At 70.9% G+C, this 56,530-nt stretch carries 51 protein-coding genes (1 of these 51 cut by a window edge); 33 read left to right on the plus strand and 18 right to left on the minus strand.

Annotated features, from left to right (window positions below; translation table 11 throughout):
- Positions 1-87: 87 nt before the first annotated feature.
- The 3 genes from ACFQRD_RS05910 to ACFQRD_RS05920 form a co-directional block, all read right to left on the minus strand.
- Positions 88-858, minus strand: coding sequence for an alpha/beta fold hydrolase (locus ACFQRD_RS05910; RefSeq protein WP_377020130.1), 771 nt, complete (start codon positions 856-858; stop codon positions 88-90).
- 98 nt (positions 859-956) lie between these two features.
- Entirely contained in the window at positions 957-1,493 is a 537-nt protein-coding gene (locus ACFQRD_RS05915) for a hypothetical protein (protein WP_377020131.1), read from the minus strand.
- Between the two features lie 20 nt (positions 1,494-1,513).
- Complete coding sequence (locus ACFQRD_RS05920; RefSeq protein WP_377020132.1) at positions 1,514-3,043, minus strand: purine-cytosine permease family protein; 1,530 nt, start codon at positions 3,041-3,043, stop codon at positions 1,514-1,516.
- Positions 3,044-3,317: 274 nt separating this feature from the next.
- On the opposite strand from ACFQRD_RS05920, the gene ACFQRD_RS05925 reads away from it, so the two are divergent.
- From ACFQRD_RS05925 to ACFQRD_RS05935, 3 genes are all read left to right on the plus strand, one after another.
- Positions 3,318-4,121 carry a methyltransferase domain-containing protein gene (locus ACFQRD_RS05925; RefSeq protein ID WP_377020133.1) on the plus strand — a complete coding sequence of 268 codons (804 nt, stop codon included), beginning with the start codon at positions 3,318-3,320 and terminating at the stop codon, positions 4,119-4,121.
- 138 nt (positions 4,122-4,259) lie between these two features.
- The gene (locus tag ACFQRD_RS05930; protein WP_377793514.1) at positions 4,260-4,571 is read left to right on the plus strand and encodes a 2TM domain-containing protein; all 312 of its coding nucleotides are present in this window, start codon (positions 4,260-4,262) and stop codon (positions 4,569-4,571) included.
- A 75-nt stretch (positions 4,572-4,646) separates the two neighbouring features.
- A complete protein-coding gene (locus ACFQRD_RS05935) occupies positions 4,647-5,078 on the plus strand; it encodes a hypothetical protein (RefSeq protein ID WP_377020135.1) in 432 nt (143 codons plus the stop codon).
- Between the two features lie 74 nt (positions 5,079-5,152).
- Here the strand turns inward: ACFQRD_RS05935 and ACFQRD_RS05940 are convergent, their stop codons facing one another.
- The 3 genes from ACFQRD_RS05940 to ACFQRD_RS05950 form a co-directional block, all read right to left on the minus strand.
- On the minus strand, positions 5,153-6,451 hold the full coding sequence (locus ACFQRD_RS05940; protein ID WP_377803572.1) for an RNA polymerase sigma factor: 1,299 nt from the start codon (positions 6,449-6,451) through the stop codon (positions 5,153-5,155).
- A gap of 5 nt (positions 6,452-6,456) precedes the next feature.
- Complete coding sequence (locus tag ACFQRD_RS05945) at positions 6,457-6,807, minus strand: YciI family protein (protein WP_377803573.1); 351 nt, start codon at positions 6,805-6,807, stop codon at positions 6,457-6,459.
- 136 nt (positions 6,808-6,943) lie between these two features.
- Positions 6,944-7,951, minus strand: coding sequence for a hypothetical protein (locus ACFQRD_RS05950; protein WP_377803574.1), 1,008 nt, complete (start codon positions 7,949-7,951; stop codon positions 6,944-6,946).
- Positions 7,952-8,170: 219 nt separating this feature from the next.
- On the opposite strand from ACFQRD_RS05950, the gene ACFQRD_RS05955 reads away from it, so the two are divergent.
- From ACFQRD_RS05955 to ACFQRD_RS05970, 4 genes are read left to right on the plus strand one after another with little or no spacing between them, the layout of a single operon-like run.
- Complete coding sequence (locus ACFQRD_RS05955) at positions 8,171-9,190, plus strand: siderophore ABC transporter substrate-binding protein (protein WP_377803575.1); 1,020 nt, start codon at positions 8,171-8,173, stop codon at positions 9,188-9,190.
- An 11-nt stretch (positions 9,191-9,201) separates the two neighbouring features.
- Positions 9,202-10,251, plus strand: coding sequence for an ABC transporter permease (locus ACFQRD_RS05960; protein ID WP_377803576.1), 1,050 nt, complete (start codon positions 9,202-9,204; stop codon positions 10,249-10,251).
- Positions 10,244-11,416, plus strand: a complete 1,173-nt coding sequence (locus ACFQRD_RS05965; RefSeq protein WP_377803577.1) for an iron chelate uptake ABC transporter family permease subunit — start codon at positions 10,244-10,246, stop codon at positions 11,414-11,416. The genes ACFQRD_RS05960 and ACFQRD_RS05965 overlap by 8 nt, the downstream gene beginning before the upstream one ends.
- Complete coding sequence (locus ACFQRD_RS05970) at positions 11,413-12,177, plus strand: ABC transporter ATP-binding protein (RefSeq protein ID WP_377803578.1); 765 nt, start codon at positions 11,413-11,415, stop codon at positions 12,175-12,177. Before ACFQRD_RS05965 ends, ACFQRD_RS05970 begins: the two co-directional genes overlap by 4 nt.
- A gap of 298 nt (positions 12,178-12,475) precedes the next feature.
- On the opposite strand, the gene ACFQRD_RS05975 is transcribed toward ACFQRD_RS05970, so the two are convergent.
- Complete coding sequence (locus tag ACFQRD_RS05975; RefSeq protein WP_377803579.1) at positions 12,476-13,312, minus strand: aldo/keto reductase; 837 nt, start codon at positions 13,310-13,312, stop codon at positions 12,476-12,478.
- A 77-nt stretch (positions 13,313-13,389) separates the two neighbouring features.
- Here ACFQRD_RS05975 and ACFQRD_RS05980 point away from each other — a divergent pair, with 77 nt between their 5' ends.
- The 13 genes from ACFQRD_RS05980 to ACFQRD_RS06040 all read left to right on the plus strand — a co-directional run bounded on the left by ACFQRD_RS05980 (position 13,390) and on the right by ACFQRD_RS06040 (position 32,005).
- Positions 13,390-15,162 carry an LssY C-terminal domain-containing protein gene (locus ACFQRD_RS05980; RefSeq protein WP_377020144.1) on the plus strand — a complete coding sequence of 591 codons (1,773 nt, stop codon included), beginning with the start codon at positions 13,390-13,392 and terminating at the stop codon, positions 15,160-15,162.
- Positions 15,163-15,501: 339 nt separating this feature from the next.
- Complete coding sequence (locus ACFQRD_RS05985) at positions 15,502-16,962, plus strand: APC family permease (protein ID WP_377020145.1); 1,461 nt, start codon at positions 15,502-15,504, stop codon at positions 16,960-16,962.
- Positions 16,963-17,034: 72 nt separating this feature from the next.
- A complete protein-coding gene (locus ACFQRD_RS05990; RefSeq protein ID WP_377020146.1) occupies positions 17,035-17,448 on the plus strand; it encodes a universal stress protein in 414 nt (137 codons plus the stop codon).
- 223 nt (positions 17,449-17,671) lie between these two features.
- Positions 17,672-20,275 carry an alkaline phosphatase PhoX gene (locus tag ACFQRD_RS05995; RefSeq protein ID WP_377020147.1) on the plus strand — a complete coding sequence of 868 codons (2,604 nt, stop codon included), beginning with the start codon at positions 17,672-17,674 and terminating at the stop codon, positions 20,273-20,275.
- 434 nt (positions 20,276-20,709) lie between these two features.
- Positions 20,710-23,751: a DUF4040 family protein gene (locus tag ACFQRD_RS06000; RefSeq protein WP_377020148.1), complete on the plus strand. Its 3,042-nt coding sequence runs from the start codon at positions 20,710-20,712 to the stop codon at positions 23,749-23,751.
- Positions 23,748-24,080: a sodium:proton antiporter gene (locus tag ACFQRD_RS06005; RefSeq protein WP_377020149.1), complete on the plus strand. Its 333-nt coding sequence runs from the start codon at positions 23,748-23,750 to the stop codon at positions 24,078-24,080. Before ACFQRD_RS06000 ends, ACFQRD_RS06005 begins: the two co-directional genes overlap by 4 nt.
- Positions 24,077-25,618, plus strand: coding sequence for a proton-conducting transporter membrane subunit (locus ACFQRD_RS06010; protein WP_377020150.1), 1,542 nt, complete (start codon positions 24,077-24,079; stop codon positions 25,616-25,618). The genes ACFQRD_RS06005 and ACFQRD_RS06010 overlap by 4 nt, the downstream gene beginning before the upstream one ends.
- Complete coding sequence (locus tag ACFQRD_RS06015) at positions 25,618-26,220, plus strand: Na+/H+ antiporter subunit E (RefSeq protein WP_377020151.1); 603 nt, start codon at positions 25,618-25,620, stop codon at positions 26,218-26,220. Before ACFQRD_RS06010 ends, ACFQRD_RS06015 begins: the two co-directional genes overlap by 1 nt.
- Complete coding sequence (locus ACFQRD_RS06020; protein WP_377020152.1) at positions 26,217-26,477, plus strand: monovalent cation/H+ antiporter complex subunit F; 261 nt, start codon at positions 26,217-26,219, stop codon at positions 26,475-26,477. The genes ACFQRD_RS06015 and ACFQRD_RS06020 overlap by 4 nt, the downstream gene beginning before the upstream one ends.
- Positions 26,474-26,899 carry a cation:proton antiporter gene (locus tag ACFQRD_RS06025; protein ID WP_377020153.1) on the plus strand — a complete coding sequence of 142 codons (426 nt, stop codon included), beginning with the start codon at positions 26,474-26,476 and terminating at the stop codon, positions 26,897-26,899. Before ACFQRD_RS06020 ends, ACFQRD_RS06025 begins: the two co-directional genes overlap by 4 nt.
- 63 nt (positions 26,900-26,962) lie before the next feature.
- Complete coding sequence (locus tag ACFQRD_RS06030; RefSeq protein ID WP_377803580.1) at positions 26,963-29,113, plus strand: prolyl oligopeptidase family serine peptidase; 2,151 nt, start codon at positions 26,963-26,965, stop codon at positions 29,111-29,113.
- Between the two features lie 202 nt (positions 29,114-29,315).
- A complete protein-coding gene (locus ACFQRD_RS06035; RefSeq protein ID WP_377803581.1) occupies positions 29,316-29,810 on the plus strand; it encodes a hypothetical protein in 495 nt (164 codons plus the stop codon).
- 188 nt (positions 29,811-29,998) lie between these two features.
- Positions 29,999-32,005, plus strand: coding sequence for a serine hydrolase domain-containing protein (locus ACFQRD_RS06040; RefSeq protein ID WP_377803582.1), 2,007 nt, complete (start codon positions 29,999-30,001; stop codon positions 32,003-32,005).
- 115 nt (positions 32,006-32,120) lie between these two features.
- Here the strand turns inward: ACFQRD_RS06040 and ACFQRD_RS06045 are convergent, their stop codons facing one another.
- Positions 32,121-32,621, minus strand: coding sequence for a glutathione peroxidase (locus ACFQRD_RS06045; protein ID WP_377803583.1), 501 nt, complete (start codon positions 32,619-32,621; stop codon positions 32,121-32,123).
- 430 nt (positions 32,622-33,051) lie between these two features.
- On the opposite strand from ACFQRD_RS06045, the gene ACFQRD_RS06050 reads away from it, so the two are divergent.
- Positions 33,052-35,004: an HNH endonuclease gene (locus ACFQRD_RS06050; protein ID WP_377803584.1), complete on the plus strand. Its 1,953-nt coding sequence runs from the start codon at positions 33,052-33,054 to the stop codon at positions 35,002-35,004.
- 44 nt (positions 35,005-35,048) lie between these two features.
- Here the strand turns inward: ACFQRD_RS06050 and ACFQRD_RS06055 are convergent, their stop codons facing one another.
- A complete protein-coding gene (locus tag ACFQRD_RS06055) occupies positions 35,049-36,014 on the minus strand; it encodes an aminoglycoside phosphotransferase family protein (RefSeq protein ID WP_377803585.1) in 966 nt (321 codons plus the stop codon).
- 145 nt (positions 36,015-36,159) lie between these two features.
- On the opposite strand from ACFQRD_RS06055, the gene ACFQRD_RS06060 reads away from it, so the two are divergent.
- Positions 36,160-36,897 carry a glutamine amidotransferase gene (locus ACFQRD_RS06060; RefSeq protein WP_377803586.1) on the plus strand — a complete coding sequence of 246 codons (738 nt, stop codon included), beginning with the start codon at positions 36,160-36,162 and terminating at the stop codon, positions 36,895-36,897.
- 105 nt (positions 36,898-37,002) lie between these two features.
- Positions 37,003-37,881 carry a GH25 family lysozyme gene (locus ACFQRD_RS06065; protein WP_377803587.1) on the plus strand — a complete coding sequence of 293 codons (879 nt, stop codon included), beginning with the start codon at positions 37,003-37,005 and terminating at the stop codon, positions 37,879-37,881.
- 85 nt (positions 37,882-37,966) lie between these two features.
- On the opposite strand, the gene ACFQRD_RS06070 is transcribed toward ACFQRD_RS06065, so the two are convergent.
- Positions 37,967-38,416, minus strand: coding sequence for an SRPBCC domain-containing protein (locus ACFQRD_RS06070; RefSeq protein WP_377020162.1), 450 nt, complete (start codon positions 38,414-38,416; stop codon positions 37,967-37,969).
- Between the two features lie 152 nt (positions 38,417-38,568).
- On the opposite strand from ACFQRD_RS06070, the gene ACFQRD_RS06075 reads away from it, so the two are divergent.
- On the plus strand, positions 38,569-39,279 hold the full coding sequence (locus tag ACFQRD_RS06075) for an AAA family ATPase (RefSeq protein WP_377020163.1): 711 nt from the start codon (positions 38,569-38,571) through the stop codon (positions 39,277-39,279).
- Between the two features lie 37 nt (positions 39,280-39,316).
- On the opposite strand, the gene pdxH is transcribed toward ACFQRD_RS06075, so the two are convergent.
- Positions 39,317-39,997, minus strand: coding sequence for a pyridoxamine 5'-phosphate oxidase (gene pdxH, locus ACFQRD_RS06080; protein WP_377020164.1), 681 nt, complete (start codon positions 39,995-39,997; stop codon positions 39,317-39,319).
- Positions 39,998-40,073: 76 nt separating this feature from the next.
- A complete protein-coding gene (locus ACFQRD_RS06085) occupies positions 40,074-40,295 on the minus strand; it encodes a hypothetical protein (protein ID WP_377020165.1) in 222 nt (73 codons plus the stop codon).
- A 207-nt stretch (positions 40,296-40,502) separates the two neighbouring features.
- On the opposite strand from ACFQRD_RS06085, the gene ACFQRD_RS06090 reads away from it, so the two are divergent.
- From ACFQRD_RS06090 to ACFQRD_RS06100, 3 genes are all read left to right on the plus strand, one after another.
- Positions 40,503-41,135, plus strand: coding sequence for a hypothetical protein (locus ACFQRD_RS06090; RefSeq protein WP_377020166.1), 633 nt, complete (start codon positions 40,503-40,505; stop codon positions 41,133-41,135).
- Positions 41,136-41,262: 127 nt separating this feature from the next.
- On the plus strand, positions 41,263-43,161 hold the full coding sequence (locus tag ACFQRD_RS06095; RefSeq protein ID WP_377020167.1) for a glycoside hydrolase family 76 protein: 1,899 nt from the start codon (positions 41,263-41,265) through the stop codon (positions 43,159-43,161).
- Between the two features lie 60 nt (positions 43,162-43,221).
- Positions 43,222-43,740 carry a GNAT family N-acetyltransferase gene (locus tag ACFQRD_RS06100; RefSeq protein ID WP_377020168.1) on the plus strand — a complete coding sequence of 173 codons (519 nt, stop codon included), beginning with the start codon at positions 43,222-43,224 and terminating at the stop codon, positions 43,738-43,740.
- Between the two features lie 70 nt (positions 43,741-43,810).
- On the opposite strand, the gene ACFQRD_RS06105 is transcribed toward ACFQRD_RS06100, so the two are convergent.
- Complete coding sequence (locus tag ACFQRD_RS06105; protein WP_377020169.1) at positions 43,811-44,335, minus strand: GNAT family N-acetyltransferase; 525 nt, start codon at positions 44,333-44,335, stop codon at positions 43,811-43,813.
- Between the two features lie 82 nt (positions 44,336-44,417).
- Positions 44,418-46,094: a catalase gene (locus tag ACFQRD_RS06110; protein WP_377020170.1), complete on the minus strand. Its 1,677-nt coding sequence runs from the start codon at positions 46,092-46,094 to the stop codon at positions 44,418-44,420.
- A 282-nt stretch (positions 46,095-46,376) separates the two neighbouring features.
- Between ACFQRD_RS06110 and ACFQRD_RS06115 the strand changes: the two genes are divergently transcribed.
- Together ACFQRD_RS06115 and ACFQRD_RS06120 are read left to right on the plus strand one after the other, a co-directional pair.
- Positions 46,377-47,594 (plus strand): acetyl-CoA C-acetyltransferase, encoded by a 1,218-nt coding sequence (locus ACFQRD_RS06115; protein WP_377803588.1) that lies wholly within the window; start codon positions 46,377-46,379, stop codon positions 47,592-47,594.
- Positions 47,594-49,033 carry an acyl-CoA dehydrogenase family protein gene (locus tag ACFQRD_RS06120; protein ID WP_377803589.1) on the plus strand — a complete coding sequence of 480 codons (1,440 nt, stop codon included), beginning with the start codon at positions 47,594-47,596 and terminating at the stop codon, positions 49,031-49,033. The genes ACFQRD_RS06115 and ACFQRD_RS06120 overlap by 1 nt, the downstream gene beginning before the upstream one ends.
- A gap of 86 nt (positions 49,034-49,119) precedes the next feature.
- Here the strand turns inward: ACFQRD_RS06120 and ACFQRD_RS06125 are convergent, their stop codons facing one another.
- Together ACFQRD_RS06125 and ACFQRD_RS06130 are read right to left on the minus strand one after the other, a co-directional pair.
- Entirely contained in the window at positions 49,120-49,929 is an 810-nt protein-coding gene (locus ACFQRD_RS06125) for a nitroreductase family protein (RefSeq protein WP_377803590.1), read from the minus strand.
- A gap of 2 nt (positions 49,930-49,931) precedes the next feature.
- Positions 49,932-50,300, minus strand: a complete 369-nt coding sequence (locus ACFQRD_RS06130) for a hypothetical protein (protein ID WP_377793545.1) — start codon at positions 50,298-50,300, stop codon at positions 49,932-49,934.
- 246 nt (positions 50,301-50,546) lie between these two features.
- Between ACFQRD_RS06130 and ACFQRD_RS06135 the strand changes: the two genes are divergently transcribed.
- From ACFQRD_RS06135 to ACFQRD_RS06145, 3 genes are read left to right on the plus strand one after another with little or no spacing between them, the layout of a single operon-like run.
- Positions 50,547-51,224, plus strand: a complete 678-nt coding sequence (locus ACFQRD_RS06135) for a TetR family transcriptional regulator (RefSeq protein WP_377020175.1) — start codon at positions 50,547-50,549, stop codon at positions 51,222-51,224.
- Between the two features lie 28 nt (positions 51,225-51,252).
- Entirely contained in the window at positions 51,253-52,188 is a 936-nt protein-coding gene (locus ACFQRD_RS06140) for an ATP-binding cassette domain-containing protein (RefSeq protein ID WP_377020176.1), read from the plus strand.
- Positions 52,185-53,861, plus strand: coding sequence for an ABC transporter permease (locus tag ACFQRD_RS06145; protein WP_377803591.1), 1,677 nt, complete (start codon positions 52,185-52,187; stop codon positions 53,859-53,861). The genes ACFQRD_RS06140 and ACFQRD_RS06145 overlap by 4 nt, the downstream gene beginning before the upstream one ends.
- Positions 53,862-53,884: 23 nt before the next feature.
- Here ACFQRD_RS06145 and ACFQRD_RS06150 read toward each other — a convergent pair whose 3' ends face one another.
- Together ACFQRD_RS06150 and ACFQRD_RS06155 are read right to left on the minus strand one after the other, a co-directional pair.
- Entirely contained in the window at positions 53,885-54,739 is an 855-nt protein-coding gene (locus ACFQRD_RS06150) for a GNAT family N-acetyltransferase (protein WP_377803592.1), read from the minus strand.
- 130 nt (positions 54,740-54,869) lie between these two features.
- A complete protein-coding gene (locus ACFQRD_RS06155; RefSeq protein ID WP_377803593.1) occupies positions 54,870-55,283 on the minus strand; it encodes a hypothetical protein in 414 nt (137 codons plus the stop codon).
- Positions 55,284-55,577: 294 nt separating this feature from the next.
- On the opposite strand from ACFQRD_RS06155, the gene add reads away from it, so the two are divergent.
- Positions 55,578-56,530, plus strand: partial view of an adenosine deaminase gene (gene add, locus ACFQRD_RS06160; protein WP_377793549.1) — the 5' portion only. The gene runs 61 nt beyond the window's last position; 953 of the gene's 1,014 nt are visible here — the first part of the coding sequence; the start codon lies at positions 55,578-55,580; its stop codon lies beyond the right edge, outside the window.

Raw genomic sequence — 56,530 nt, forward strand, 5'->3', positions numbered from 1 at the left:
GCTCAGCGAGGAGCGGCAGCCACTGTACGGGCCAATCACCGGATGGAAGCGATCCAACCACCGCGACATCCGCGGCACCACAGAGCCTCACACTGACCGCACTGTACGCACCTCCGCGACCGTGCGGGAGCGCTCGGCGAGCAGCGCGGCGAGGTCGGCCGGTCGGCTCCAGAAGGGCCAGTGCCCGGTGGGGAGATCGACCAGGTCCAGGTGCTGGACCGCGGTCACCGGTGCCATCATCGGGTGACCCGACTCCGCCATTGCCGTGACGTCCTGGGAGGTCAGGGAGCTGCAGATCATGGTCGCCGGGATCCCCTGCCACCGGTCGTCCTCCACCCTCAGCACGCCCCGCATCACCGGACCCGGCTGGGGGACGGAGCGCTCGCGGAACCGGTCGAGCTGCGCAGAGGAGAGCCCCTCGAGGCTCGCCTGCTGCCCGAGCTCCTCGAATGGTGGGAGCGGGACCTCGGCGACCTCCTCGGGCAGCCCGGGGGCGGCGACCGCGCCGTCGAGCTGTGGGCCGCTGTCCACCCAGACCACGTGGTCCACGAGCTCGGGCCGGCACCCCAGCAGCCGCATCACCGGCAGATTGGCCCCGCTGTGCGCGACGAGGACCACCGGGCCCGCCGAGTCCGCGAGACGGGAGACCACCTCGCCGAGGTGGGACGCCTGGTCCTCGAGGTCGGAGGAGGCCCGCCGCGGGGCGGCGGGGTCCATGCCCGGCAGGGTCACGGACTCTGCGGGGATCCGCTCGTCAGTGAGGGAGTCGACGACCTCGTCCCAGGCCCAGCCGCCGAGCCAGTGCCCGGGGACGAGGACAAGAGTTGCGGGTGTGCCCGGTGTCTGATCGATGCTCATGCCCTCACGGTAGGTCGCGCAGAGGACACGATCTGTCCTCGAAGAGGGTCGGACGCGCTGTCGGCCACAGGGACGGGGTGGAGTGGCCCGCGCCGAGGTCACTCCTCCGGTGCCTGCTGTCCCGTGCGCTCCTGCCACGCCCGATAGTGCTCCCAGTCGAACAGCCCGTTGCCCGCGGTGATCGTGGTGCCGTCGCGTGCCCTGAGTCTGGTCTGGCTGGTTCTCGAGATGTTCGTGCCGTCAGGGCCGCCGGAGCCGATATAGCTGATGCGGGCGATGTCCGCATAGCGAATGGTCCGGGTGCGCCCCAGCATGCCCCGGGATCTGAAGGCGTCCGGCCCCGCCTCGACGTAGACGATGAAGAAGGTCCACAGCAGCAGGATGGCGATCAGCAGAAGCACGCTACCGGCGATCACATCGGCCCGGATCTCGGCAGGGTTTTCGCCCTTCGTGATCCCCGCGAGCACGAGCAGGACGCCGAACAGCAGGATCACGAAGCCGATCACGCCCACCAGTCGCGAGACGCAGCGGCGCTCGGGATGCCGCTTGCGGATCCACGGGCGCCGGACCAGGAAGCTCAGCAGCCAGAGGCCGACGATGATCGGGATGAAGGCGACGATCTCCATGACGGACATGTTTTCTTCCTTCCGAATGCTCAGGCCCGAGCAGCCACTCCCTGCTCCTGCCGGCGGATGGTGCCGCGCCGGGCGAACCAGGTGACGACGAAGCCGAGCACGAGGGCGAGGATCACGCCGATGTTGGAGTAGGCCCAGTTGCCCTCCCAGTAGGAACCGGCCGGGTCGTCCACGAAGGTGCCCAGGCCCAGCGGCTGAAGCAGGTAGCCCTGCCAGTTGTTCCACGGCGCGGCCTCGGTGAAGGAGTTCACGACCAGGCCCCAGCCGATCACCGAGGCCACCACCAGCGTGATCACCGAGGTCCAGTCCACGGCGCCGTAGCGGCCGCTCGGGTCGAACAGGGCCTTCTCGTCGTAGTCCGCGCGGCGGGAGAGGACGTCGGCGATGAGGATCCCGGCCCACGCGGCGATCGGCACGCCGAGGGTGATCAGGAAGCTCTGGAACGGGCCGATGAAGCTGGTGGCGAAGAACGCGACCCAGATGGTGCCGACGGTGAGGATCAGGCCGTCGATCGCGGCGGCGGCCGGGCGCGGGATCCTGATGCCCAGGCTCAGCAGGGTCAGGCCGGAGGAGTAGATGCCCAGCACCGCCCCGGAGACCAGGGTCAGCACCGCGACGATCCAGAAGGGGATCAGCGCCCACAGCGGCAGGATCGAGATCAGCGCGCCGATCGGGTCGCCCTCGATCGCGGCATTCAGATCGGGATCGGAGCCGGCCAGCAGCAGCCCGAAGATCACCAGCACCACCGGCGCGGCCGCACCGCCCACGGTGTTCCACAGCACGATCGACCCGTCGGACGCCGTGCGCTTCTGGTACCGCGACCAGTCGGCGGCGATGTTGATCCAGCCCAGCCCGAAGCCGGTCATCACCATCACCAGCGCACCGACCATCGCCTGCGGCGGCCCGTTCGGCGCCGACGCCACCGCGGCCCAGTCGATGGCGGGAATGGTCAGGGCCATGAAGACGATGGTCATGGCGCCGGTGGCCCAGGTCAGGATCGACTGCAGGCGCATGATCGTGTGATAGCCGAGCACGCTCGCCACCACGATCAGGGTGGCGATGAGGATCGCCGCGATCACGGTGACCGCCTGCCCGGAAGCGACCCCGAGCACGTCGAACACGGTGGCGGTGGCCAGCACCGCGGAGATCGCCAGGCTCGTCTCCCAGCCGATCGAGGTCAGCCACGAGACGATGCCGGGCACCTTCTGCCCGTGGACGCCGAACGCGGCGCGGGAGAGCACCATCGTCGGCGCGCTGCCGCGCTTGCCGGCGATCGCGACCAGCCCGCACAGGGCGAAGCTGATGATGATGCCGATGATCGCGACGATCGTGGCCTGCCAGAAGCTGATCCCGAATCCCAGCAGGTACGAGCCGTAGCTCATGCCGAACACCGAGACGTTCGCGGCGAACCACGGCCAGACGAGATCGCGCGGGCGCGCTGTCCTCTCTGACTCCGCGATGATCTCGATGCCGGTGGTCTCGATGACGCCGGCGCCGCCGACGGGGGCCGGGGGAGGCGTCGGCGCAGTGGTGCTGTCAGGGGAGGTCATGTCGGCTCCGGGAGAGAACGACCAGCGCACGGCCGGCCGACGGGGTGGACGGATGTCAGCTGCAGTGTCCCATGACGGCACTCAGCAGGCTCGCCGCCCAAACGCGGTGCCATACCCCCGCCGCGTGCTGGACGAGGCGGCCGACATGCTCGCCGGAGGCTCGGCGCGGTCCAGGAGATCGGGCCCCTCGGCGATCCGCGGCTCGGGAGGTGCAGCTGCGCCCACGGGACGGACCGCCGTTCCCGTCCCGCTCCGGGGCACCTACCGTCGGCCCATGCCCGTTCCGACCTACACCCACGGCTACGGTGCCGCAGTCCTCGGCAGCCACCGTCAGCGCACCGCCGAGAACTCCTCCGCCTACCTCCTGCCGCAACTTCGCGCCGGGCAGCGGCTGCTCGATGTGGGCAGCGGGGCGGGGACGATCACTGCGGGGCTGGCCCGGCTCGTCGGCCCGGAGAACGTGGTCGCCCTCGAAGTGGACGAGCACGCCGCCGGCATCACGCGCGAGGAGCTCGCCCGGCAGGAGCTGGACGCGGTGGAGGTGGTGGTCGGGGATGCTCATGAGCTGCCGTTCGCCGACGGCGCCTTCGACGTCGTCCATGCCCACCAGGTCCTCCAGCATCTGCCCCGGCCGGTGGTCGCCCTCGCCGAGTTCCGCCGGATCACCGGCCCGGGCGGGGTCGTCGCGATCCGGGACAGCGACTACGACGGCTTCCGGTGGTTCCCCGAGGACCCGTTGCTGGAGAGATGGCGCGAGCTGTACGTGCGCGCTGCCCGCGCCAACGGGGGAACCCCCGATGCGGGTCGCCGGTTGCTCGCCTGGGCGCACGAAGCGGGCTTCGGGGACGTCACGCCGAGCTCGTCCACGGTGCTGTACGCGACCCCGCAGACCCGCGCGACCTGGTCCGAGACCTGGAGCGGCCGGATCACGACGCCGCCGCTGGCCGATCAGCTCCAGCGCCAGGGGTGGGCCGACATCGACGAGCTCGAGGAGATCGCCGCTGCGTTCGGTCGCTGGGCCGACCACCCCGACGGCTGGTTCGTGCTCCTGCACGGCGAGATCCTCGCCCGGCCCTGACGGGCCACGCCCTCGTGACGCCGAGTCGGGTGCATCGATGACAGCCGTCATGGGCGCTGCTCGCCGTGGCTTCCTACGGTCGTGGACAGGGAAGGAGCCGCACCGGGCGGTTCCGCGCAGCAAGTGGGAGAGCCAGCGATGCAGACGCCGTATGACCGCACCGATGCCCCGCACGACATCCCCGAGGACGACGAGGCCGGACTGCGTCGACAGGCCGCCCGGAACATCCACGCCCGCCGCGGGTTCGCGGTCCAGGTGGCCGTCTATCTGATGGTCAACGGGATCCTGTTCTGGTCCTGGGCCAGCTACGGCTACGGGTTCCCCTGGCCGCTGTTCGTGCTGGTGTTCTGGGGGATCGGCCTGTTCTGGCAGGCATGGGAACTGTTCGGCCCGGGCGAGAGCGAGGACCGGGTCCGCAAGGAGATGGACCGGCTGCGCGGGCGTCGCTGAGCCCGCGGGGCCTCGACGAGACGGGCGCGGGAGCGTATCGTTGAATACGCAACCACCCTCGACGTTGGAGACGACATGAGCCTCAGCACCATCGCCCTCCGCGCCATCCCCGGCGCGTTCATCCTCAACTCCGGAATCGGCAAGCTCGGCATGCCGGCCGAGATGGCCGAGGGCCTCCAGGGCATGGCCGCCAAGGGCGTCCCGCCGCTGGAGAAGCTCACGCCGGAGCAGTTCGCGAAGTTCCTCAGCTACGGCGAGATCGCCGTCGGCGCCTCGCTGCTGCTGCCCTTCGTGCCCAACCGGATCGCGGGCGCGGCCCTGGCTGCCTTCTCGGGAAGCCTGGTCTCGATGTACCTGCGCACCCCCGAGATGACCGAGTCCGACGGCGTGCGTCCCAGCCAGGACGGCACGGCCGTCGCGAAGGACACCTGGCTGCTCGCGATCGCCGGCGCTCTCCTGCTGGCGGAGAAGAAGCAGACCAAGCAGAAGAAGTCGCTGAAGGCCTGACCGGCTGAACGCCTTCCTCGCCGACGGTCGGGCCCGTCGTAGGCCGGGCCCACGCCCGCCGGCGGCGGAGGTCGTCAGTCCCGGGCCGTGGATGTCGAGCCCTCGCTCTCGGCCAGGCGTCGCTCGATGAACCGCTGCTCGGCGGCGTTGTCCACCTGCTCGAGCGCCCGGGCCCACGCTGCCGCGGCCTCCTCGCGCCGGCCCACCTCGTCGCGGAACAGGGCGACCGCGATGTGGAAGGGATGGTGGCGGGCGAGTTCGGGATCATCGGCCAGCCCCTCGAGCAGTGCCAGCCCTTCCTGAGATCCTCGTGCCCTCCCCACGGCAATGGCCCGGTTCATCCGCACTACCGGGTCCTCGCCGCGTGCCAGCAGCAAGTCGTACAGCGAGAGGATCTGCGGCCAGTCGGTGTCCTCGTAGCGCGCGGCCTCCGCGTGCACTGCGGCGATCGCGGCCTGGATCGTGAAGCGTCCGGCGTTCTCGCGGCCGGCCGCCTCCTCCGCGAGCGCCAGTCCTTCGGTGATGAGGTCCCGGCTCCACCGCGAGCGGTCCTGGTCCTCGAGGGCGATTGGCACCCCGTCGGAGTCCTCGCGGGCGGGGGAGCGGGCGTCGGTGAGCAGTAGTAGGGCGAGCAGCCCCTGCGGCTCGACCGCTGACGGCAGCAGGCGGTGCATGATCCGCGCCAGACGGATCGCCTCGGCGGTGAGTTCCTGCCGGATCGGGGTGTCGCCGCTGGTCGCGGCATAGCCCTCGGTGAAGATCAGCGAGATAGCGGTCAGCACCAGAGGCAGCCGGCGCTCGCGGTCCGCGGCATCGGCCGGCACCGTCAACGGGATCCGGTTGGCCACGATCCGCTTCTTGGCGCGGGTGATCCGCGCCTGCAGGGTCGCCACCGGTACCAGCAGGGCCTGCGCGATCTCCGCCGTGCTCAGCGAGCCCACGAAGCGCAGCATCAGGGCGATGCGGTCGGTCGGGGCGATGGCCGGGTGGCAGCACCCCATGAGCATGGCGAGGCGCTCGTCGGGCAGGTCCCCGTCGGCGAGGACGTCAGCATCGGCCGCAGGCGCGGCCGCGGCCTCCTCGCGCACGTGCAGCTCCGCGAGCCGGCGGGCGTAGGTGGCATCACGACGCACGCGGTCCAGGGCGACGCGCTTGGCGGCGGTGGTCAGCCAGGCCAGCGGTCGTTCGGGCACGCCCTGCCGAGGCCACGTGCGCAGGGCGGATTCCATCGCCTCCTGGGCGGCGTCCTCGGCGAGCTCGAGGTCGCCGAAGCGGCGCACGAGGGTCGCCAGCAGACGGCTGTGCTCCTCCCGGTGCACCCGGGTCAGCACGTCGTCGGCGGGCGGCTCCTCGTGCGCCGCGACGACGGCCACCGCCCTCAGTACTCCGCGAGCGGGCGCACCTCGATGCGGCCGCCGATCGCCCCGGGGCACTTGGCGGCCCAGGTCAGGGCTTCATCGAGAGTCGCGACGTCCAGGACGATGGTGCCGCCGACGAACTCCCGGCTCTCGGCATAGGGGCCGGCGGTGATCACCGGCTCGGCATCGCGATCGGCCTTGGAGACGCTCGTGCCCTCTTCCGGATCCGTGAGGGCGAAGCCGCCGGCGAGCACACCGGCCTCCTTCAGCTCCGCGTCGAAGGTCATGAACTCCTCCGGGCCCGGGCCCTCGTCGGTCTCGCCGCAGCGTTCGTCGGCCATGTTCCCCATCAGCAGCAGTACGTACTTCATGCTCACTCCTCGGTGGTGCGGTGACCGAGCCGAGCGGCCCGGACACCACTATGACGAACGGGCGCCGAGCAGATCGACAGTTCTCCGGAATCGGAGCGACGTCGCCGGGATCGGGTCGCCCGCCCGCCCCGCGTTGTCAAGCCACGCTGAGGCTGTCGATCATGGCCTGGAGGTCGGCGACCTGCTGCTCGTGCCCGGTGGCGGCACCGCCGTCGAACGCCGCGGGGCCCTCCGGCGTATCCACGACGATCACGGCGATCTCCCATGACTCCGTGGTGTCGAGCAGGCTGAGGTCCGAGAGCATGACCGTCGCGGTGACGATCCAGCCGTCGTGCCCGTCGACCGTGAGGGCCTCGTCGCGGTAGTTCTCCAGCTCAGGGTCCGGTCCGTAGATCTCCTGGGCCTGATCGCGCGAGATGCCGCACTGGAAGATGGCTCGCGCGGCGTCCTCGACGCCCGGGTAGCCGCCCTCGTCCTCGGGGTACTCCACGGCGCCCACGGCGGCGACGGAGTACCAACCGTCCTCGACCTCCTGCTCCGCGGCGGCGACATCAACCATGTACGAGGACTGCGAGCCCCAGTTGCTCCCGGTGCCCCAATCCGGCTGGACAGCGAACTCCAGACCGCCGCTGCGCACCGTGCCGTCGGACTGCTCGGCCTGCGAGTTGTTGTCCTCGTGGACCGTGCACTCGGTGGTGGGCTGCTCGGTGAACGTCGGCTCGGCGCCGCCGGCCTCGTCCGTCGCCTCCTCGGAGGGGACGTACTCCTCGGGCCGGGTCTCCTCGGGATCATCGGCAGCAGAGGTCTCCTCGGCGGCGGTCGGATCCTCGGCGTCAGTCGAGAACACGGTCTGTGAGAACACGAGTGCCACGATCGCGAGCACCACCACCAGAACACCGACGCCGCCGAGGGCGACGGCGATGATCGGGCCCCTGCCGCCGCCCCCGCCGGGAGTCCCGCCGTGCCCGGCACTGGGCCCGCTAGGCCCACCGACCCCATCGGAGCCACCGGAGCCACCAGGCCCGCCACCGGTGCCCGGGGTTCCGGTTCCCGGGATCGATGCCCCGCCGCCCGCGCTGCCGCCGGCCCCGCCGCTGAAGTCGGGCAGCTGCGGCGGCTCGGACGTGCCTGGACGGTCGGACATTGCTGCTCCCCTCCAGCCCTGCTCCCCGGCGCGGACGATACGCGTGCCCGGCCGCGGCCCAGCCTAGCGGCGGGGTCGCGGCTCCCGTGCCCGTCTCGATACGCGAAATAATGCAAAGCATGAGTGGCGAAAATGGCAGAGGTAAGGCTAACCTCAGTGTGGCCGCGACGCGCTCCGCTCTCCCGGACCGGTCCCTTTCCCTCGACAGAAGGCAGCCCCATGACCTCCCACTCCCGTCTCTCCCGTCGCCACTTCAGCGCGCTCTCCACCGCCGGTGCTCTGGGCGTGGTCCTGACCGCCTGTGGCGGCAGCACCCAGGCCGCCGACGGCGGTGCGTCCGACGGGGGTGACAGCGGCGCGGCGGGCACCGTGGAGATCGAGGACAACAACGGCACCCAGACCGTCCAGACCCCGCCGGCCTCCGTCGTCGCGACGGACAACCGCACCTTCGAGACGCTCCAGGACTGGGATGTCACGCTCACTGCTGCTGCGCGCGCCCTGATGCCGACGACGATCTCCTACCGGGACGACGAGTCGATCATCGATCTCGGCAACCATCGCGAACCCGATCTCGAGGCGGTCGTCGCCGCCGAGCCGACCCTGATCATCAACGGTCAGCGCTTCGCGGACTACCACGAGGACTTCGCCCGTCTCGCCCCGGACGCGGCCATCCTCGAGCTCGACCCCCGCGACGACCAGCCCTTCGCGGACGAGCTCAAGCGCCAGGTCAGCGCCCTCGGGACGGTGTTCTCCAAGGAGGCCGAGGCCGAGCAGCTCGGCGCCGACCTCGATGCCGCCATGGAGCGCGTCACCGCCGCCTACAACGGCTCCGACACCGTCATGGCCGTCAACGTCTCCGGCGGCGAGATCGGGTACATCGCCCCCGGAGCCGGCCGCACCCTGGGCTGGACGTTCGAGGCCTTCGGCTTCGTCCCCGCGCTCGAGGTGGAGGGCGCCAGCGACGACCATCAGGGCGACGACATCTCCGTCGAGGCCATCGCCGAGTCCAACCCGGACTGGATCCTGGTCATGGACCGTGACGCCGCGATCTCCGCCGACGACCCGGCTTACGAGCCGGCGGCCGAGATCCTCGAGGCCTCCGAGGCGCTCGCCGGGGTCACCGCCGTCGCCGAGGGCCGCCTCGTCTACATGCCCGCGGATACGTACACCAACGAATCGATCCAGACGTACACGGAATACTTCGAGGTCCTGGCCGACGCCCTCGAGGGCGCGGCCTGAGCCTTGGCGCGATGTCGTCCTCGTCCTCACCTCGACCCGCTGCCTCGCCTCGACCCGCTGCGCCGACGGTCGCGCTGGCGCCCGACGGGGCGCCCGAGCGAGCTCGCGGCCGCGAACCGCTGCTGGATGCGAAGCTCGTCGTCGCCCTCGCGGTGGTGGCCCTGCTGCTGGTCGCGTCGCTGCTGACCGGTGTCTACGACGTGGTGGGAGCCGAGGACGGCGGCGAGATGTTCGCGATCACCCGGATCCCGCGCACCATCGCGCTGGTTCTCGCCGGCGCTGCGATGGCCATGTCCGGGCTGATCATGCAGCTGATGACCCAGAACCGGTTCGTCGAACCCTCGACCACCGGCACCACGGAATGGGCCGGCCTGGGGCTGATCCTGGTGATGGTGCTCGCGCCGCAGGCCGGCCTCCTGACCCGGATGACGGTCGCGATCGCCTTCGCCTTCGTCGGCACCATGGTGTTCTTCGCCTTCCTGCGGAAGGTGACCCTGCGCAGCTCCCTGATCGTGCCGATCATCGGCATCATGCTCGGCGCCGTCGTCGGCTCCGTCTCGACCTTCGTCGCCCTCCAGTTCGACGCCCTGCAGAACCTCGGGGTGTGGTTCGCCGGCTCCTTCACCTCCGTGCTGCGCGGCCAGTACGAGGTGCTGTGGATCGTGGCGCTGGTCGGGGTGGCGGTGTTCCTGGTCGCCGACCGGCTCACCGTCGCCGGGTTGGGCGAGGACATCGCCACGAACGTCGGCGTGAACTACCAGCGGGTGCTGCTGATGGGCACCGGCCTGGTCGCCATCGCCACCGGCGTGGTCACCGTGGTGGTGGGGAACCTGCCCTTCCTCGGTCTCATCGTGCCCAACGTGGTCTCGATGATCCGGGGCGACGACCTGCGCAGCAACCTGCCGTGGGTGGCGCTGCTGGGCATCGCCGTGGTCACCGTCTGCGACCTCATCGGGCGCACGATCATCATGCCCTTCGAGGTGCCGGTCTCCCTGATCCTGGGGATCGTCGGCGCCATCGTGTTCATCGCCCTCCTGCTGAGGCAGCGCCGGCATGGGTGAGCGCACGCTGACCGGCTCGGCACCCGCCGCGGGACCGGCACCCGTCACGGGCCCGGCACCCGCCGCTGGGGCGGCGACCGGCGCGGACACCGGGCGGGCCGTGTCCACCGCCCCGGCCGACGCCGTCCTCGACGCGGCGGCCCCGCGCCCGCTGCCCCGGCGCCGCAGCAGCTCCGGTCCCTTTCCGGACGCCAGGTCCAGCAGGCGCTACTGGAGCGTGGTCGGCGCGCTCGTGGTCCTCGCGGCCGCGTTCGGGCTCGGACTGCTGGCCATCGACAACCCGATGCCCGTCGGCACCCGGGGCTTCTGGCTGATCGCCGAGCTGCGCGCGACCTCCCTGGTGGTGATGGCGATCGCCGCGTTCTGCCAGGCCACAGCCACCATCGCCTTCCAGACGGTGACGAACAACCGCATCATCACGCCCTCGATCATGGGCTTCGAGTCGCTGTACACCGTCATCCAGACCGCCGCCGTCTATCTGCTCGGCGTAGCCGGAGTGGTGGCGCTCCAGGGCACCGCGCAGTTCCTCGCGCAGGTGGCGCTGATGGTGGGCCTCTCCGTGCTGCTGTACGGCTGGCTGCTGCGCGGGAAGTACGCGAACATGCAGGTGATGCTGCTGATCGGCATCATCATCGGGGGAGGGCTGGGGTCGGTCTCGACCTTCATGCAGCGCCTGCTGAGCCCCAGCGAGTTCGACGTGCTCAGCGCCCGCCTGTTCGGCTCGGTCACCAACGCGAGCGTCGAATACCTGCCCTACGCGATCCCGCTGTGCCTGGTCGCCGGGGTGCTGGTGTGGCTGAACGCCCGCCGCCTCAACGTCATCGCCCTGGGCCGGGACGTGTGCCTGAACGTCGGCGTGGACCACGGCCGCCAGACCATCTACACCCTGGTGCTGGTCTCGGTGCTGATGGCGGTCTCCACCGCCTTGATCGGCCCCATGGCCTTCTTCGGCTTCCTGGTCGCGACGCTGACGTACCAGCTGACCGGCACCCACGACCATCGCCGGCTGCTGCCGGTCGGCGTGCTGGCCGGATTCGTCGTGCTCTCCGGGGCGTACTTCCTGATGAACCACGTCTTCTACGCGCAGGGAGTGGTCTCCATCATCATCGAACTCGTCGGCGGGTCCGTCTTCCTCGCCGTCATCCTGCGGAAGGGGCGCCTGTGATCACCATCGACGCGGTGCGGAAGCGATACACCTCGGGCTCGCGGACCATCGAGATCGGCCCGGTCAGCCTCGAGATCCCCGCCGGCGGGGTCACGGCGCTGGTGGGCCCGAACGGCGCGGGCAAGTCCACGCTGCTGACCATGGCCGGCCGGCTGCTGGGGATCGACGAGGGCGCGATCGAAGTGGCCGGGTACGACGTCGGCTCCACCGCCTCGAAGGACCTCGCGAAGATCCTCTCCGTGCTGCGCCAGGAGAACCACTTCATCACCCGGCTCACCGTGCGCCAGTTGGTGGGCTTCGGCCGCTTCCCCTACTCCCAGGGGCGGCTGACCAGGCTGGATGAGCAGAAGATCAGCGAGGCCATCGACTTCCTCAACCTCGACGAGCTCGAGGACCGCTACCTCGACCAGCTCTCCGGTGGCCAGCGCCAGCGTGCCTACGTCGCCATGGTCCTCGCCCAGGACACCGAGTACGTGCTGCTGGACGAACCGCTGAACAACCTCGACATGCGCCACAGCGTGCAGATGATGGGCCGGCTGCGGGACGCCGCCCGCGAGCTGGGCCGCACCGTCGTCGTGGTGCTGCACGACATCAACTTCGCCGCCCACTACGGCGACCGCATCATCGCGATGAAGGACGGCGGTGTGGTCGAGGCCGGCCCGGTCGAGCAGATCATGGACGGGGAGGTGCTCACCCGGGTGTTCGACACCCCGGTCCAGGTCATCGACGGGCCCAGCGGCCCGCTCGCCGTCTACTACTGAGAGCAGGCGGAAGGCTGCGCCGACGTTCCTGCGCTCGGGGCCGACGACGCCCGACCCTGCGCCGGCAGCGCGGGACCCGATCCTGCGCCGGCGGCGCGGGACCCGATCCTGCGCCGGCGGCGCGGGACCCGACCCTGCGCCGGCGGCGCGGGATCCGCGACCTCGTGGGAATTGGAGCGCCATACCAACGCGGTCACGGATCCTGCGGAGGAGTCGCGCCGGGCCGCGCCGGGCCGCGACGGGCCGGGTCGAGCCCGGGCTGCGTCGAGCCCGCGCCGTCCGTCGACCGGACCCGCGGTCAGTCCCGCTTCTGGGCGGGGTCGAACCCGGCGCGGCCGTCGGGGCGATCCAGCTCGTCGATCGCGGCGATGTCGTCGGGGCTGAGCTGCAGCTGGACCGACTCCAGGTTCTCCACGATCCGAGAGGGCGTGGCCGATTTCGGGATCGCCACGATGTCGTGGGCGAGGTGCCAGGCGAGGACCACCTGGGCCGGGGTGGCGCCGTGGGCAGCGGCGATGCCGGTGATGACGGGCTTCTCGAGGAGGTCGGACTTGCCCTGGCCGAGCGGCCCCCAGGACTGGGTGAGGATGCTGTGCTGGGCGTGGGCCTCGCGCAGCTCGCGCTGCTGGAAGTAGGGATGCAGCTCGATCTGGTGGATCACCGGGGTGACGCCGGTGGCGGCGATGATCTCCTCGAGCTCGGCGAGCGGGAAGTTCGAGACACCGATCGAGCGGGTCAGGCCCCGCTTCTGCAACTCGACCAGCGCCTCCCACGCCTCGACGTACTGGCCCTGGGACGGGACCGCCCAGTGGATGAGGTAGAGGTCCATGTAGTCCAGGCCCAGCCGCTCCAGGGACGCCTCGCACGCGGCGATCGCGTCATCGTAGGCGTGCTCGTCGTTCCACAGCTTGGTGGTGACGAAGAGGTCCTCGCGGGGCACGTCGGCGGCGCGCACCGCGCGGCCCACGCCCTCCTCGTTGCCGTACAGCTTGGCGGTGTCGATGTGACGGTAGCCGGCCTCGATGGCCTGCCCGGTCAGGTCGGCCGCGACCTCGTTGTCGACCTTGTACACGCCGTAGCCGAGCTGCGGGATCGAGTGGCCGTCATGAAAGGTCAGCGAAGGACTGGTGGACATGGTCTCCTCCTGGAGGGATCGGCGTCGCCGCCAGCCTACGATGGAGTCATGAGCTCGACGAGCCCGGGGCGGACCCGGTGACACCGGCACGCAGCTCACGTCTTGCACCGCTGGAGCGGCCCGTCCCCGACGGACCGCCCGCCTACGACCATGCCCGCGGGCACACCCCCGAGGGGCGGCGGCTGGACGTGTACGGACTGCTGGACACCCTGTTCATCGCCACCGGCGTGGTGGTCTCGGTGTGGCTGGCGCTGCTGTACCTGATCGAGGGCTTCTCGCTGACGCCCATCCGGCTGCTGTACCTGGCTGGTTTCTGGATCCTGCTGACCTACATCACGCTGCCGCGCCTGCATCAGCTGATGACCTGGATCTATCTGCCGGACTACTTCTTCGGCCGCACCCGAACCACCGAGGGCGTGCTCTCGGACCCGATCAACCTCGCCTTCGACGGCCCCGAGCGCGATCTGCACGTGGCGATGCGCCGCGCGGGCTGGGTGCTCGCCGAGGAGCGCACCGTCTCCTCGGCCTGGTCGATGGTCCGCTCGACGCTGCTGCGCAGCTCGTATCCCTCCGCACCGGTCTCCGACCTGTACCTGATGGGCCGACGCCATGACTTCACCTACCAGCAGGAGGTCGGCGGGACCACCACCAAACGTCACCACGTGCGGTTCTGGCGGATGCCGCCGGACTTCGTGCTGCCCGGCGGCTACCGGGCGGACTGGCTCGCCGCCGGCACCTACGACCGCGCCGTCGGCTTCTCCTTCTTCACCCTCCAGGTCACCCACCGCATCGACGAGAACATCGACGTCGAGCGCGACTACCTGATCGACACCGTGCGCTACGCCGACCGGGAGATCCCCGTCGAGATGATCCACGAGTTCTCGACCGCGTACCACCACCGCAACGGCCAGGGCGACCGGTTCCGCACCGACGGCCACCTGCCGGTGATCGATGTGGCCGGCGCCGCCTCCCGGTCAGACGGGGCGACCGCGATGATGCTGCCCCGGCACCGGCCGACGGGGACCACCGTGATGAAGGCCCGCGCCCGCGCCGCGACCCAGTCCGCGCTGGCCGCGGCCCGCCTCACCAGTGGTGTCACCGGCCGCACCGATCTGGGCAACGAGATCTCTGCGCAGTGGCACGGGACGGTCGACGACTTCCACGAGGCCGTGGCCCGGGCGGCCGACCACCACCTGCCGCCGCCGACGGTCGCGTTCACCGGCGCCCTCGTGCTGCTGCAGGCGGGGCTCGTGGTCGCGCAATGGCTCACCCAGCTGCTGGGGACGAGCCCGCTGCCTCTGTTCGATGACGCGACGCTGCTGTTCCCCGGCCAGACCGGGTTGGGCGTGGCCTCCGGGTTCGCCCTGATGCTGGTGTTGCTGCTGATCGGGGTGCTGCGCCGCAGCCGCTGGGCCCGGATCGCCCTGATGGCTGTGTTCACGGCCGACGCGGTCGTGCGCCTGGCGCTGGCCACCTCCTCCGGCGGCGACGTGACCCACTCGCTGCTGGTCGGCGCCGGTGCCTCCGCCCTCGGCGTGCTCGCGATCAGCTCCGACGCCTCCCGCCAGTGGGTGCAGACGCTGCGCGTTTCCTCCCACGAGGACGAGGACGAGGACGAGGACGAGGGCGCGGACGAGGGCGCGGACGCGGACGAGGGCGCGGACCAGGCCGCTGGCGAGGGCCAGGCCGTGGGCGAGGACGTGGACGACGGCGAGAGCAGGTCCGAGGACCGGGACCAGGCCGGCGAGGTGGACGGCCACGCCCCCGGCGGGACGGACGACGGAGTGCCGCAGGCTGACCTGGCGCAGCCGGCGGAGCAGCCGGCGGAGCGGCCGGGCCAGCGGCGCTGACGGCCGCGAGAGCGGCCGGCGCAGCGGCGCTGATGGCAGCGAGAGCGTTCGGCGCAGCGCTGGCAGGGCTGGCAGAGCTGGCAGGGTTGGCAGAGCTGGCAGGGGCGGCAGAGCTGGCAGAGCCGGTCTGCTGAGGCCGGTGGAGACGCGTGTCCGCGGCCGGACCGGGCGCGGCGCAACACGTCGTTCTGTTTCCCGTCGGCCTCGGTGTGAGCACGGACACCACGGAGTAGAGTTCGCTGTCAGCTGTTCACGGTGTCCCTGAGCGCCGACGCTCATCGCGAGCCCGGCGCCACCTTGAGCGGCCCGCCCGAATCCCCGTTCCCCGGGAGGATCCTGATGAGCGAGCCCCACGAGCCTGCCCCGGCAGCGCCGGGCGACCCGGCACCGGTCGGCGGCGCCTCCGACCAGCCCGAGCTGAAGCAGGCCATCACCCCCAAGCTCCTGCTGCTGTTCATCGTCGGCGACATCCTGGGAACCGGCGTCTACGCCCTGACCGGCAAGGTCGCCGGGGAAGTGGGCGGCGCGGGCTGGCTGCCGATCATCATCGCCTTCGCCGTGGCCATGGTCTCGGCGCTGTCCTACGTCGAGATGGTCACCAAGTACCCGCAGGCCGCCGGTGCCGCGCTGTACGTCCACAAGGCGTTCGGCATCCATTTCCTGACCTTCATGGTCACCTTCGCGGTGCTCTCCTCCGGCATCACCTCGGCCTCGACCAGCTCGATCTTCCTCGCCGACAACGTGCTCAAGGCCTTCGGGCTCGACGAGACCCTCGGGGGCGCCGCGACCGGGACCGCGACGGCGATCTCGCTGGCGTTCATCGCCCTGGTCGCCCTGATCAATCTCTACGGCGTCTCGGAGTCGGTGAAGGCGAACGTCGCCCTGACCCTCATCGAGCTCTCCGGCCTCACCCTCGTCATCCTCGTCGGCTTCTTCGCGATCGCCGAGGGCAAGGCGGACTTCTCCCGCGTGATCCTGTTCGAGACCGCGAACGACAAGAGCCTGTTCATGGCCGTCATCGGCGCCACCGCCCTGGCGTTCTTCTCGATGGTCGGCTTCGAGGACTCGGTGAACATGGCCGAGGAGACGGTCAACCCGGTCAAGAACTTCCCGCGCGCACTGATCGGGGGCCTGTCCATCACCGGCGTGATCTACGTGCTGATCTCCGTGCTCGCCGTGGCCGTGGTCCCGATCGGTCAGCTCACGGAGGCGACCACACCGCTGCTGACCGTCGTCGAGGTCGGCGCCCCGGGCATCCCGATCGATACGATCTTCGCGTTCATCTCGATCTTCGCGGTGGCCAACACGGTGCTGATCAACATGATGATGGCCTCCCGCCTGCTGTACGGCATGGCCAAGCAGGAAGTGCTGCCCGGGTTCCTGCGAGGGGTGCTGCGCAGCCGACGCACCCCGTGGGCCGGGATCCTCTTCTCCACCGGCTTGGCCTTCGCGCTGGTGCTCACCGTGCGCTACGTCCTCGCCGAAGGCACCATCTCCGCTCTCGGCGGCACCACCGCGCTGCTGCTGCTGGCCGTGTTCGGCCTGGTCAACGTCGCGGTGCTGGTCCTGCGCCGGGAACCGGGCCGCGAGGGCCACTTCCGGACCCCGACGGTGCTGCCGGTGATCGGCGCGATCACCGCCTTCGCCCTGATCACGCCGCTGGCGCAGCCCGCGCAGAACTACATCATCGCCGGCGGTCTCCTCGCGATCGGCCTGGTGCTGTTCGCGATCACCTGGATCTATAACAGCGCCGTCCGATCCCGGCGCACCCGCATCCGCCACCCCGACGACCTCGGCTGAGCTCAGTTCCCGGCGGAACCCGGGCCTCGCCCGAGTCGCCGCCCTCTTCGATCGTTCCCCCAGGGAGATGCCATGACCACCGTCCTGCTGGCCTATGTCCCCAGTGCGACCAGTGAGGCCGCGCTCGCCTTCGCCGTCGAGGAGGCGAGGCGGCGCGACGCCTCCCTCCTGGTGCTCGCCTCCGAGCGCGCGCCGGACCCGCGCAAGGCCCGCGGCGTCAGCGACCCCCGGCCGCTCGCGGAGCGCCTGGCCGAGACCGGCCTCGAGCACGAGCTGCGCACCGTCCCCAAGCGCGACGACCCGGCCGACGACATCCTCGACGCCATCGAGAACGACGCCGTCGACCTCGTCGTGATCGGCATCCGGCGCCGCACCCCGATCGGGAAGATCCTGCTGGGCTCGACCTCGCAGCGGGTCGCGATCGAATCGCCCGTACCGGTGGTGCTGGTCAAGCCCGACACCTTCGTCAGCCCACCGCGGCCCTGATTCCTCAGCTCACCCAGGCCCTGAGCCTTCCGCCCATCGCGGCCCTGACCGGCACAGACTCCGTGCCAAGCCCGGGATGCCGCACTCGCGTCATACGAATTCCTCTCAGAGTTCACCCCGGTGTCGCCTCAGGGCGAGAACGGGATCACTTTGCTGGCGCATTGTCAGGTCGACTCCCCCCGTTATCGCGGCCGAGAGCACATCAACAGCAAAGGATCTTCCGATGGCCCTGATCGACCTGCCCCTGATGATGAAGGACTCCGTGCGCGGCAAGCGCTCGGCGGTGACGTGTGCGCTGAAGTGCGGTAACCAGTGCGCCTACGGCCCCTGCAACCACAGCGACAACTCCACCTTCCGCGACATCGCCTCCGCCGCGCTCTCCCGCCGCACCATGCTCGGCGGCACCGGCGGCGCCATCGCGATCGCCCTGGCCGGCACCCAGGGCGCCGTCGCGGCCCCGGCCGGCTCCTCCCCGGCGGCCCCGACCGTCGGCCCCGCGCCCGCCCTCGCCCCCAACGGCACCTCGCTCGACTTCGACGCGATCGCTCCGGTGAACTTCGAGACCGACGAGTTCACCGTGCCCGAGGGCTTCGAGTGGCACCCCGTGATCCGCTGGGGCGACCCGCTGTTCGACGACGCCCCCGAGTTCGACTGGAACGCCCAGAGCGCCGAGGCCCAGCGGGTCCAGTTCGGCTACAACAACGACTACACCGAGATCCAGGAGATCCCGGACACCGACGGCAAGCGCGCCGTGATGTTCGTGAACCACGAGTACACGAACGAGAACATCATGTTCCCGGCCGACACGGACCAGGACGACATCATCGAGATCGGCATGGCCGCCCACGGGCTCACCGTCGTCGAGCTCGAGCGCGAGAACGCCATCTCGCCCTACAGCTATGTCCAGGGCGCGGAGCTGAACCGCCGCATCCATCTCGACGACGAGTTCGCCCTGACCGGCCCCGCCGCCGGCAGCGACCTGGTCACGACCGCTGACGACCCCAAGGGCAGGACCGTCCTGGGAACGCTCGGCAACTGCGCCGGCGGCCTGACCCCCTGGGGCACGCTGCTCTCCGGCGAGGAGAACTTCCACGGCTACTTCCGCGCTCCCGGCACCTCCGAGGCCGAGCAGCGCTACGGCCTGGCTGACCGCGAGACCTCCCGCCTGTGGGAGCAGAAGTACGACCGCTTCGACGCCCGCAACGAGGGCTACGAGAACGAGCCCAACCGCTTCGGCTGGATCGTCGAGGTCGACCCGTTCGACCCTGAGTCCACCCCTCGCAAGCACACGGCGATGGGCCGCTTCAAGCACGAGGGCGCCAACGTGATCATCGGCGAGGACGACCGCGTCGTCGCGTACATGGGCGACGACGAGGTCTTCGACTACCTCTACAAGTTCGTCTCCAAGAAGAAGTACGTCGAGGGCGACCGCGACCACAACATGAAGCTGCTGGAGGAGGGCGACCTCTTCGTCGCCAAGTTCACCGGCAACTCCGCCGACGAGATCGACGGCTCCGGCGAGGTTCCCTCCGACGGCGCCTTCGACGGCACCGGCGAGTGGCTGCCGCTCGTGCTCAAGGGCAAGTCCCAGGTCGAGGGCTTCACCGTCGAGGAGGTCCTGGTCAACACCCGCCTCGCGGCCGACACCGTGGGCCCGACCAAGATGGACCGCTGCGAGGACGTCGAGCCCTCCCTGGCCTCCCGCCGCGTGTACGTCGCCTGCACCAACAACTCCGGCCGCGGCGTCGACGGCAACGCGCCGGCCGACGAGATGAACCCTCGCACGGAGAACCGCGACGGCCACATCGTGGAGATCGACGAGCAGGGCGACCAGTCCTCGACGACGTTCTCCTGGAACCTGCTGATGGTGTGCGGTGACCCCGAGCAGGGCGATCAGACGTACTTCTCCGGCTTCCCGCAGGACAAGGTCTCCCCGATCTCCTGCCCCGACAACCTCGCCTTCGACTCTGTGGGCAACCTCTGGATCTCCACCGACGGCGCCCCCTCCGGCATCGGCTACAACGACGGCCTGTTCCGCGTGACCCTGGACGGCGACAGCCGCGGCCGCGTCGAGCAGTTCCTCTCGGTCCCGATCGACGCCGAGACCTGCGGCCCGATCATCCGCGACCAGGACCAGACCGCCTTCGTCTCGGTCCAGCACCCCGGCGAGGACGGCGAGTGGGGCGACCAGCGCTCCTACTTCCCCGACTTCGACGGCGTCGGCCCCAAGCCCGCCGTGATCCAGGTGCTGCCGATCGCCGAGGAGCACCCCTTCTCCGACATGGGCCCCGAGGACGAGCACTACGAGTCGGTCATCTGGGCGTACGAGAACGGCATCGCCAAGGGCTACAAGGACGGCACCTTCCGTCCCGTCCAGCCCGTCAACCGTGACGCGATGGCCGCGTTCCTGCACCGCCTGGCCGGTTCGCCGGAGGTCACGCCCCCGCGCAGCGAGCCGTTCCGCGACGTCGAGCGCGGTCAGGAGCACTACGACGCGATCATCTGGGCCTACCAGCAGGGCATCACGACCGGCTGGAGCGACCGCACCTTCCGGCCCACCCAGCCCATCGCGCGCGATGCGATGGCGGCGTTCATGTACCGCTACGCCGGCTCGCCCGCCTTCGACGAGCCCACCGAGCGTCCCTTCGAGGACGTGCCCACGCACATCATGTACGCCAAGGAGATCGCCTGGCTCGAGGACCAGGGCATCTCCAAGGGCTGGAGCGATGGCACCTACCGTCCGCTGAACCCGATGAACCGTGACGCCACCGCGGCGTTCCTGCACCGCGCCCGCACGGAGCAGAACATCACGTTCATGGGCGGCTGATCGCCGGTCCCCTGCATCGGGTGACCGACCCTCCGGTCCCGACGACGCGACGGCCCCGCAGCCACACGGCCCCGCAGCCACACGGCCCCGCAGCCACACGACTGCGGGGCCGTTGGTCGTGGCCGTCCGTGGTGCGCATGACCGCCGCGCCGGGATCGGCTCCGCCACTGCGGGGTCGGCTCGGCGGGGCCGGCCGGTGCCTCGGCGCAGTCTGGAGCACCCTCGAGCGCGTGATTCCGGCCACGGAAACGGGGCGTGAGGCGTGTGGACGAGGCTTATTTATCTCGCGTGTTTATCTCGCGTGCGCGCGCGGGCCCGTCGGAGTGCCCGGTGGGCGTCCGGAACTTTGGCCGCCGCCTGCGGATCGGTAGGATCACGGCCATGCCCCGCCCCGCCACGTCCGACCGCTCCCGGCCGGGGTGCTGACGGTGTCGGTGCTCTGGACGCTCCTGATCCTGCTCGCCACGGCCGCGCTCACGCCGCTGCTGGACCGGGTGCTCGGCCGCGCCGCCTGCTGGGTGCTCGCCGGGCTGTACCTCGTGGCCACCGCGACCCTGATCCCGGCCGCCTCGGCGGTCCTCGCCGGCGCCGGCGACGATCCCGCTGCTGTGTTCACGATGCCGTGGGCTCCGCAATGGGACATCGATCTCGCCCTGCGCGCGGACGGCGTCGGCATCGTCTTCGCCATGATCGCCCTGGTCATCGGCGCGATCGTGCTCGCCTACTCGGCGCGATACTTCGAGCCCGGGCGCCACCTCAGCTTCTCCCTGGTGATGGTGCTGTTCACCCTGTCGATGGTGGGCCTCGTGCTCGCCGACGACCTGGTGCTGCTGTTCATCACCTGGGAGCTCACCTCGATCGCCTCCTTCCTGCTGATCGCCCGCTCGGGCAGCGCCGGCCAGGCCGCCTCGATGCGCACGCTGCTGATCACCTTCCTCGGCGGCCTGAGCCTGCTGACGGCCGTGTCGCTGATGGTGGTGCGGCTGGGCACCACCTCGCTGCACGAGGTCCTCGCCTCCGATGTCTGGTCCACCGACCCCGGCTTCGCGACCCTGGTGGCGGTGCTGGTCGCCGTCGCGGCCTGCACCAAGTCCGCCCAGTTCCCCTTCCACGTGTGGCTGCCCGACGCGATGGCCGCGGCCACCCCGGTCTCGGCGTACCTGCACGCGGCCGCCGTGGTCAAGGCCGGCATCTTCCTGCTGCTGCGCTTCAGCCCTGCCTTCCACGACGTGCTGGCGTGGAACGTGCTGCTGATCGTGGCGGGCCTGATCACCGCCTTCGTCGGCGGATTCCTCGCCCTCCAGCAGCCGGACCTGAAGAAGCTGATGGCCTACTCCACGGTCAGCCAGCTGGGCCTGATCGTCACCGTCATCGGCGTCGGCACCGAGGCGGCGATCCTCGCGGCGGTGGTGCACACGATCGCCCACGCCCTGTTCAAGTCCGGGCTGTTCATGATGGTCGGTGTGGTCGACCACGCCGTGCACACCCGCGAGCTGCGCCGGATGCCGGCGCTGCTGCGCGCCATGCCGGGCTCGTTCGTCATCACGCTGCTGGGCTGCATGTCGATGGCGGGCCTGCCCCCGATGCTCGGCTTCGCCTCCAAAGAGTCGCTGCTGACCGGCGCCCTCGAGGCCCATGGCCCGGCCTGGGTGGGGTGGACGGTCGCGCTCGGCATCGCCGGGGCGAGCGTGCTCACCTTCGCCTACTGCGCCAAGATCGTGCTCGGCGTCTTCGTCGACGGCCGGGACGAGCACGCGCTCGCCCGCACGGACGGCGTGACGCCGGCCCAGGAAGCCGGCAGCACCGATCCGACCGGGGCGACGGTCCGGGCTGCCGACGCCCACCGTCCCGAGGCGCTGTTCCTCTGGCCGGCCGCCCTGCCCATCCTCGCCGGGCTGCCCCTGGCCCTGTGGGTCGGCGTGCTGGACACCCCGGTCTCCCGGGCGATGGAGGCCGCTCTGGGCGGCGAGCACCACGCTCACCTCGCCCTCTGGCACGGCATCACCCCGGAGCTGGGCCTCACCGCCGGCGTCATCGTGCTGGGCACCGTGATCGCCCTGGTCCGCCGCCCGCTGCTGCCCGCCCTGGAGGCGCGCCCGTTCCCGGTCGACGGCGCCCGCGTGCTGACCGCCGTCGACCGCCTGGCCGAGCGCATCGCGGCCGTCCTGGTCCGCCCGATCGCCTCGGACGACCCGATGCGGCACCTGGGCGCGATCGTGGTGGCCTTCGCAGCGGTCGTGCTGGGCTCGCTAGCGGTGCTGGCCGGCGATCTCGTCCCGCTGGCCCCCGGCACCAATCAGCCCATCGACCTCGTCCTGCTGGTGCTGATCACGGCCGCGGTCGTGGTGGTGTGCACGCGTCACGACCGCCTGGGCGCCGCGGTCGCCCTCGCCGCGATCGGGATCCTGGCGACCGTGCAGATCCTCTCCCTGGGTGCGCCGGACGTCGCCCTGACCCAGCTGCTGGTCGAGTCGCTGACGATCATCGTGATCATGCTGGTCCTCCAGCGCCTGCCCAAGGGCTTCGTGTTCCCGCATTGGCCCCGCCGCCGCGGCTCGATCACCATCGCGGTGCTGGTCGGCCTGGCCGCCGGGGCCGGCATGTTCCTGTTCGTGGGCCGACGGGGCCGCAGCGACGTCGCCCAGTACTACATCGACCACGCCGAGGAGATCACCGGCGGCCACAACATCGTCAACGTGATCCTCGTGGAGTTCCGTGCCCTGGACACCCTCGGCGAACTGTCCGTGCTCGGCATGGCGGGCATCGCGATCGTCGCCGTGCTCTCCAGCATCCGCGACCGGTTCATCGACCCCGACGAGCCCACGGACCATCAGCCGGCCGACGAACCGCAGCTGCGGCCCGAGGGCACCTCGGCCCATCGTGCGATCGACTCCGCCTGGGGCAACGCCGCCGCGCTGCAGCTGATGGTGCGGGTGACGGGACCGATCCTGGCGATCATCTCGGTGATGCTGTTCCTGCGCGGGCACAACGCTCCCGGCGGCGGCTTCATCGCTGCCCTGGTCGGCTCGGCGATCGTGGCGCTGCTGTACCTCTCGACCTCCATGGACCGCCCGATCGGGCCGCCGAAGCTGCCGGTGGTGCTGATCGGCGGCGGGATCGGCGTCGCGCTCGGGGCCGGCTTCCTCGGGTACGCGAAGACCGGGTTCCTCGAACCGCTGCACGGGTACCTGCTGGGGGTCCACGTCTCCACCTCGATGATCTTCGACCTCGGGGTGTACCTGGCGGTGCTGGGGCTGGTGATGATCGCGGTGAACCTCCTGGGCGTCAGCGCCACCCGCGGTGACGTGCCACCGATCGAGGGCACCCGCGAGCGCACCGATGAGGCCGTCGAGGGCGAGCTGTCCGGCCCCCTGGAGACCACCCGCGGCGAACCCGCCCCCCGCCGGCGCCGCGTGGGGATGGGCACCTCCCATCTCACCGCCGGCACCGAACCGAAGGAGCCCGGTCGCCGATGATCCTCAGCCTGACCGTGGCCGTCCTCGTCGGCGGCGGGGTGTACCTGCTGCTGCAGCGCTCCATGGTGCGCGCCGTGTTCGGCATGACCCTGCTCAGCCACGCCGCGAACTTCATCCTGCTGGCCAGCGGCGTCCCCGGATGGCGCGCTGAGCCGCTGACCGATATCTCGGCCCGTCCCGAGATGGCCGATCCGCTCCCGCAGGCCTTCGTGCTCACGGCCATCGTGATCACCATGGCCGTTACCATCTTCATGCTCACCCTGGCGGTCATCGGCCACGACGACGACATGTCTCATCACCCGAAGACCGGCGAGAGTGAGGACTCATGATCCCCGCCGTCGCCCCGTCGCTGCTGCCCCTGTTCGTGGTGATCCCCCTGCTGGGAGCCGCCGCGCTGGTCCTCGTCCGCCGCCATCTCGTCGAGAGCGTGCTGCTGATCGCCGTGCCGGTGATCTCCGGCGTCGGCGCGATCTGGCTGCTGGCGTACCACCGCAGCGAGCCCGTCGTCGCCCACGCCGTCGGCGGCTTCTCGGACGTGCTGGCGATCCCCTTCGTCTCCGATTCATTCAGCGCGCTGATGCTGCTGGTCACCGCGGTCGCGACCCTGGCGGCGAGCGTGTTCCTGCTGCTGACGGGGGAGTCCCACTACCGGTTCGTGCCGCCGCTGGTGCTGCTGCTGACGGCGGGCGTCAACGGCGCCCTGCTCACCGGGGACCTGTTCAACCTGTTCGTGTGGGTCGAGGTCATGCTGATGCCCTCCTACGCCCTCATCGCGCTGACCGGGACCTGGCGGCGACTCGGCATCGGCCGCCTGTTCGTGCTGGTCAATCTGCTCACCTCGACGGTGCTCGTGATCGGCGTGGCCTTCGTGTACGGCGCCGCGGGCACGGTGAACCTCGCGGCGCTGGCCGGCGCCGGCAGCGAGGATCCCGTCACCGCCGCGGCGCTGGCCGTGGTGCTGCTGGCCCTGGCGGTCAAGGGCGGCATGGTCCCGGTCCACTCCTGGCTGCCGCGGGCCTACCCGGCGACCTCGGCGGGGATCATGGGCCTGTTCTCCGCCCTGCACACCAAGGTGGCGCTGTACGCGATCTACCGCATCATCACGGTGACCTTCTCCGACGGGCTGCCGTTCCTGGCCGTGCTCGCCGTCCTCGTGATCGCAACCATCCTGGTCGGTGCGTTCGCCACCGCCGGCGCCTCCCGCGTCCGCACCGCGATGGGTCACCAGATGGTCGCCGGCGTCGGCCACATCCTGCTGGGCCTGGTGCTGCTGACCCAGCTGTCCCTGACCGCCGGCATCCTCTACCTCGTCCACCACGTGGTGACGATGTCGGCGCTGCTGCTGACCACCGGCGCGGTCGAGCACACCTACGGCTCCGGCCGTCTCGACCACCTCTCCGGGCTGGCGCGGCGCGACCCGTGGGTCGTCGGGATCATCGCCCTGGGCCTGTTCAGCCTCGTCGGCCTGCCGCCCACCTCCGGACTGTGGGGCAAGGTGGGTCTGCTCAGCGCCTCGGCGGAGCAGGCCTCCACCGGTGAGGGGGTGCTGGGCTGGGCGGCCGTCCTCGCGGTGGTCGTCGCGTCCGTCGGCTCCCTGCTGGGCCTGCAGCGCGTGTGGCGCGGCATCGCATGGGGCGAGGACATGACCACCTACCGACCCGATGACCCCCGCACCGGCCGTGGGGCAGAGACCCCGCTGCCGGACGAGGTGCGCGTGCCCTGGCGCCTCGCCCTGCCCGGCGCGTCGATGATGGCGCTGTCGCTGGCGATGTTCGTCGGCATCGGCCTCCTGCTGCCGACGGTGGACCTCGCCGCCACGGACCTGCTGGACGTCGGCGCCTACGTGGAGGCGGTGAGGGGCGGATGATGCGGCTGTGGTACACGCTGTCCTACGCGCTGTGGATCCTCGTCGAGATCCTCAAGGGCTCGGTCGAGGTCGCCAAGGGCGTCTACACACCCGGAGTGCACAGCTCCCCGGCGATCGTCGAGTACCGTCTGCGGGCCACCACCGACATCGAGATCGTCGCGATGGCCTCCTCGATCACGATCACCCCCGGCACCCTCGTGGTGGGCACGGCGCACGGCACGGCCGAAGAGCGGCCCAGCCTGTTCGTCCACGCCCTGTTCGCCACCTCCCGTGAGCAGGTGCTCTCCGACCTCGCCGAGATGGAGGAGCGGCTGCTGCGCGCCACCCGCGGGCGGGGCGGGGCGGATGCCGCCCTGCATCCCCGCCGCGGCGGACTGGCCGACGAGCGCTACGCCGATGGCCGGGAAGCACGTCGCATCCACGACAGCGGGGGCCGCAGCGGTGACCGGGAGCAGGGGCAGGCCCCGCTCGCGACCGGCTCGGAGGGGTCCGACCCCTCGGCGGCCGGCCCGTCGGCGACCGGCCCGACGGCGGGCGGCCCGACGGCGGGCGACCCGTCGGCGACCGATCCCTCGGCGACCGATCCGGAGGAGGAACGATGACCATCGTCCTGTGGCTGACCACCGCGATGCTGGGTGCGACGATCCTGGTCGGACTGTTCCGCATGGCCACCGCCCCGGACCCCGCCAGCCGTGCCGTGGTCGGTGACCTGGTGTTCTTCTCCGGCGTCGGCGTGATCATCATCGTCGGCCTGATCAAGGAATCCGCCGCGGCGGTGGACGCGGCGCTGATCGCCGCCGTGCTCGGCATCCTCTCGACCGTCGCCCTCGCCCGCATCCTCACCAGGGGGCAGCGATGAGCGCCGCACTCGATCTCGTCGTGACCGTCGTGACCGCCGTGCTCCTGCTCGGCGGCGCGTTCTGGATGCTCACGGCCGCCCTGTCGATGTTCCACGCCCGCGACGCCCTCAGCCGCATCAACGTGCTCTCCCCGGCCACCGGCCTCGGGCTGCCGATGATCGTGGTCGCCGCGTTCCTGCGCCACACCCAGATCAGCGGCTTCGAGGTCGCGATGCTGGTCAAGTCGATCATCACCGTCATCGCCCTGATCATCGTCTCCTCGATTGCCTCGAACGTGCTGGCGAGGGCCGCCTATCTCTCCGGCTCCCCGGTCGACCCGCGCACCGCGCCGCAGGATCTCGCTCGCGCCCCCGGTGAGGGCGAGCAGACCCCGCACACCGAGGTGCGCCCGGGTGAGGAGATGGGGCCCGACGGCCGGTAACACCCGGGTGACGTCTGTCCACAGCCGCCGTCGGGGCCCGGCGGGGCCCTCTACTGTGGGGCCATGGTGACGACACTGCCCTACGGCTCCTGGCCCTCGCCCATCACCGCCGAGCAGCTCGCGACCGGCGGGACCAGGCTCGGCGCCCCGCGCCTGGTCGGCGACGCCGTGTGGTGGACCGAAGGCATCGCCACCGAGGGCGGGCGCCAGGCGATCGTGCGCTCGGCAGGAGCGGTCGACGTCGCCGGCCGTGACGACGATGCGGCAGCTGCTGCGGTCACCGTCCTGCCCGCGCCGTTCAACGCGCGCTCACGCGTGCACGAGTACGGCGGAGCGAGCTGGACCGTCGTCCCCGGCGCCGCCGGGACAGGCTCCGAGCCCCCGCTGGTGGTGTTCGTGAACTTCGAGGACCAGCGCGTCCACGCCGTCCGGGAGGGCGAGCAGCCGCGCCCGCTCTCGCCCCTCGGCCCCGAGGTCGATTCCGCCCACGGGCCCTCGCTGCGCTGGGCCGACCCCACGCCGGTCACCCTGGCCGACGGCACCGTCGAGATCTGGTGGATCTGCGAGGACCACACCGGCGGTGACCAGGGCCCGCGCGCCGATGCCGACGGCGCACCCCACATCGAGCGCTACGTCGCGGCCGTGCCCCTGGACGGCTCGGCCGCCGAGGACCCGTCCGCCGTCCGGCGTGTCACCCCGGCCTCACGGTTCGTCGCCCATCCGCGCATCAGCCCGGACGGGACCCGGGTCGCCTGGCTGAGCTGGGAGCACCCGCAGATGCCGTGGGACGGCACCCAGCTGCACGTCGCGCCGCTGGCCGGAGGCAGTGCGGGCACCGGTGACGTGATCGCGGGCGGTCCCGAGACCTCCGTCCTGCAGCCGGAATGGCTCGACGACCAGCGGCTGATGTTCGTCTCCGACGCCTCCGGCTGGTGGAACCCCTGGACCTGGTCGGCCGAAGCCGGCGCCCGGCAGGTCCTCGAGCTCGACCAGGAGTTCGCCGGGCCGATGTGGACCCTCGGCAGCACCTGGTACCAGGTGCTCGACGCCGACCGGGCCCTCGTCCAGTACGGTCGCGCCGCCGCGAACCTCGGGGTGCTGAGGCTCAGCACGGCCGAGCTGACGCCGCTGGAGTGCCCGCTGACGCAGATCAGCGCCGCCCTCGTGCGCGCCGACGGGCTGGTGGTGCTGGCCGGGGCATCGCCGACGCAGTTCGCCGCGCTCCACACCGCGCGACTCGAACTCGCGGCCGGCCACGGTGACCGGCCCGCCGCCGCGACGGACCCGTCGACGGCCCCAACGTCGGCGGGCGATGGTCCGTCGGCCGTCCTGTCCTCGCTGACTCTGCTGCGCTCCTCGCGCAACGACGCCCCGGACCCCGGCGCCCTGCCCGTCGGCGAGAGCATCGAGGTTCCCCTCGCCGAAGGCGGTGTCGTCCACGCCATCGTGTACCGGCCCCGGCAGGACGGCATGGCCGGCCGCGAGGGAGATCTGCCGCCGTTCATCGCTCGCGTCCACGGCGGTCCGACCGGGCACGTCCCGCCGGTCCTCTCGCTCCCGGTCGCGTACTACACCTCCCGGGGCCTGGGCGTGGTGGAGGTCAACTACGGCGGCTCGACCGGCTACGGCCGCGCCTACCGCAACCGTCTGCGCGGGCAGTGGGGCATGGTCGACGTCGCCGACACCGTCGCCGTCATGGAACATCTGGTTTCCCAGGGGATCGCCGACGGGAAGCGACTGGCGATCGAGGGCGGCAGCGCCGGCGGCTGGACCACGCTCGCGTGCCTGACCCGCACCGACACCTTCGCCGCGGGCGTGTCCAGCTTCGGCGTCGCCGAGCTCGAGAAGTTCCGCCTGGACACCCACGACTTCGAGTCGCGCTACATCGACGGCCTCGTCGGCCCCTATCCCGAGCGCCGCGACCTGTACGTCGAGCGCGCCCCGCTCAACCACGTCGACGAGCTCGAGGTGCCGGTGCTGCTCCTCCAGGGCGACGAGGACCGGATCGTGCCGCCCAGCCAGTCCGAACTGTTCCGTGACGCGCTCGCGGCCAAGGGGATCCCGCACGCCTACCTCCTGTTCGAGGGGGAGCAGCACGGGTTCCGCAAGGCGGAGTCGATCATCCGCGCCACCGAGGCGAGCCTGTCGTTCTACGGGCAGGTGCTGGGATTCAGCCCGGCGTGCGTGCCGGTGCTCGAGCTGCAGCGCGACTGAGGGCGGCGGGATGAGCATGGGGCCAGAATCCGGGCAGGGACCGGGTGGCACGGGATCAGGCGCATGGCCGGGTCCCGGGGGAGGACCAGGCGCATGGCCGGGTCCCGGGGGAGGACCAGGCGCATGGCCGGGTTCAGGAGGCGGACCGGGCGCAGGGGCGGGCCCGGGAGGCGGACCGGGCGCAGGGGCGGGCCCGGGAGCGGTGCCGCGCCCCGTCGCCCAGCCGCTGCGACCGGCCACCGCCGCCGTCGTGGTCGCGGCGGCGCTCGCGGTCGCCATCGCCGCCGGGCTGGTCTTCGGTCTCAGCGAGAGGCCTCTCATGGCGTGGGCGGCTGGCTCGATGGCCTGCGAGGTGGCCTGGGTGCTGACGCTGATGGGGCTGTGGGCTCTCGAGGCCGGCCTGTCTCTGGCCGCGCTGATCCTGGCCATCCTGGTGGTCGTCAGGGGAGCCGCGAACCTGCGCCGGGGCGGGATCTTCATCCTCGTGGCGGCGGCCATGGGGCTCTTCGGGATGTTCGGCCTGTCGTTCGAGACCTACGGAGATCCCCCGGGCCTTTCCACGGTCGAGATCGTCTTCACGGTTCTCGAGGTCCTGGGCGGGCTCGTCCGCATCGCGCTGCTGCTGGCCGGCGTCGCGATCATGGTGCGCAGCGTCCAACGGCTCCGACGAGAACGCGGCGCACGGCCACGAGCCTGACCCTGCCCCACTCATCGACCGTCACCCCGCTCGGCCCATCGTGACGAGTGGCACATCGCAGGGCGTCCGGCTACCGTGGTCGACGGCGTGCGGCGGCCGACGGACCCACCGGCAGCGGCGCCAGGCAGGTCTCGTCGTCGCCGGCGCCGAGCCCCTTTCCTGCCGCGACGCGATGCGAAGGAGCTCCCATGGATTCCCGGACGACGCCGAGCAGCGACGAGAACCCCGAGGCCGGAGCAGTCGGCCGCGGGGGAGAGCCCGGTGGCGGTGACACGTCCGCCACCGGCGGCGATGCCGGTCGCGCGGGTCCCGTCCGCGGCAGCGGTCCCAGCTCCAGCAGCGGCCGCCTCCGCCGCACCGGACTCACCCGCCGCGCGGGCCTGGCCGGCACTGCGCTGGCGGCCACCGCCACCGCCGTCGGAGTGCCGATCGCCGGCTGGGCGAAGGGCGATCCCGCTCCGCACAAGGACGAGCCCTCCTCTCGCTCGGCCCTGGCCGCACCGGACTGGAGCCGCGGGAAACCCCACCGCCATCCGTGGGACCGCCAGCGATCGGGCAGGACGCTGCGAGAGGCCGAGCCCGGCTCCGTCGGCCTCGACGCCGACTCGCTCGAGGAGCTGCCCGCGATCATCCGCGCCGGCCTGGACCACGATCCGCCCCGCTTCTCCGGCGCCTCGCTGCTGGTCGCCTCCCAGGCGGGCATCGCCTATGAGCACGCCGACGGGTACGCGCTGCGCTGGAAGAATGCGACCGAGCAGCTGCCCGAGAATCAGTGGATCGAGGCGCGCAGCGACACGATCTACGACCTCGCCTCCATCTCGAAACTGTTCACCGCCACCTCGGTGATGCAGCTGATCGAGCGGGGCGAGCTGTCGCTGGAGGACACCGTCGCCTCGCATCTGCCGGCCTTCGCCGCGAACGGCAAGGCCGACGTCACCGTCCAGCACCTGCTCACCCACGTCGGCGGACTGCCGCCCTTCATCAACCTCTACTCCTCCTACCCCGACGTGCCCTCGCGGCTGGACGCCGTGCTGACGGTCGCACCGCAGGCCCCGCCCGGCACCGAGTACGTCTACAGCGACCTCGGCCTGATCACGCTGGGGCTGACCGTCGAGAAGCTCTCCGGGCAGAGCTTGGATGAGTACGTGCGCGAGCACATCACCGAGCCCCTCGGCATGCACGAGACCATGTACAACCCGCCCGCGGAGCTGCGCCCGCGGATCGCCGCCACCGAGTACATCGACTTCTACGGGGAGCTCGTCCACGGTCACGTCCACGACGAGAACGCCTACTCGCTCGGCGGCGTCGCCGGGCACGCCGGGGTCTTCTCCACCGCCCGCGACCTGGCCGTCTTCGGGCAGATGTTCCTCGGCGGCGGGCGCTACGGGAAGGCCGAGATCCTCTCCGCCCAGACCGTGCAGGAGATGTTCACCGACCGCATCGCCGCGGTCACCGGGGTCGGCGGTGCCCGCCGCGGCCTCGGCCCCGAGCTGGAGGCCTGGTACTACCACGCAGGCCTGACCAGCCCGTATAGCGGGGCGCACACCGGCTTCACCGGCACCTCACTGGTGGTCGACCCGCTGACCGACACCATCGTCATCATGCTCGCCAACTCCGTCCACCCCACACGCGAGTGGTCCTCCACCTCCGCCACCCGGCGGGAGGTCTCCACGTGCGTGGCGGGTGCCCTGGGCATTGTGCCGACGAAGCTGCGGGAGGGCTGGAGCGCCGGCGCCGAGGACGATTCCGCGGCGACCCTCACGGCCGGCCTCGATCTGGGCAGCGGCGGGGCCCGCAGCCCGGAGCTGGTGCTGGATCTGTTCGCTCATCTCGAGACCGCGTACGACGTGCTGTCGGTCGAGGCCTCGCAGGACCAGGGCTCGAGCTGGAGCCCGCTGGCCGGGACGCTCGAGGCCCGCCATCAGGAACCGGTCGAGGTGCCCGACGGCCAGATCACCGGCTGGGGCCGACGCCGGCAGTGGACCGGTACGTTCCCCCTGGTCGACTCGGCGGGAGCGGTGCTCGGCGACGAGGTGCAGATCCGGCTGACCGTGACGACCGACGGCGCCACCCGCGGGCTGGGTGCGTGGGTGGGCCGGATCCGGGTAGTGGACGGGCACCACGAGCTGCTGGACACCGATCGTGCTGCGGACCGTGAGGTGATCGTGGCCGACGGGTGGGTGCGGGGCGAGTGAGCTGCCCGGCGGCGGGTCGCTCGGCATCTCCGCCTGACGGTATCGGCATCTCTGCCTGACCGCAGCGGGCGGGGCCTGACCGCAGGGGGCGGGGCCTGGCTGCAGCGGGCGGGTCTCAGGCGTCGGCGGCCAACGTCCGCTCGATGTCGTCGGCGATGTCGGCCGGCTCCACCTTCGGTCCGTAGCGGGCGATGACGGCACCGTCGCGGCCGATGAGGAACTTGGTGAAGTTCCAGCCGATCTCGCCGGCGGGGATATCGCCGTGCGGACCGGCGTGCGAGCTGGTCAGCCACGTGTACAGCGGGTGCGCGTCCTCGCCGTTGACGTCGACCTTCGCGAACATCGGGAACTCGACGCCGAAGTTGACGGAGCAGAACTCGGCGATCTCGGACTCGGTGCCCGGCTCCTGGTGCATGAACTGGTCGCAGGGGAAGCCGAGCACCACCAGGCCGCGCTCATGGAAGCGGGCGTACAGATCCTGGAGCCCTGCGTACTGCGGGGTGAAGCCGCACTTGCTGGCGGTGTTGACCACCAGCGCGACCGACCCGACGTAGTCGGCGAGGTTCTTGTCCTGCCCGGTGATCGTGCTCGCGGTGAAGTCGGCAAGAGTCGTCATGAGTCCATTGTGGACCCCTGAGATGTGGGCCTCACAGGGCTGGCCGGGCCGGGTGGCGCGGCCTCACGTCCGGGCCGGCGCCGGAGGTGTGACGGCGCCAGTTCTGTCGCGGCGCGCCCGGGTGTCGGTCGCTGCTCGTGAATGGTTCCTCCACAATGCTCATTCGTCCACATTATTCGGTGCTGGCTGGCGCAATTCGTTATGAGTGTCTAATTGCGGCTGATCGGAGCGTGCAGAGAGGGGGCGATGTCCGGCCGGCCGGCGTGAGGCGATGGCGCCGATGTGTGCTCCCCTCGGTCACCAGCGGTGACAGTGCTGGGGGTGGGCGACTATGTGGCACGCAGAAAGTGTGGAGGAATCGTCGCAAAAAGTTGTCCACATTCCGGGGAACGAGGTTTCGATACGTGGTGATGCGCGAGAGGATGGAGCTATGTCCACATCACAGCAGTCACCACCTCCGGGAGAGGGCCCGACCGCGCAGCAGCCCCCGGGCCCGCCACGGTCGGTGGCTGCTGTGCGCGCCGCTGGTCTGGCGGGTCTTGCAGAACTGCTGGCTGATGACGGCTTCATCCTCGAATCGATCGCCACCGATCCGCGTCGGCTGTTCGAGGTCGGTACCCAGGAGCGAGCGGTGTTCACCAACCTCCTCGCCACGATCCAGGAGGCACGCAGCGCCCTGGATGCTCTGGAGGCGCGCACCGTCGTCGCCCTCGGCAAGGCGACCACGCGGGATCTGATCGCCGCCGCCCGCGACAGCACGGCGCACGAGGATGCGGTGCTGCCTCCGATGGAGCGCATCAACCGCCAGTCCGATGCGGCCACGCGCCGGGACCTGTCGTTGATGACCCGGCGGTCCCCTGCAACTGCCGGCCGGACGTTCTCGGCGGCGCGACGCATGGTGGCCTCGATGCCCGAGATGCTCTCCGCGATGGGATCGGGCAAGGTCACCGCTCAGGTCGCCTATGCCACGGCGGACGCGATGTCGCCCATCGACGAGGATCAGCGCAAGACCGTCGATGCCATCCTCGGCGAACGCCTGCCGGACCTGGACGGGGCAGGGGTGCGTCAATGGCGCCGGGAGGTGGCCGCCGTGGCCGAGCACATCGACCCCGATGGGACGACGTACCGCCACACCAAGGCCCGCAAGGAACGCTGCGTGACGTTCACCCCGGGCGAGCACGGGATGGCGACTGTGAGTGCGCGACTGCCTGCGATCGATGCCCGTCTGGTCCACAAGCGGCTCTCGCTGGAGGCGGAGCGGCGCCGCGCCGAAGCCGACGGCACCCTCAGCCCCGGCGAGAACCACAGCACTCTGATGGCCGACGCCTTCACCGAGACTCTGCTGCGCCGTGAGGGCGGCATGGAGCCGGTGACCCTCGACGTGGGGGTGATGATCACCGACCGCGCCCTGTTCAACTCGGATTGCGGCGACGCCGCCCAGATCGAGGGGTACGGACCGGTGCCCGCCGAAGCCGTCCGGGCTCAGCTCCGGGCCGCTCTCGCCGAACCCCGCGACCCTGCTGATCTCGCCGGGCCCGGCCAGGTGCCGCCCGATACCGCGAGCATCGACCGGGACCCGCTGGGACCGGACGGGCCCGCCCTGCGCGCTGTCATCCGCCGGCTGTACACCCACCCCACCTCCGGGGAGCTGGTCGGCGTCGAATCCAGGGCGCGCGAGTTCCCACCTGCGATGCGCCGGTTCCTCAGCTGGCGCGATACGTCCTGCCGCGGGCCGTTCTGCAATGCCGCCGCGCGACAGCGGGACCACATCACCCCGCATGCCGAGGGCGGGCCCACCAGTATCGACAACGGCCAGGACGTGTGTGCGCACTGCAACCAGAAGGAGCACGACACCCGCTCCGTGGTGCGAACCGCCGATCCGGAGCGCCCGGGCCACCGCGTGACCTGGACCGGCCTGGCCGGCACCACCCGCACCACCACGCCCAGTCCTCTCGCCCCGCTGCAATCACTGCCGGTTCCTACTGTCGGGGCCGACGGGGCCGACGGGGCCGACGGGGCCGACGGGGCCGACGGGGACGGCGGGGACGGTGAAGATGGTGGCGACAATGCTGAGGGTGGCAGTGGGGCCAAGAGCGGCAATGGGGCCGAGAGAGGCCATGGGGCCAAGAGCGGCAACACAGTTCCTGCCGACCGAGGTTCCGGTCCCACAGCATCCGGCAACCAGCGGTCACAGCCGTCTCCGGGCGATGTCACCGCAGCCTATGAAGCCCTCCATCGCGCCGGGCTGTTCGATCCTGAACGGCCGGCACCTCGGAAGCGGCGGAAACCACGCGGACGTCGTGCCCGGCAGGACCGAGCTAACCGACAGGAGCGAGGAGAGCGCCGATCACGTCGGGACCGACGAGAAAGTGCCGAACGATGAGTCGCGCGGCGGCGTCGATCTCGCCTGGCTGCGGCCCGATCGGACTACACCCCGTCGGCCGCCAACCGGAGTGCCACCTCGGCCGCCCCGTTCATCACGCCCGCTTCCTGCACGCATCGCGCGAACAGCCAGCGGCGCGTCCGCTGCGGATCCAGCCCGGCCAGATCAGACATGCGATCGGCGAACTCACCGGGCTGAGAGGTGAGGCGCTGCGGGTCATTGAGCATGTGCTGGAGGACGTCGTAGTGCGGGTCACCGACATATGGCTTGGGATCGATCAGCACCCACTGCCGTTGCCTGCCCTCTCCTCGCGCCAGAACGTTCGACGGGTGCAGGTCGGTAGCCAGAAGCACGGGCTCACCGCCCCACTGCCGAGGCAGCTCACGGAACAGCGCCAGTCCATGGTCGACAAGATCGTGGGGCAGAGGTGAGATCCCGTCGTCGGCGCGCTGCTGGGCGCTGTCCGCCCACCACGCACACATGTGGGCCAGCGGCCGGAACTGCGCTGCGTCGGACGGGGAAGCGATGACACTCGGCGACTCCCACATGCGTCGCAGGAGATTCGCGACCACCTCGTCGCGCTCCGGCCAGGTCAGCAGTTCCGCGAGTGGGATACCAGGCCGAATGCGCTCCATGAGCAGCAGCGATGTCTCTCCGCGGCGCTCACTGTGCACCACCTCTGCTGCGCCGCGTCCCTGCCACAGGGCCATCCCTGGGGCCTCGTCGCGCGCCTCCTCGTGGGCCCACGCCACCTTCAGCACCAGCTCCGCGCCATGGCCGTCGCGCACCGGTGCCACCCACGCCGCCGACCCACCGGGGGAGAAGGGCGTCGAGACCGACAGCGACCATTCATCGAGCACCTCGTCGACGATGCCGGGCAGTCCGGAGCGCCAGGCGACGACGCCCGGCTCCTCGTTGTCGGCCAGGAGAGGCGGCAACGGGTATCCAGCGATCAGCGGAGGCGGGTCGGGGGCGTCAGTGGCACGGTCGATCCTGGAGGGACCGGTCATGACCATCTCCTGTGAGGACGAGGACGAGGAGGACGAAAAGCGAGCGCGAGAGCGGAGGCGGGGCGCACACCGAGCCTGCACCTGGGGACATATCGCGCCGGCGCAACCGGCCGACCCGTACAGCCCCGGCGGCTAACATTCTTCCGTGAAACCGTTCGTGCTGATCGCCACCCGCCCCGAGGACGACGTCGCCTACACCGAGAAGGAGTCCGTCCTCTCCTTCACCGGGCTGGACGAAGGTGATCTGATCTGGGCGCGACTGGACCGTGACCCGTACCCCGAGCTGGCGGCAGCGGACATCTCCGGGATCATCCTCGGCGGCAGCCCCTTCACCGTCTCCGATCCGGAGCAGACCAAGTCCGAGGCCGAGAAGCGCGCCGAGAAGGAGATCTTCCGGGTGCTGGACCAGGTCATCGCCGAGGACATCCCCTTCTTCGGCGCCTGCTACGGAATCGGCACCCTCGGCACGCACCAGGGTGCCCTCATCGACCGCACCTACGGGGAACCGCTCGGGGCCATCGACGTGACGCTCACGGCCGATGGTCGCCAGGATCCGCTGATCCAGGAGGCAGGACTCGCCGAGTCCTTCGTCGGGCTCGTCGGGCACAAGGAAGCCGTCCATACGCTCCCGGATCACGCGACGCTGCTGGCCACCGGCAACGCCTCGCCCGTGCAGATGTTCCGCGTCGGCACCCGCCAGTACGCCACCCAGTTCCACCCCGAGCTCGACATCCCCTCGATCATCGACCGCGCCCGTGCCTATCGCGACCATGGGTACTTCTCGCCCGACGAGATGGAGGACATCTTCGCCGCGCTCGAGAGCGTCGAGGCCGACGAACCCCCGAAGCTGCTCCGCGCCTTCGCGACCCTGTTCGCGCGCTGAGCGGTGTCCGCGCGCTGAGCCGTGTCCGTCCGCTGAGCCGTGTCCGCCCGCTGTGCCCGGCTCCGTTCCCGGCCTGCGCACCTCTGCTCAGGTAAGGTCCGCATCGTGCCCCGATTCACTCGCGAGCAGGTCCGACGCCGCCAGCTCGTCGCGGGCGGGCTGGTGCTGTGCCTGGTGCTCGTCCTCGGCGGGTGCACAGCCGTCCTCATCGGCGCTCTGCGCGGAGGGGGCGGGGCAGCCACCGAACCGGAACCCTTCCAGGCCGACGACGCCGCCATGACCGCGCCCGTGACCCCGCCCGACGCGCCGGCGCGTGCCCAGTTGCCCGACGGGGTCGAGCTGGCCGAGGACGAGATCATGGGCCTGGACGTCTCCGCACATCAGCGGGAGATCGACTGGAGCCAGGTCGCCGCCGACGGCTACGGATTCGCCTACATCAAGGCCACCGAGGGCACCGGCTTCACGGACTCCCGGTTCGCCGAGAACTGGGACGGAGCCCGTGCCGCAGGAGTCACCCCCGGCGCGTACCACTACTTCACGCTGTGCTCACCGGGGGCCGACCAGGCCGCGGACTTCCTGGCCGCCGCACCGCCGGATGACAGTGCGCTGCCGCCCGCGCTCGATCTCGAGTTCGACGGCGCGTGCCAGCAGCGGCCCGAGGCGGCCGACGCGCAGGCCGAGATCGATGCCTTCACCGCCGCCGTCGAGGAGGAGTGGGGTCGTCGTCTGGTTATCTACTCCTCCTCCGAGTGGCGTGAGCACTACGGACTGCCGGTGACGGATTCGCGGCCCGACTGGCTGTTCTCGGAGACCGGCAGACCCGACCGGGCGGACTGGTCCGTGTGGCAGCTGCGCTTCGACGGCGAGGTCTCCGGCATCGAGGGCGGCGTCGACATCGACGTCGCCCGGATCGAGACGCTCCGCGAGCACGCGTCGATCCCCGCGGGCGAAGGGGAACTGACCCACGAGCCCGAGGACGGCTGAGCCCGGGCGCACCCCGGACCCGGTTGCCGATCGGTCGCGGTCCGTCGGCGGCGCCCCGCGCCGGGGGATGCTGGCGGCGAGGCTCTCAGTTCGGCAGGTCGTGGTTGACGGCGGTCTCGCGGTCGATGGCCGCGACGAGCTCGTCCAGGATCGTCGTCCAGTGCTCGAGCAGCCCCTGCCGTTCGGCCGCGCCCAGCAGGCGCTCCTGATGGATGGCGACCGTGGTGCCGCCCGAGGCCTCCAGCAGGGTCACCTGGAAGACGGTCTCGTGATCGAGGGTCGGCGGCGTCCAGCGCACGCGCACCCGTCGGCCCACGTGGCAGCCCACCACCCGGCCGCGGGTTTGACCGTCGTGACGCATGGGGGCGCCGACCATCTGCGGGACGTTCTCGACGCCCAGCCACTGCGGCAGCCACTCGGCCAGCAGCCGGCGCCAGACGTCCTCGAGCGGGGCGGAGAGAGTGCGGCGGACACCGAGCTCCCACCCGGCGTCGCGGGTGAGGCCGGTGGGTGGGGGAGTGATCTCGGTCTGCATAAGACCACGGTAGGGCGGCCGACGGGGGCTCGGGAGGCCGCCACCCGAGCCGTCCACAGGTGTTCGATAACTGGTCGCCGGGGCGTCACCGCACGTCGACGTCAGCTCGCTCCGCCGCGCGAGGTGTCGGCGCGCTCCTGCATGCTGGGGAGATGGTCGATCCCGTGCTCCCGCTGCGTGCAGTACGCATGCACGCCCTCTCCCCGGCGGACATGGGTGAGTGGCCCGCGACCCTGCCGCCGATGGAACAGCTGCTGACCCAAGGACTGGAGTTCGGCCGAATCACGGTGCTGACCGGGGACAACGGCGCCGGCAAGTCCACCGTGGTCGAGGCGATCGCCGGCGCCTACGGGCTCAATGTCGAAGGCGGCGGCACCGGAGCCATGCACTCCACGCGCGCGACCGAGTCACCGCTGGTCGACCACCTGCAGCTGGTGCGCGGCGCGGGTGCGTCCAAGAAGGGGTTCTTCCTGCGCGCCGAGACCATGCATTCTCTGTTCACCTACTACGAGGAGATCGGCGTGGGCGGCGTGATGCACGAACGCAGCCACGGCGAATCGTTCCTGGAGATCGTCTCGGAGCGGTCGCGTATCGGCGGGCTCTGGCTGCTGGACGAACCCGAATCCGCGCTGTCCCTCAGCGGATGCCTGGCGCTGCTGGGACTGGTGCGCGACCTCGTCGCCGGCGGAGCGCAGATCATCCTGTCCACGCACTCACCGGTCCTTGCCGCTCTGCCCGGCGCTGATCTGTACGAACTGGGCCCCTGGGGCATCCGAGCCGCCACCTACGACGACCTGGATCTCGTGCGCACGTGGCGCAGTTTCCTGGAGTCGCCCCAGCGATTCCTGCGTCACCTGGGCTGATACCACCGGGGCCGTCGAGCGCTGTTCTGCTGCGCGTTCACGGCTGCAGACGGTGACGCTGCCAGGCGCCGTCGGCCGCGCGGTCGTACGCGATCCGATCGTGGAAGCGGTTCTCCCGCCCCTGCCAGAACTCCATCCGCTCCGCGAGCACCCGCAGGCCGCCCCAGAACGGCGGGCGGGAGACCTCATGGCCCTCGAAGCGGGCCTCGACCTCGTCGTACTGCGCATCGAGAGCGGCACGCGAGGCGATGGGCCGTGATTGGTGGGACGCCCACGCGCCGAGCTGCGCGCCTCGCGGACGCTGCGCCCAGTACGCGTCGGACTCCGCGTCGGAGAGGTGGCTGACGGCCCCTTCGATCCGCACCTGTCGCTGCATCGGGTACCAGGGCAGCAGCAGGGCGGCATGCGGCGCCGCATCCAGCTCGGTGGCCTTGGGGGAGGTCAGGTTCGTGTACAGCACGAACCCCTCGCCGTCGTGTCCCTTCAGCAGCACGGTCCGCGACCGGGGGCGGGGGCGGCCCATCGCATCCATCGCCACGGTCGAGAGCACCACGGCCGACGGGTCGGTCAGGTCGCCCTGTTCATCGCGCCGGGCGAAGGCCTCGTCCATCCAGATGTCGAACAGCGCCAGCGGATCCGACGGAGCATCATCGGCCAGCGATCCGGCCAGATAGTCGTGACGCTCGCCCGCCAGGCGCCCAGCGGGATCTTCGTTCATGTCCTCGACCTTCGTCTCAGAGGCCGCCGGCGCCCGCTGAGGCCGCGCGGCGGACAACTATGTCGTGCCCCTGATCCTAGGACGTTCGTCGCCGGCCCCGATGGGCGGCCTTCGGCCCGCGGGGATCTCCGAGCGGCCGCGCGGTCCGGATCGGCCGGAACTCCCCGGCGCGGGCCTTGGCGGCTCGGACGCTGCGGAGGGCCTCGAGGTCACCCCAGGCCGCGGGCAGGGGGCGATACTCGATGAACTCATGGTCGGCGGCACGGGTTCGGCTGGTGGCGATGGTCGCGTTCTTCATGACTCCACTCTGGTGATGGCCGGGGAGGCCCCGCGTCCGCCGGCAGGAGCGGAGCCGTCCACCCACGGACGGACCTCGGTGGCGGACCGGTGGGAGCCGCGGCGGACGACCACGAGCACGACGGTTGGCATTCCCACGTCGGATGACGGCCGGGCAGGCTAGCCTGCCGTAGTCACGGAACACTCGAATGACGTGGAGGGGCCCTCAATGGCGCACGCGGGCAGCAGACGGCGGCCGTTCGTCGTCGCCGCGATCGTGGTGCTCGCGCTGCTGCTGGCCGGCGGTGTCGTCATCGCGGCGCTCGCCGTTCGCGCCGATCCGGCGGTGGGTGACAGCCGCCCTCCCGGCACCGTGGTCGGCGACCAGGCTCCCCGCGGCACCCGGTTCGACCCCGCCCGCATCGGGCAGGACTCGCTGGTGTGGGCCACGGCAGAAGGCGGTGAGGTCAGCGTCAGCGTCAACCGGGCAGAGAGCGTCACGGCGGATTCTCCCGACATCGATCCGGGCTGGAAGGGCCCGGCCAAGTGTCGGGAGTACTTCATCATCGAGCTGACCGTCGCCTACGAGGGCGAGGGCACGTGGGAGCCGGCCTCCGAGCTCCTCGTCCAGCGCATGGCAGGGCCGTTCGCAGCCCACGGCGCCGACCCGGGCCTGGAGATCCTGGCGCACCCGCTGCTCGTGCCCGGCAAGGCCCTCACCGACGGCGAGTCGCGCACGGGCACGGTCATGTTCTTCGGGCCGGGCGACGCCACGGGAAGCGGCAACCTCGTCATCAGCGTCGACGACGGCCGACCTCTGCACGTGCGCAGCGACCCGCAGGACTCGCAGACAGGATGCTGAGACAGCCCGGCGCTGCGCGGCGTGATTGACGTCTCACCGCCCCGGTGCCACGCTGTACGGCGGCTGTGAACGCTCACGGCATGAGCAGGATGTTCCCTGACCGAGCACCATGATCGGAAGTTCATCGATGAAGATGTCACGCCGCACCCTCGTCACCCTCACGGCAGCCTCGCTGCCCGCCCTCGGCCTCGCCTCTGGCGCCCACGCGGCACCACCGGCCGGCCCGCGGACGGAGAGCTCGGAGGCCCTGGCCCGCGCCCGCGTCGCCGCCGACGTGCTGATGCGCGACTACGACCAGCACAAGGCATGGTTCCCCTCGAGCTGGTGGAACTCGGCCGTCGCGCTCCAGACCATCGGCGACTACATGCTGCGCACCGGGGACCGGCGCTACCTGGATCACCTCGACCACACCTTCGAGAGGAACAAGGGCCCGTTCCCTGCCGGGGAGCTCTCCGGCGACGAGCTCTACGGGAACTTCACCAGCCGCGCCATCGACGATTCCGGCTGGTGGGCGCTGACCTGGATCACCACGTACGACCTCACGGGGAACCAGAAGTACCTCGACATGGCCGTGACCATCGGTGACTTCATGAACGACTTCTGGGACCCCAGCACTTGCGGCGGGGGCATCTGGTGGAACGAGGAGCGCACCTACAAGAACGCCGTCACCAACGGCCAGTGGATTCGCCTGACGGCCGAGCTGCACAACCGCATCCCCGGGGATACCACGTGGCTGGAGCGCTCCCGGGCGGCGTGGGACTGGTACCTCGGCAGCGGCATGATCAACGAGGACGGCCTGCTCAATGACGGCCTGACCGACGCCTGCGAGAACAACGGCGACCGCATCTACACCTACAACCAGGGCCTCGCGATCGGCGCCGCGCTCGAACTGTGGCGCGCCACCGACGACCCGGACCTGCTGGAGAAGGCCCGCTACTTCGCGGACTCGGCGCTCGCCGAAGGCGCTCTGGTCACCGAGGGGATCCTCACCGAGTGGACCGACGTGCTGGGGGAGACCACGAACGACAACCACAAGCAGTTCAAGGGCATCTTCCTGCGCTACCTGATGGACCTCGCCGACACCACGGGCGATGCCCGGTACCGCGACGTGGTCGCCACCCAGGCCGCCACGATCTGGGAGCAGGACCGCAACATCGCCGACCAGCTCGGTGTGCGCTGGGCGGGGGCCAGCACCGAGGAGTCCCCGAACGTCTTCGACTGGCGCGCCCAGGCCAGTGCCCTCAGCGCCCTGATCGCCGACCTCCCCGAGGACGGCGTGGACCGGTCGCTGTCCGCCTCCCTCGCCCAGGCTCCCGTGGTGATGCCCGACGGCGAGCCCACGCAGATCCAGCTCGACCTGAACGTCGCGATCACCTCAGCGCACGCACGGCGGGTGCACGTGCGCCTGGAGGCGCAGGGGCCGGACGGCTGGGAGCTGGAGACCGACGAGCGGGTCACGCTGGACGTGCCGAAGAGCGCGCGGGACGGGCAACCGGTGAGCGCCGTGGTCCCGGTGACCGTGAGCCTCCCACCGGACGCTCCCGACGGGAACCACACGGTCTCGGTGACGGCGTCGGCACCCGGCGGGCTGACATTCACCGCCCGGGCGGACGTCGTCGTCGCACGCACCATCGACTTCGACGCCGGCACGATCGACGATGCGCCGTGGCTGTGGGATGCCGGGGGCTCGGGCGTGACGATCGAGCCCGGCCGGTTCGCCGACGGGGACAGCTACTTCATCTACCGCTTCCCGTTGCCCGCCAGCACCACATCGGCCCAGCTCACGCTGACGATCAGCAACCAGTATCTGGTCGATCTGGGCCCGGACGGCGAGAGCTGGTCACGCGTGCTGACCGAGGACGAGCAGATTCGGGATGCCTCCAATCGGGCGGACCACGTCCTCGATCTCGGCCCGTACCTCGAGGGGGAGGACAAGGACGTCTACCTGCGGGTATCCGACGCGTTCCCCGAGGACGGCTGGGGAGGCCAGGTCCACCATGTCAGCGTGGAGTACGGCGCCTCCTGAGGGGAGGGCGGCGATGACGGGCGGGCTGCTCTCGGTGACCGTCCCTTCGGTGCTCCGGCGATGACGGGAGAACCGCGGCTCGAGACCGACCGTCTCCTCCTGCGCCCGTGGCGCCCGGAGGAAGCAGGCGTCCAGCGTCAGCTGTGGAGCGAACGGGATCCGCGCGTCCCGCCGCACCGCCGGATCGATGCGGATGGCCACCCCACCGTCGCCGAGCTCGAGGACGCCATCCGGCGTCGTGCGGAGCGCCCGGGCCTCGGCCTGCTCGCCGTCGTGCCGCGCGCCACGGGCGAGGTCGTGGGCTACTGCGGCCTGACCGACCCCGAGCCCCGAGGGGAGCGACGGCCCGAGCTCGCCGTGGAACTGCTCGCGCGTGAGCACGGTCAGGGATACGCGACCGAGGCCGGTGCAGCGGTTCTGGAATGGGCGTGGGCGGCGGGGCACTCCCGGCTCTGGGCCACGGTCTGGGACTGGAACGCGGCCTCCCGACGCGTTCTGGAGAAGCTCGGCTTCGTGGAGATCGAGCGCTCCGGGCGCGTCGGGGAGGCGACGCAGCTGGTGATGACCGTGACGCCCTGAGCGTCATGGGTCTTGGGTCCTGCGCCGGCCGCCATTTGTTGTGCGTCGGCTCCAGGCACGGCCCAGTCCCTCACCGCACCATGCGGATGTCCCTCAGATTCCCCAGGTGCTCCTCGACGTGGGCGGCCCCGTCGGCGGCGAAGCCGAGCTTCTCGTAGAACCGGCGGGCGCGAGGATTGTCCTCGGCGACCCAGATGCTCGCCGGGCCCTCGCCGATCACGGACTCGGCCAGGGCCCGGCCCAGCCCGCTGCCGAACCAGGCCTGCTCGATGTACAGCAGCGAGAGCTCGCGCTCGCGGACCGGCTCCGGATCTCGAGAGGGCCAACTCGCCGCGAGACCGACGGGAAGGCCCGCGCCGTCGCGCCCGACCCGGTAGATGCCCTGCGCATGCGCGGGTGTTCCCGGCGTGAGCCACGTCCGCCACTGCGCGGTACGGCGGTCTATGGCCGGCCGGCCGAAGAACTCCTCGCCCTCGAGCAGATGCCCGTAGGCGACCCGCCACCCCCGTACATGCACCCGCGCGAGTGCCGGGGCGTCCTGTGGGCGGGGAGTGTCGATCGAGAAGTGGCGGTCCGGGGTCGGCGCGGTGGGCATACCTGAAGTCTGCCTCGCGTCGGGCGCCATCGCGTCGGCCCCGTCGTGCCGGGACTCATCGCGTCAGGCCCCACCGTGCACCTCACATCATCATGGTCGACTCATCGACCTCCATGCGCTTGTTGGGCACGCAGTGGGTCATGGTCAGCCCCTCGACGTCGCGCGGCCCGTTGTGGCCGAGGTTGCGCAGCCGCTCCTGCTCCTCGTCGGTGAGGGTCTGGGTCACCAGCGGCTCGAGATCCTTGACGTCGTCCACGGTGATGCCCAGGCCATCGCCCACTCGGCGACCGTACTCGTCGTCGGCCAGGTAGAAGTGCCAGACCATCCGCTCCTGGATGTGGCGGTCGCACTGGGAGAGCGCCCCCACCAGGTTGGTGATCAGGTCCTCCTTCTCCCAGTCCTCCTGCAGATGGAACCGCTCGCCGGCCTGCTTGTAGTCGTTGGTGCGCGGGATCGGTGACCGGGTCAGACGCCCGGAGACCTCCGGGCCGACGCTGGCGTGGTACCCCGAGCTCCGCTCCGTCTCCCGCAGGCCGCCGGTCACGGTGGGTTCGTAGTTCACGCTCGTGTTCTGCACCGGATCCGTGTCCACGTGGTACGTCATCTGACCATCGCGCTGATTGGTCGCGACCCGCACCTTCGGCTGATTCACCGGCAGCTGCAGGTAGTTCGGCCCCACCCGGTGGCGCTGGGTGTCGGAATAGGAGAACGTCCGGCCGATCAGCATCTTGTCGTCGGAGAAGTCCAGGCCGTCCACCAGCACGCCGGTGCCGAAGGAGATCTGCTCGCTCTCGGCGAAGAAGTTGTCGGGGACGCGGTTGAGCACCATGCGGCCGACGGGCTTGGGCTCGAACTGCTCCTCCGGCCAGACCTTGGTGTCATCCAGCGGGTCGAAGTCGAGCTCGGGGTGCTCGTCGTCGGACATCATCTGCACCCGCAGCTCCCACTCGGGGTAGTCGCCGCGCTCGATCGCGTCGTACAGGTCCTTGGTGTGGTACCCGAGCTCCTGGGCCTGGATCGTGCTGGCGTCCTCGGCCGTCAGCGAGGAGACGCCGAGCGTGGGGATCCAGTGGTACTTCACCAGTACCGTCTGCCCGTCGGCGTTGATCCACTTGTAGGTGTTCACGCCGAAACCCTGCTGCGTGCGGTAGCTCGCCGGGATGCCGCGCGGACTGAACAGCACCGTGACCATGTGCAGCGACTCGGGCGACTGGCTGAAGAAGTCGAAGGCGCGGTTGGGGACCGACGCCTGGTTGGTGACCGGGTCCGGCTTCTGGGTGTGGATGAAGTCGGGGAACTTGATCGCATCGCGGATGAAGAAGACGCCGAGGTTGTTGCCGACGAGATCCCAGTTGCCGTCCTCGGTGTAGAACTTGATCGCGAATCCGCGCGGGTCCCGGGCCAGTTCCGAGGAGTCGCGCCCGCCGGCGACGGTGGAGAAGCGGATGGCCAGGTCGGTGCGCTTGCCCTCGCCCTGGAACACCTTCGCGCGGGTGAAGTTCGAGATCGGCTCCTCGCCCCATCTCCCGTAGGACTCGAAGTAGCCGTACGCGGTGGCGCCGCGGGCGTGGACGACCCGCTCCGGCACGCGCTCGCGATCGAAGTGGCTCATCTTCTCGAGGAACTGGTAGTTCTCCATGGTCGCCGGACCGCGCGCGCCCACGGTGCGCATGTTCTGGTTGTCGTAGACGGGGTGGCCCTGACGATCCGTCAGCGCGGCCTGCGACGGGTCTCCTGCCGGCGGGCGATGTTCGGTCATGGCTGCTGGCCTCCTTCACGAGCGGTCCCGGGCGCACCCCGGACGGCCGTGGCGGGCACGCCCTGCGAGCACACCGCGGGCTGGGGGTGTGTCGTAGCCCACTGTTGTCGGAATCCCGGGGCGAGGGCAAGGGTCCGACCGCATGGTGCGGCGGCGTCCGCCCGGACTTCCCACCAAGTAACTGCAACCCGTAGTATCAGGAACAGCCGGACGCGACCGGATCCCCTCGATCAGCGCCGTCGTCCGCACCGCCCGCAGACACCGTCGTCGAAGGAGAACCACGTGCCCGAGGCCGTCATCGTCGCCGCCGCCCGCTCACCGATCGGGCGCGCCCGCAAGGGGTCGCTGCAGGACGTCCGCCCGGACGAGCTCGCATCCCAGATGGTCCGAGCGGCCCTCGACCAGGTACCGGACCTGGACCCGACGACCATCGACGACCTGCAGCTGGGCTGCGCCATCCCGGAGGGCTACCAGGGCGGCAATCTCGCCCGCGTGGTCGCCACCCGGCTCGGACTGGATGCCGTGCCCGGTGCGACGGTGAGCCGTTTCTGCGCCTCCTCGATCGAGACCACCCGCACCGCCTTCCACGCCATCCGCGCCGGGGAGGCGCGCGCCGTGATCTCCGCAGGCGTCGAATCGCTGTCCTTCGGCACCGGCAAGCTGGTCGAGGACGACGTGCGCGATCCGATGTTCCAGCCCGCCTCGGAGCGCACCGAGAAGCGAGCCGCCCGCGAGATCCCCGCCCCGTGGCACGACCCGCGGGAGGACGGAGAGCTGCCGGACCCCTACATCCTCATGGGCCAGACCGCCGAGAACGTCGCCGAGCTGCGCGGCATCTCCCGCCAGGCCCAGGACGAGTACGGTGTCCGCTCCCAGCAGCGCGCCGAGGCCGCCATCGCCTCCGGCTTCTTCGCCCGCGACATCACCCCGGTCACGCTGCCCGACGGCAGCACGGTCGAGGCCGACGACTCCCCGCGCCCCGGCACCACGCTCGAGAAGGTCGCCGGCCTCGACCCGGTGTTCCGGCCCGGCGGCACCGTCACCGCCGGCAACTGCTGCCCGCTCTCCGACGGCGCCGCCGCGCTGGTGGTGATGTCCGGGGACTACGCCCGCGAGCTCGGACTGACCCCGCTGGCCCGGATCGTGGCCACGGGCGTCTCGGGCCTCAGTCCCGAGATCATGGGCCTGGGACCGGTGGACTCCACACGCCGCGCCCTCGCCCACGCCGGGATGAGCATCGGCGACATCGACCTGGTCGAGCTCAACGAGGCCTTCGCCGCGCAGGTCATCCCGTCGGCCGAGGATCTCGGGATCGACCACGACAGGCTCAACGTCCACGGCGGCGCGATCGCCCTGGGCCACCCCTGGGGCTCCACCGGGGCGCGCATGACCACCACTGTGCTGAACGGTCTGCGCGAGCGCGACGGACAGTTCGGCCTGGCCACCCTGTGCGTCGGCGGCGGCCAGGGAATGGCCCTCATCATCGAGAGGATGTCCTGATGACCAGCAACTCCACGCCCGATCCCGGACCGATGCCGGACCCGGGGCCCGGTCCGAACCCCGACCCCGTCCCGGCGCCGCTCCCGCCACCGGGCACGGACCCGTCCCCGTGGGACGCTCGGCCCCCGGCCGGCCGCCCCATCTCCCTGGGCGGCGACCTCGGCGCCGAGGCCGATCAGCCGACCGCCGACTCCGTCGCCACCGATCACGCCGTGATCTCCGCGCCCGATGCCGAGGCGGCCGAACCCGCCGAGCTGCTGCCCCTCCAGGCCGATCACTTCGGCCTGTTCCAGGACGTGGCGGGGGAGGATCTCGAGGCGTGGCGCACCGCGCGCTCCCTCGCCGCCGACGTGCTGCCGCGGATCAACGACTGGTGGGACCGCGGCGAGTACCCCGTCGAGCTGATCGGCCGACTCGGCGAGCTCGACCTGCTCACCGACGGCCTCGAAGTCCCCGGTCACCGGAAGCTCTCGCCGCTCGCGACCGGCCTGGTCAACATGGAGCTCTCCCGCATCGACGGCTCGCTGGGCACCATGGTCGGCGTCCAGGGCGGGCTCGCGCTGCGCTCGATCGTGCTGCTCGGGTCCGACGAGCAGAAGCAGCGCTGGGTCGAACCCATCGTCACCGGCCGCGAGTACGCCGGCTTCGCCCTGACAGAGCCCGACCACGGCTCCGACTCCGTCTCGCTGGAGACCGTGGCGCGACGGGACGGCGACCAGTGGGTGCTCTCCGGTGAGAAGCGCTGGATCGGCAACGGTGCCGGTGGCCGTCTCACCGTGGTGTGGGCACGCGTCGACGACCCGGCCGACGATGCCCTCCACGGCCAGGTCAGCGGCTTCCTCGTCGAGCAGCACCTGCCCGGCTACGAGGCCGAGGTGATCCGCGGCAAGGTCGCCCTGCGCGCCATCCACCAGGCCCACATCACCCTCGACAGGGTGCGAGTTCCGCTGGAGGCGCGCCTGCCCGGTGCGCGCTCGTTCAAGGACACCTCGACGGTGCTGTTCGCGACCCGCGCCGGTGTGGCCTGGGGCGCGCTCGGGCACGCGACCGCCTGCTACGAGTCCGCCCTCGAACATGCGCGCACCCGCATCCAGTTCGGGCGCCCGCTCGCGAAGTCCCAGCACATCCAGGTGCGCCTGTCGACCATGCTGGCGACGCTGACGTCGATGCAGCTGTACTGCACCCGGCTGGCTGACCTCGAATCCGCCGGAGCCGTGCGCCCCGAGCAGGCATCGCTGGCCAAGGTGCACAACACCCGTGCCGCCCGGGAGATCGCCGCGGATGCCCGGGACCTCCTCGGCGGCTCCGGGATCCTGCTGGAGAACCGCGTGGCGAGGCACAAGGCCGACATCGAAGCACTGCACACCTACGAGGGCACCGACACCATGCAGTCCCTCATCGTCGGCCGGAGCGTGACGGGGACCAGCGCGTTCGTGTGAGGCCAGGAGGCCGCAGCCCGGGCCATCCGTGACGCGGTCGCTCTGCACGCGGACATCGCTCACATCCCCGGCCGAGCCCGCCGACCTCACACCCCCGGCCGCGAGTCCTCGTCCCAGCCCGTCTGCGGCTGCTCGCAGGTCTCGCGGAAGACGAACTGGGAGGGCAGCTTCCGCTCCCGGCTGGACCAGTCGATCGTCGGCCGGTGCTGCCTCTCGGGCAGGTAGCCGAGCCGGTAGACGGCCATCAGTTCGAGATCATCGGGCACCCGCAGCATCTCCACGATCCGCTGCCAGTTCTCCGGCACCTCCATGGGGAAGGAGACGAATTGAATGCCCATGCCCAGCTGTGTCGTGGTCAGCCACAGGTTCTCCATCGCCGCGCCCATGCTGAAGACCGAGTAGAACCCCGAGAGCTGCTCGGGACGGTACTCCTGGCGCTCCAGCATCACACCCACCAGCAGCGGTGATCCGGCCACCAGCTTCCGGTTGTCCTCGCCCAGCTTCTGCGGAACCCGCAGGCGGTTCATCAGCTTCTGGCCCGAATCGGTGAAGACCTGCCCGGTGAACGGCCGCAGCAGCGCGGGCAGACGGTCGAACAGCATCCCGCTGCGGATCTGGTCCATCTCCTTCTGGCTGAACCGGAAGTACCTGCGATAGCGGTGGAAGAACGTGCCCTCGCTCATCACCTGCGTCATGCTCTCCCCGCTGATCCGGGCCACCTCTGCGATCGTGCCGGGGTCCTCGATCAGCACGAACCGCCACGGCTGGCTGTTGAACTGGGAGGGCGCGGCCGCGGCGGCCCGGATCAGCAACTGCTGGTGCTCGGGGCTGACGGGGTCCGGGCGCAGCGGGCCGTTGGTGGTGCGGCGGGAGAAGACGGCGTCGAGGAATTCCATGGTCACCTCCGGGCCAGGACGAGAGCGATGACGTAGCCGGGCGCTGCGAGCATAGCCGTGCGGGTATGCCGGGCCAGTGGCCGGGACCCGTGCCGCTGCAGCATCACCAGCGGTACCGCCGTCGCAGCCAGGGGGAGCGCTGACGGGTCGCGCCGGATGCCGGAGAGCGCGAGCGCGACCCCGGTGCTGGTCGCGGTGGCGATGAACAGGCCGTGGTGGATCCACCGGGCGTTCGAGGTGTCGACCAGCCGGGACGCCACCGACAGGCCGAGGGCGACATTGGCCGCATAGCACCCGGCCGCGAGGGCCACGGCGATGCCGGCCACGGAGTCGCAGCCCACGGCGGGACGAGAGGAACGAATGGACCGCATATCTCCGGAGTATCGCCCTCCTCGACGCCGGATGCCATGTCGCACCGGATCGATCGGTCCGGGTGCACGTGCCCATCCCTCGTGGGCGACACGGAGGCGGGCGCCACGGAGGCGGGCGGCCCGAAGGCACGACTCGTGCGGGCCGGAGCGAGAATGCTCTTGCGTTCGGGGTGAACAGCCGTTTACGCTGACAGCGCCACGGTGAACAGCTGTTCACGCCACAGGATGGACCGGAAGGGGATCGCGATGCTGCCGAGGGCGGATCCCGTCGTCCGTGCCGCGATCGAGCGGTTCGCCCACGACGGCTTCGGCGCCACGCTGCGCACGATCGCCGCGGACGCCGGCGTCAGCGCCGCCCTGCTCATGAAGCGCTTCGGATCCAAGGACGGACTGCGCGAGGCCTGCGACGAATTCGTCCTGGAGTGGATCCGGGAGGTGAAGACGGAGAACATCCGCGCCACCCGGCGCGGCACTCTGATGTCAGCCCTGCCCGCTCAGGAGGACCAGGCCGTCCTGATCGGATACATGATGCACTCGCTGCTCGACGGCGGGGACTTCGGCCGGATCTTCGTCGACCACATGATCGAGGACGCCGAGTCCTATGTCGCCGAGGCGGTCGCCGACGGGGTCGCCAAGCCCAGCCGCGACGAGCGCGCCCGCGCCCGCTTCATGGTCCAGGCCGGTCTCGGCTCGCTGCTGGTCTCCATGCTCCTGGCCGATCCGGCCGAACGCCACGACCTCGCCGGCATGCTGCGGCGGCTCCAGGTCGAGACCGCGCTGCCGAGCCTCGAGCTGTACACCGACGGGTTCTTCACCTCCGGGACCGTGCTGCAGGAGTACCTGCTCTACCTCTCCGATCCGCCGTCCGGCACGGAGGCGTCCGCCGAGGACGCCACGTCGCCGGACCCGCCGGATCCGGCCTGATCATCCGAGACCGCAGAGGACTCATGCCATGAACCCCATCGACATCCAGAACCTGACCAAGAAGTTCGGCTCCTTCACCGCGCTGGACGGCCTCGACCTCAGCGTCGGCGAGGGCGAGGTGCGCGGCTTCCTCGGCCCCAACGGCGCCGGCAAGTCGACCACCATCCGCGTGCTGCTGGGACTGCTGCGGGCCGACGCCGGCAGCGTCCGCCTGTTCGGCGGCGACCCCTGGGCCGACGCCGTCGCCCTCCACCGCCGCCTCGCCTACGTCCCCGGTGACGTCGCGCTGTGGCCGAACCTCACCGGCGGCGAGGCGATCGACTACCTCTCCCGCCTGCGGGGAAAGCCCGACCCCCGCCGCCGAGCCGATCTCCTCGAGCGCTTCGAGCTCGACCCCCGCAAGAAGGCCCGCACCTACTCCAAGGGCAACCGGCAGAAGGTCGCGCTGGTGGCCGCCTTCGCCAGCGACGCCGAGCTGCTCATCCTCGACGAGCCGACGGCGGGACTGGACCCGCTGATGGAAGCGGTCTTCACCGAGGAGGTGCGCGAGCTCAAGGCCCAGGGGCGGGCAGTGCTGCTGAGCAGCCACATCCTCAGCGAGGTCGAGAAGCTCTGCGACACCGTCACCATCATCCGTGCCGGCAAGGCCGTCGAATCCGGCACCCTCGAGGACCTGCGCCACCTCACCCGCACCCGCGTCACCGCTGTCATCCGCGGGCAGGCCGAGGCGGTCACCGGCCTCGACGGTGTCCATGATCCCGAGACGGTCGCCGTCAAGGACGGCACTCGCCTGACGGCCGACGTCGACGACACGTCGATCGCCGCCGTGCTCGACGCGCTGACCTCTCAGCAGGTGGCCTCCCTGACCGCGACGCCGCCCTCGCTCGAGGACCTGTTCATGCGCCACTACGGCGACGACCTCGCCGAGAGCGGGATCGCGCCCGAGAGCGAGCCGGTCCGATGACCACGTCCACCGCACCCACGCACCGGGCCCCCGCTCCGGACGATCGGAGCCGGGGCGGATCCCCGCTGACCGGCACCCTGGCCATCACCCGTCACATCCTGCGCCGCGACCGGGTGCGGATGAGCGTGTGGGTGCTGTCGATGGCGGCCTTCATCGCCTACTTCTCGGTGGCGCTGAGCTCGATCTTCGACGACTCCGCACTCGCCGCCCGCGCCGAGGTGATGCGCACGCCCTCGGGCATCGTGATGGGCGGACCCGGCTACGGCCTGGACGACTACGCCCCGATGGTCGCCGTCGCCAACGAGGGCACCACCTGGACCGTGCTGGCGCTGTCGATCATGGCGATCCTCCACGTCGTCCGTCATACCCGCGCCGAGGAGGAGAGCGCCCGCGCCGAGCTGGTGCGCGCCAGCGCCGTCGGCCCCCTGGCGCCCGTCGCCGCGGCGCTGCTGACCCTGGTCCTGCACCTCATGGTCATCGCCGCGATCGGAGCGCTGGCGTCCCTGGCCGGGGAGGGGCCCTCCCTCGTCGACGGCCTCGGGATGATGGGCGGCAGTGCGCTGTCCGCCCTGGTGTTCGGGGCCGTGGCGCTGGTGACCTGCCAGATCACCGCCTCGGCCCGCGGTGCGACCGGGCTCGGCCTGGCGGTGTTCGCCGTGGCCTTCGTGATCCGTGCCGCCGGCGACATGATCGAGCTGGAGGGCTCCGCGCTGTCGTGGTTCTCCCCGGTGGCCTGGGCCCAGCAGATGCGGGCCTTCGTCGATCTGCGCTGGTGGCCGGCGCTGCTGTCGACCGCCGCGACCGCGGTGCTGCTGGTTCTGGCCGCGTCCCTCGCCCGACGCCGGGACTTCGGCCAGGGGCTCACGGCCGACCGCGCCGGGCGAGCGCACGCACTGGTGAGCCTGAGCACGCCGATCGCGATGGCCTGGCGTCAGCAGCGCGCGACCCTGCTGTGGTGCGGGCTGGGCATGGCCCTGATGTGGTTCGCCACCGGCACCATGCTGAGCACGATGAACGACCTCGCCTCCGAGCTCGTCGCGGACAATCCCGCTCTGGGGGCGCTGTTCGGCACGGACCCCGCCGCCTTCACGGAGTCCTTCCTCGCCGTGATGCTGCTGTTCGTGGCCCTGTGCGTGGTGGCCGTCGCGATCGTGACCACCCACCAGTACTGCCGGAGCGAGGAGACCGCCGGTCGGCTCGAGATCGTCCTGGCCGGGCCCGTCTCCCGGTGGCGCTGGCTCGGAGCGCAGCTGCTGGTCTCCGGCATCGGTGCGGCCGCACTGTTCGCGCTGTCCGTGGTGGCGATGTGGATCGGGGCGATCCTCGTGGGGGTCGACGAACCGGAGCTTCCCGCCTATCTCGCGGCCTTCGCCTCCTACGCCCCACCGATCGTGCTGTTCGCGGCGCTGTCCGCGGCGCTGTACGCGTGGGTGCCGCGGGCGGCCGGCCTGACCTGGCTGCTGCTGGCCTTCGTGCTGGTCGCCCAGATGTTCGGCGCCATCTTCGATTTCCCCGACGCCCTGCTCGGCATCTCCCCGTTCCACTGGGTCTCGGAACCGTTCGTGGAGGACTTCGAGGCCGGGGGAGCGCTCGGGGTGACCGCGGTCGTGGCCATCCTCTACCTGCTCGCCCTGGTCGGCTTCCGCCGCCGCGAGGTGCAGTCGGGATCCTGAGCCGGTTCCCGCCGGTCGGACCCTCAGGGTGTGCGGGCGGCGCCGAAGGTGAGCCGGCGACGCAGGGCGAAGCCGAGCCTCTCGTAGGCGGCGATCGCGCCGGTGTTGGCGGCCGCCGCGTGGAGGAAGGCCCGCCTGCCCCGCTGCTGGATGTGGAAGGCGACATCGAGCACGAGACGGGAGGCGAGGCCCTGGCGCCGGTGGGTGGGGTCGACCGCGACGGCGCTGATCTCGGTCCATCCCTCGGGCTGCAGGCGCTCGCCCGCCATCGCGATCAGCTCGCCGTCGCGACGGATCCCCACGTAGCGACCGAGCTCAGGGGTCCGGGGCAGGAACGGGCCGGGCTCGGTGCGTTGGACCAGGGCGAGCATCTCGGACGCGTCCTCGGGACCGAGCTCGACAGCCTCCTGGTCCGGTCGGGCGGCGAGACGGTCGGTCTCGGTCAGCTGCACGCCGTCGATGCTGAACACGGGAGACCACCCCGTCGGCAGCAGCGGGTCGGCGTGGGAGATGCTGACGACGGCGTCATGGCCGAACACCTCCAGGAGCGCGTCCCACACGTCCGGGTGCTCCCAGTCCTTCACGCCGACGAAGGGGGAGACGTCGTCGGGGTACTTCCTGACCAGGTCGTTGCCGATCGCCAGGTGCGCGTGACGCCCGGTGAGGGAGGACCATACGGGATTGTCCAGCACGGCGTCCGCCGCGCCGTCGTGGTCCGCCGCAGGGGCGCTCGAGTCTGTTCCGGTGGCACCGTCGCGCCCCTCATGTCGACCGTCACTGCGATCCTCACCGGCGAGGGGGACGTCCTGCGCCCGGGCCCGTGGCCGGTCCGCGGCGATGTGCATCGGCTCGGCGGCGGAGTCGTCCTCCAGGGTCATGCGTGCTCCTCGTTCGACCGGCGCGGCGGATCCGGCCTGCTCCTCGCGAGCGAGGACGGGCCCAGATCAACGCTACTCCGATGCGTTGAGCAGCCCCGGCGCCACGAGGGGCGCTGTGAGGTACCCGTCCTCAGTGTCGGCGATCGTCGGCGCCGTCAGGGGATTCGTGGGTCGTGACCTCGGGGTACGTCGCGACCGGGCCGGCCTTTCGCGGCGACGCCGGCCGGCGCGCAGCCTCCTCGTCCTCGAGACGGACGACGGCGTAGAACATGCCGCCGAACACCACCGCCAGGATCGCGATGGCGGACGACGGGGTGCTCGCCGGCAACGTCACGAAGAGCGCCAGGGGTGCGACGGCGAGGCAGGCGCCGAGCACTGCGCGCGGACCGTGAAAGGTCCTGGTCGGTCCGGGTCCGTGGTGCTTGGCATGAACGCGCCCGACGAGGACGCACCCGGCCGCCAGCATCAGGATGCCCAGTCCCTGAGCCGCCCCGACGATGTCGCCGGCACCGCCCCAGAAGCCGAAGAGGCCGACGCCGGCCATCACGCTCCCGAGCAGATCGATGGTCCAGGGCGCACGGCGGATCGGAACGACCCTGCGGCCCGTGTCGACCTGGGACGACGGCGCGTCGGCGGCACGCGTCTCGCTCGTCGGCATGTCGACCTCCCGCCGAATCCGTGCTCCGGTGCTGTGGCTCCACCGTAGGCGCGGTGCGGATCCGTGTCACGGGCCGGCTCCGCCCGGCCGGCCGTCCCGGGCCGCTCCCATCCGCGCGCCGTACTCTGGCGCCGGCGGCACCTGATGCCGCGAGCGTCGAGATCACCGAGGAGAGTCATCGTGCCCGTCGTGGACCGCGAGTTCGTCACCGCCCTGCCCAAGGCCGAGCTGCACCTGCACATCGAGGGCACCCTCGAACCGGAGCTGAAGCTCGAACTGGCCCGGCGCAACGGGGTCGACATCGGGCAGGACACGGTCGAGGACGTCCGTGCCACCTACGACTTCACCGATCTGACCAGCTTCCTGGCCGTGTACTACCCGGCGATGGAGGTGCTGGTGACCGAGCAGGACTTCCACGACCTCGCCCTCGCCTACCTCGAGCGCGCCGCCGCCGACGGGGTGGTGCGGGCGGAGATCTTCTTCGATCCCCAGGCCCACACCAGCCGCGGCGTCCCGTTCTCCACCGTCGTCGACGGGCTGTGGTCGGCCGTGCAGGAGGCGCCGTCGCTGGGTGTCGACGCCGCCCTGATCATGTGCTTCCTGCGCGACATGAGCGCCGAATCCGCCCGCGAGACGCTCGAGGCCTCCCTGCCCTACCGTGACCGCATCGTCGGCGTGGGCCTGGACTCCGACGAGCGCGGCAACCCGCCCGAGAAGTTCGCCGCGGTCTTCGCCGCCGCGAAGGAGGCGGGTTACCGGCTGACGATGCACTGCGACGTCGATCAGGACGACGCGATCGGCCACATCGCCACCGTCATGGACGAGATCGGCGTCGAGCGCATCGACCACGGTTCGAACATCCTCGAGGACCCGGCCCTGGTCGCGGAGGCGAAGCAGCGCGGCATCGGCTTCACCTGCTGCCCGTTGTCGAACTCCTTCGTCACCGAGCAGATGAAGGGAGCCGAGATCACGGAGCTGCTCCGCAGCGGGCTGAAGGTCTCCATCGCCTCCGACGACCCCTCGTACTTCGGGGGGTACGTCGCCGACAACATCCTCGCGCTCGCCGAGGCGCAGCAGCTCACGCGCGAAGAGGTCGTGACCCTGGCGCGCAACTCCCTCGAGATCAGCTGGGC

Source organism: Brachybacterium sp. GCM10030268 (assembly GCF_042666305.1).
Classification (GTDB): Bacteria; Actinomycetota; Actinomycetes; order Actinomycetales; family Dermabacteraceae; genus Brachybacterium.

Coding starts and splice junctions, on each gene's coding strand:
- ACFQRD_RS05910 (WP_377020130.1), bottom strand. CDS start 858: ATGAGCATCGATCAGACACCGGGCACACCCGCAACTCTTGTCCTCGTC.
- ACFQRD_RS05915 (WP_377020131.1), bottom strand. CDS start 1,493: ATGTCCGTCATGGAGATCGTCGCCTTCATCCCGATCATCGTCGGCCTC.
- ACFQRD_RS05920 (WP_377020132.1), bottom strand. CDS start 3,043: ATGACCTCCCCTGACAGCACCACTGCGCCGACGCCTCCCCCGGCCCCC.
- ACFQRD_RS05925 (WP_377020133.1), top strand. CDS start 3,318: ATGCCCGTTCCGACCTACACCCACGGCTACGGTGCCGCAGTCCTCGGC.
- ACFQRD_RS05930 (WP_377793514.1), top strand. CDS start 4,260: ATGCAGACGCCGTATGACCGCACCGATGCCCCGCACGACATCCCCGAG.
- ACFQRD_RS05935 (WP_377020135.1), top strand. CDS start 4,647: ATGAGCCTCAGCACCATCGCCCTCCGCGCCATCCCCGGCGCGTTCATC.
- ACFQRD_RS05945 (WP_377803573.1), bottom strand. CDS start 6,807: ATGAAGTACGTACTGCTGCTGATGGGGAACATGGCCGACGAACGCTGC.
- ACFQRD_RS05950 (WP_377803574.1), bottom strand. CDS start 7,951: ATGTCCGACCGTCCAGGCACGTCCGAGCCGCCGCAGCTGCCCGACTTC.
- ACFQRD_RS05955 (WP_377803575.1), top strand. CDS start 8,171: ATGACCTCCCACTCCCGTCTCTCCCGTCGCCACTTCAGCGCGCTCTCC.
- ACFQRD_RS05960 (WP_377803576.1), top strand. CDS start 9,202: ATGTCGTCCTCGTCCTCACCTCGACCCGCTGCCTCGCCTCGACCCGCT.
- ACFQRD_RS05965 (WP_377803577.1), top strand. CDS start 10,244: ATGGGTGAGCGCACGCTGACCGGCTCGGCACCCGCCGCGGGACCGGCA.
- ACFQRD_RS05975 (WP_377803579.1), bottom strand. CDS start 13,312: ATGTCCACCAGTCCTTCGCTGACCTTTCATGACGGCCACTCGATCCCG.
- ACFQRD_RS05985 (WP_377020145.1), top strand. CDS start 15,502: ATGAGCGAGCCCCACGAGCCTGCCCCGGCAGCGCCGGGCGACCCGGCA.
- ACFQRD_RS05990 (WP_377020146.1), top strand. CDS start 17,035: ATGACCACCGTCCTGCTGGCCTATGTCCCCAGTGCGACCAGTGAGGCC.
- ACFQRD_RS05995 (WP_377020147.1), top strand. CDS start 17,672: ATGGCCCTGATCGACCTGCCCCTGATGATGAAGGACTCCGTGCGCGGC.
- ACFQRD_RS06005 (WP_377020149.1), top strand. CDS start 23,748: ATGATCCTCAGCCTGACCGTGGCCGTCCTCGTCGGCGGCGGGGTGTAC.
- ACFQRD_RS06010 (WP_377020150.1), top strand. CDS start 24,077: ATGATCCCCGCCGTCGCCCCGTCGCTGCTGCCCCTGTTCGTGGTGATC.
- ACFQRD_RS06015 (WP_377020151.1), top strand. CDS start 25,618: ATGCGGCTGTGGTACACGCTGTCCTACGCGCTGTGGATCCTCGTCGAG.
- ACFQRD_RS06020 (WP_377020152.1), top strand. CDS start 26,217: ATGACCATCGTCCTGTGGCTGACCACCGCGATGCTGGGTGCGACGATC.
- ACFQRD_RS06025 (WP_377020153.1), top strand. CDS start 26,474: ATGAGCGCCGCACTCGATCTCGTCGTGACCGTCGTGACCGCCGTGCTC.
- ACFQRD_RS06030 (WP_377803580.1), top strand. CDS start 26,963: ATGGTGACGACACTGCCCTACGGCTCCTGGCCCTCGCCCATCACCGCC.
- ACFQRD_RS06040 (WP_377803582.1), top strand. CDS start 29,999: ATGGATTCCCGGACGACGCCGAGCAGCGACGAGAACCCCGAGGCCGGA.
- ACFQRD_RS06045 (WP_377803583.1), bottom strand. CDS start 32,621: ATGACGACTCTTGCCGACTTCACCGCGAGCACGATCACCGGGCAGGAC.
- ACFQRD_RS06050 (WP_377803584.1), top strand. CDS start 33,052: ATGTCCACATCACAGCAGTCACCACCTCCGGGAGAGGGCCCGACCGCG.
- ACFQRD_RS06055 (WP_377803585.1), bottom strand. CDS start 36,014: ATGACCGGTCCCTCCAGGATCGACCGTGCCACTGACGCCCCCGACCCG.
- ACFQRD_RS06070 (WP_377020162.1), bottom strand. CDS start 38,416: ATGCAGACCGAGATCACTCCCCCACCCACCGGCCTCACCCGCGACGCC.
- ACFQRD_RS06075 (WP_377020163.1), top strand. CDS start 38,569: ATGGTCGATCCCGTGCTCCCGCTGCGTGCAGTACGCATGCACGCCCTC.
- pdxH (WP_377020164.1), bottom strand. CDS start 39,997: ATGAACGAAGATCCCGCTGGGCGCCTGGCGGGCGAGCGTCACGACTAT.
- ACFQRD_RS06085 (WP_377020165.1), bottom strand. CDS start 40,295: ATGAAGAACGCGACCATCGCCACCAGCCGAACCCGTGCCGCCGACCAT.
- ACFQRD_RS06090 (WP_377020166.1), top strand. CDS start 40,503: ATGGCGCACGCGGGCAGCAGACGGCGGCCGTTCGTCGTCGCCGCGATC.
- ACFQRD_RS06095 (WP_377020167.1), top strand. CDS start 41,263: ATGAAGATGTCACGCCGCACCCTCGTCACCCTCACGGCAGCCTCGCTG.
- ACFQRD_RS06100 (WP_377020168.1), top strand. CDS start 43,222: ATGACGGGAGAACCGCGGCTCGAGACCGACCGTCTCCTCCTGCGCCCG.
- ACFQRD_RS06105 (WP_377020169.1), bottom strand. CDS start 44,335: ATGCCCACCGCGCCGACCCCGGACCGCCACTTCTCGATCGACACTCCC.
- ACFQRD_RS06110 (WP_377020170.1), bottom strand. CDS start 46,094: ATGACCGAACATCGCCCGCCGGCAGGAGACCCGTCGCAGGCCGCGCTG.
- ACFQRD_RS06120 (WP_377803589.1), top strand. CDS start 47,594: ATGACCAGCAACTCCACGCCCGATCCCGGACCGATGCCGGACCCGGGG.
- ACFQRD_RS06125 (WP_377803590.1), bottom strand. CDS start 49,929: ATGGAATTCCTCGACGCCGTCTTCTCCCGCCGCACCACCAACGGCCCG.
- ACFQRD_RS06130 (WP_377793545.1), bottom strand. CDS start 50,300: ATGCGGTCCATTCGTTCCTCTCGTCCCGCCGTGGGCTGCGACTCCGTG.
- ACFQRD_RS06135 (WP_377020175.1), top strand. CDS start 50,547: ATGCTGCCGAGGGCGGATCCCGTCGTCCGTGCCGCGATCGAGCGGTTC.
- ACFQRD_RS06140 (WP_377020176.1), top strand. CDS start 51,253: ATGAACCCCATCGACATCCAGAACCTGACCAAGAAGTTCGGCTCCTTC.
- ACFQRD_RS06145 (WP_377803591.1), top strand. CDS start 52,185: ATGACCACGTCCACCGCACCCACGCACCGGGCCCCCGCTCCGGACGAT.
- ACFQRD_RS06150 (WP_377803592.1), bottom strand. CDS start 54,739: ATGACCCTGGAGGACGACTCCGCCGCCGAGCCGATGCACATCGCCGCG.
- ACFQRD_RS06155 (WP_377803593.1), bottom strand. CDS start 55,283: ATGGCCGGCGTCGGCCTCTTCGGCTTCTGGGGCGGTGCCGGCGACATC.